The 56,446-nt window shown below is 58.5% G+C and carries 55 protein-coding genes (2 of these 55 only partly in view); 27 read left to right on the top strand and 28 right to left on the bottom strand.

Going from position 1 to position 56,446, the window contains the following annotated elements; translation table 11 throughout:
- Positions 1-180, top strand: the 3' portion of a protein-coding gene (locus tag MED193_RS17250) for a metalloregulator ArsR/SmtB family transcription factor (protein ID WP_050757642.1). 111 nt of this gene lie to the left of the window's left edge; only the last 180 of its 291 coding nucleotides appear in the window; its start codon lies off the left edge, out of view; its stop codon occupies positions 178-180.
- Positions 181-230: 50 nt separating this feature from the next.
- On the opposite strand, the gene MED193_RS17245 is transcribed toward MED193_RS17250, so the two are convergent.
- The gene (locus MED193_RS17245; protein ID WP_039966334.1) at positions 231-3,188 is read right to left on the bottom strand and encodes an ABC transporter transmembrane domain-containing protein; all 2,958 of its coding nucleotides are present in this window, start codon (positions 3,186-3,188) and stop codon (positions 231-233) included.
- Between the two features lie 250 nt (positions 3,189-3,438).
- On the opposite strand from MED193_RS17245, the gene MED193_RS17240 reads away from it, so the two are divergent.
- Positions 3,439-3,831 (top strand): DUF3307 domain-containing protein, encoded by a 393-nt coding sequence (locus MED193_RS17240; protein ID WP_009811039.1) that lies wholly within the window; start codon positions 3,439-3,441, stop codon positions 3,829-3,831.
- A gap of 46 nt (positions 3,832-3,877) precedes the next feature.
- Here the strand turns inward: MED193_RS17240 and MED193_RS17235 are convergent, their stop codons facing one another.
- Entirely contained in the window at positions 3,878-4,339 is a 462-nt protein-coding gene (locus MED193_RS17235; protein WP_009811038.1) for an Lrp/AsnC family transcriptional regulator, read from the bottom strand.
- Positions 4,340-4,504: 165 nt separating this feature from the next.
- On the opposite strand from MED193_RS17235, the gene MED193_RS17230 reads away from it, so the two are divergent.
- A complete protein-coding gene (locus MED193_RS17230; RefSeq protein WP_009811037.1) occupies positions 4,505-7,927 on the top strand; it encodes an indolepyruvate ferredoxin oxidoreductase family protein in 3,423 nt (1,140 codons plus the stop codon).
- Positions 7,928-7,956: 29 nt separating this feature from the next.
- Here MED193_RS17230 and MED193_RS17225 read toward each other — a convergent pair whose 3' ends face one another.
- The 3 genes from MED193_RS17225 to MED193_RS17215 all read right to left on the bottom strand — a co-directional run bounded on the left by MED193_RS17225 (position 7,957) and on the right by MED193_RS17215 (position 9,945).
- On the bottom strand, positions 7,957-8,631 hold the full coding sequence (locus MED193_RS17225) for a TetR/AcrR family transcriptional regulator (protein ID WP_009811036.1): 675 nt from the start codon (positions 8,629-8,631) through the stop codon (positions 7,957-7,959).
- A gap of 92 nt (positions 8,632-8,723) precedes the next feature.
- Positions 8,724-9,353 (bottom strand): glutathione S-transferase family protein, encoded by a 630-nt coding sequence (locus MED193_RS17220; protein WP_039966992.1) that lies wholly within the window; start codon positions 9,351-9,353, stop codon positions 8,724-8,726.
- Between the two features lie 100 nt (positions 9,354-9,453).
- Positions 9,454-9,945, bottom strand: a complete 492-nt coding sequence (locus MED193_RS17215) for a class I SAM-dependent methyltransferase (protein ID WP_039966991.1) — start codon at positions 9,943-9,945, stop codon at positions 9,454-9,456.
- A gap of 305 nt (positions 9,946-10,250) precedes the next feature.
- Here MED193_RS17215 and MED193_RS17210 point away from each other — a divergent pair, with 305 nt between their 5' ends.
- The 5 genes from MED193_RS17210 to MED193_RS17190 all read left to right on the top strand — a co-directional run bounded on the left by MED193_RS17210 (position 10,251) and on the right by MED193_RS17190 (position 17,496).
- Positions 10,251-12,023 (top strand): ABC transporter ATP-binding protein, encoded by a 1,773-nt coding sequence (locus tag MED193_RS17210; protein WP_009811033.1) that lies wholly within the window; start codon positions 10,251-10,253, stop codon positions 12,021-12,023.
- Positions 12,024-12,096: 73 nt separating this feature from the next.
- Positions 12,097-13,950, top strand: a complete 1,854-nt coding sequence (locus MED193_RS17205; protein WP_254655505.1) for an ABC transporter substrate-binding protein — start codon at positions 12,097-12,099, stop codon at positions 13,948-13,950.
- On the top strand, positions 13,950-14,978 hold the full coding sequence (locus MED193_RS17200) for an ABC transporter permease (protein WP_009811031.1): 1,029 nt from the start codon (positions 13,950-13,952) through the stop codon (positions 14,976-14,978). Before MED193_RS17205 ends, MED193_RS17200 begins: the two co-directional genes overlap by 1 nt.
- Positions 14,975-16,129, top strand: coding sequence for an ABC transporter permease (locus tag MED193_RS17195; RefSeq protein WP_009811030.1), 1,155 nt, complete (start codon positions 14,975-14,977; stop codon positions 16,127-16,129). Before MED193_RS17200 ends, MED193_RS17195 begins: the two co-directional genes overlap by 4 nt.
- Positions 16,126-17,496: a CoA transferase gene (locus tag MED193_RS17190; protein WP_009811029.1), complete on the top strand. Its 1,371-nt coding sequence runs from the start codon at positions 16,126-16,128 to the stop codon at positions 17,494-17,496. The genes MED193_RS17195 and MED193_RS17190 overlap by 4 nt, the downstream gene beginning before the upstream one ends.
- A 173-nt stretch (positions 17,497-17,669) precedes the next feature.
- Here the strand turns inward: MED193_RS17190 and MED193_RS17185 are convergent, their stop codons facing one another.
- On the bottom strand, positions 17,670-20,018 hold the full coding sequence (locus MED193_RS17185) for a mechanosensitive ion channel family protein (RefSeq protein ID WP_039966331.1): 2,349 nt from the start codon (positions 20,016-20,018) through the stop codon (positions 17,670-17,672).
- 344 nt (positions 20,019-20,362) lie between these two features.
- Here MED193_RS17185 and MED193_RS17180 point away from each other — a divergent pair, with 344 nt between their 5' ends.
- Genes MED193_RS17180 through MED193_RS17150 form a run of 7 tightly spaced genes read left to right on the top strand, consistent with a single transcriptional unit; the run spans position 20,363 to position 26,914 of the window.
- Positions 20,363-21,589 (top strand): glycosyltransferase family protein, encoded by a 1,227-nt coding sequence (locus MED193_RS17180; RefSeq protein WP_254655466.1) that lies wholly within the window; start codon positions 20,363-20,365, stop codon positions 21,587-21,589.
- Positions 21,586-22,830, top strand: coding sequence for a glycosyltransferase family 4 protein (locus MED193_RS17175; RefSeq protein ID WP_039966329.1), 1,245 nt, complete (start codon positions 21,586-21,588; stop codon positions 22,828-22,830). Before MED193_RS17180 ends, MED193_RS17175 begins: the two co-directional genes overlap by 4 nt.
- Positions 22,827-23,915 carry a glycosyltransferase family 4 protein gene (locus MED193_RS17170; RefSeq protein ID WP_009811025.1) on the top strand — a complete coding sequence of 363 codons (1,089 nt, stop codon included), beginning with the start codon at positions 22,827-22,829 and terminating at the stop codon, positions 23,913-23,915. The genes MED193_RS17175 and MED193_RS17170 overlap by 4 nt, the downstream gene beginning before the upstream one ends.
- Entirely contained in the window at positions 23,912-24,499 is a 588-nt protein-coding gene (locus MED193_RS17165; protein WP_009811024.1) for a histidine phosphatase family protein, read from the top strand. Before MED193_RS17170 ends, MED193_RS17165 begins: the two co-directional genes overlap by 4 nt.
- The gene (locus tag MED193_RS17160; protein ID WP_009811023.1) at positions 24,496-25,668 is read left to right on the top strand and encodes a glycosyltransferase family protein; all 1,173 of its coding nucleotides are present in this window, start codon (positions 24,496-24,498) and stop codon (positions 25,666-25,668) included. Before MED193_RS17165 ends, MED193_RS17160 begins: the two co-directional genes overlap by 4 nt.
- Positions 25,665-26,441, top strand: coding sequence for a polysaccharide deacetylase family protein (locus MED193_RS17155; RefSeq protein WP_039966328.1), 777 nt, complete (start codon positions 25,665-25,667; stop codon positions 26,439-26,441). Before MED193_RS17160 ends, MED193_RS17155 begins: the two co-directional genes overlap by 4 nt.
- Complete coding sequence (locus MED193_RS17150) at positions 26,438-26,914, top strand: class I SAM-dependent methyltransferase (protein ID WP_009811021.1); 477 nt, start codon at positions 26,438-26,440, stop codon at positions 26,912-26,914. The genes MED193_RS17155 and MED193_RS17150 overlap by 4 nt, the downstream gene beginning before the upstream one ends.
- Positions 26,915-27,003: 89 nt before the next feature.
- On the opposite strand, the gene MED193_RS17145 is transcribed toward MED193_RS17150, so the two are convergent.
- Positions 27,004-27,756: an SDR family oxidoreductase gene (locus MED193_RS17145; RefSeq protein ID WP_039966989.1), complete on the bottom strand. Its 753-nt coding sequence runs from the start codon at positions 27,754-27,756 to the stop codon at positions 27,004-27,006.
- A 130-nt stretch (positions 27,757-27,886) separates the two neighbouring features.
- Positions 27,887-29,029 carry an alpha-D-ribose 1-methylphosphonate 5-triphosphate diphosphatase gene (locus MED193_RS17140; RefSeq protein WP_009811019.1) on the bottom strand — a complete coding sequence of 381 codons (1,143 nt, stop codon included), beginning with the start codon at positions 29,027-29,029 and terminating at the stop codon, positions 27,887-27,889.
- 52 nt (positions 29,030-29,081) lie between these two features.
- Here MED193_RS17140 and MED193_RS17135 point away from each other — a divergent pair, with 52 nt between their 5' ends.
- Positions 29,082-29,777, top strand: coding sequence for a DUF1045 domain-containing protein (locus tag MED193_RS17135; RefSeq protein WP_039966326.1), 696 nt, complete (start codon positions 29,082-29,084; stop codon positions 29,775-29,777).
- Here the strand turns inward: MED193_RS17135 and phnN are convergent.
- From phnN to MED193_RS17115, 4 genes are read right to left on the bottom strand one after another with little or no spacing between them, the layout of a single operon-like run.
- On the bottom strand, positions 29,747-30,331 hold the full coding sequence (phnN, locus tag MED193_RS17130; protein ID WP_009811017.1) for a phosphonate metabolism protein/1,5-bisphosphokinase (PRPP-forming) PhnN: 585 nt from the start codon (positions 30,329-30,331) through the stop codon (positions 29,747-29,749). The two genes, MED193_RS17135 and phnN, sit on opposite strands and share 31 nt — an antisense overlap.
- Entirely contained in the window at positions 30,328-31,011 is a 684-nt protein-coding gene (gene phnL, locus MED193_RS17125) for a phosphonate C-P lyase system protein PhnL (RefSeq protein ID WP_009811016.1), read from the bottom strand. The genes phnN and phnL overlap by 4 nt, the downstream gene beginning before the upstream one ends.
- A gap of 12 nt (positions 31,012-31,023) precedes the next feature.
- Positions 31,024-31,794 (bottom strand): phosphonate C-P lyase system protein PhnK, encoded by a 771-nt coding sequence (gene phnK / locus MED193_RS17120; RefSeq protein WP_039966988.1) that lies wholly within the window; start codon positions 31,792-31,794, stop codon positions 31,024-31,026.
- 26 nt (positions 31,795-31,820) lie between these two features.
- Positions 31,821-32,687 carry an alpha-D-ribose 1-methylphosphonate 5-phosphate C-P-lyase PhnJ gene (locus tag MED193_RS17115; protein WP_009811014.1) on the bottom strand — a complete coding sequence of 289 codons (867 nt, stop codon included), beginning with the start codon at positions 32,685-32,687 and terminating at the stop codon, positions 31,821-31,823.
- A 46-nt stretch (positions 32,688-32,733) separates the two neighbouring features.
- Between MED193_RS17115 and MED193_RS17110 the strand changes: the two genes are divergently transcribed.
- Entirely contained in the window at positions 32,734-32,913 is a 180-nt protein-coding gene (locus MED193_RS17110; RefSeq protein WP_009811013.1) for a hypothetical protein, read from the top strand.
- Between the two features lie 2 nt (positions 32,914-32,915).
- Here the strand turns inward: MED193_RS17110 and MED193_RS17105 are convergent, their stop codons facing one another.
- Genes MED193_RS17105 through phnG form a run of 3 tightly spaced genes read right to left on the bottom strand, consistent with a single transcriptional unit; the run spans position 32,916 to position 35,057 of the window.
- Complete coding sequence (locus MED193_RS17105) at positions 32,916-34,016, bottom strand: carbon-phosphorus lyase complex subunit PhnI (RefSeq protein ID WP_009811012.1); 1,101 nt, start codon at positions 34,014-34,016, stop codon at positions 32,916-32,918.
- Positions 34,017-34,020: 4 nt separating this feature from the next.
- Positions 34,021-34,605, bottom strand: a complete 585-nt coding sequence (phnH, locus tag MED193_RS17100; RefSeq protein ID WP_009811011.1) for a phosphonate C-P lyase system protein PhnH — start codon at positions 34,603-34,605, stop codon at positions 34,021-34,023.
- Positions 34,605-35,057: a phosphonate C-P lyase system protein PhnG gene (gene phnG, locus MED193_RS17095; protein ID WP_009811010.1), complete on the bottom strand. Its 453-nt coding sequence runs from the start codon at positions 35,055-35,057 to the stop codon at positions 34,605-34,607. Before phnG ends, phnH begins: the two co-directional genes overlap by 1 nt.
- A 108-nt stretch (positions 35,058-35,165) precedes the next feature.
- Here phnG and phnF point away from each other — a divergent pair, with 108 nt between their 5' ends.
- On the top strand, positions 35,166-35,915 hold the full coding sequence (phnF, locus tag MED193_RS17090) for a phosphonate metabolism transcriptional regulator PhnF (RefSeq protein ID WP_009811009.1): 750 nt from the start codon (positions 35,166-35,168) through the stop codon (positions 35,913-35,915).
- Between the two features lie 52 nt (positions 35,916-35,967).
- Here the strand turns inward: phnF and MED193_RS17085 are convergent, their stop codons facing one another.
- The 5 genes from MED193_RS17085 to MED193_RS17070 form a co-directional block, all read right to left on the bottom strand.
- Positions 35,968-36,453, bottom strand: a complete 486-nt coding sequence (locus MED193_RS17085) for a GNAT family N-acetyltransferase (RefSeq protein ID WP_009811008.1) — start codon at positions 36,451-36,453, stop codon at positions 35,968-35,970.
- 7 nt (positions 36,454-36,460) lie between these two features.
- Positions 36,461-36,718, bottom strand: coding sequence for a YjhX family toxin (locus MED193_RS22640; RefSeq protein WP_009811007.1), 258 nt, complete (start codon positions 36,716-36,718; stop codon positions 36,461-36,463).
- 310 nt (positions 36,719-37,028) lie between these two features.
- Positions 37,029-37,832 (bottom strand): substrate-binding domain-containing protein, encoded by an 804-nt coding sequence (locus tag MED193_RS17080; protein WP_009811006.1) that lies wholly within the window; start codon positions 37,830-37,832, stop codon positions 37,029-37,031.
- Positions 37,829-38,545 (bottom strand): ATP-binding cassette domain-containing protein, encoded by a 717-nt coding sequence (locus MED193_RS17075; RefSeq protein ID WP_009811005.1) that lies wholly within the window; start codon positions 38,543-38,545, stop codon positions 37,829-37,831. The genes MED193_RS17080 and MED193_RS17075 overlap by 4 nt, the downstream gene beginning before the upstream one ends.
- Positions 38,545-39,249 carry an ABC transporter permease gene (locus MED193_RS17070; RefSeq protein WP_009811004.1) on the bottom strand — a complete coding sequence of 235 codons (705 nt, stop codon included), beginning with the start codon at positions 39,247-39,249 and terminating at the stop codon, positions 38,545-38,547. The genes MED193_RS17075 and MED193_RS17070 overlap by 1 nt, the downstream gene beginning before the upstream one ends.
- A gap of 267 nt (positions 39,250-39,516) precedes the next feature.
- On the opposite strand from MED193_RS17070, the gene MED193_RS22985 reads away from it, so the two are divergent.
- From MED193_RS22985 to nadC, 4 genes are read left to right on the top strand one after another with little or no spacing between them, the layout of a single operon-like run.
- Positions 39,517-39,696 (top strand): hypothetical protein, encoded by a 180-nt coding sequence (locus MED193_RS22985; protein ID WP_157041399.1) that lies wholly within the window; start codon positions 39,517-39,519, stop codon positions 39,694-39,696.
- Positions 39,689-40,741 (top strand): quinolinate synthase NadA, encoded by a 1,053-nt coding sequence (gene nadA / locus MED193_RS17060; RefSeq protein WP_009811001.1) that lies wholly within the window; start codon positions 39,689-39,691, stop codon positions 40,739-40,741. Before MED193_RS22985 ends, nadA begins: the two co-directional genes overlap by 8 nt.
- Before the next feature lie 47 nt (positions 40,742-40,788).
- Complete coding sequence (locus tag MED193_RS17055) at positions 40,789-42,372, top strand: L-aspartate oxidase (protein WP_009811000.1); 1,584 nt, start codon at positions 40,789-40,791, stop codon at positions 42,370-42,372.
- A gap of 11 nt (positions 42,373-42,383) precedes the next feature.
- Entirely contained in the window at positions 42,384-43,235 is an 852-nt protein-coding gene (gene nadC, locus MED193_RS17050; protein ID WP_009810999.1) for a carboxylating nicotinate-nucleotide diphosphorylase, read from the top strand.
- Positions 43,236-43,294: 59 nt separating this feature from the next.
- Here nadC and MED193_RS17045 read toward each other — a convergent pair whose 3' ends face one another.
- On the bottom strand, positions 43,295-45,280 hold the full coding sequence (locus MED193_RS17045) for a CocE/NonD family hydrolase (protein ID WP_009810998.1): 1,986 nt from the start codon (positions 45,278-45,280) through the stop codon (positions 43,295-43,297).
- Positions 45,281-45,413: 133 nt separating this feature from the next.
- Between MED193_RS17045 and MED193_RS17040 the strand changes: the two genes are divergently transcribed.
- A complete protein-coding gene (locus MED193_RS17040) occupies positions 45,414-46,205 on the top strand; it encodes a helix-turn-helix transcriptional regulator (protein ID WP_009810997.1) in 792 nt (263 codons plus the stop codon).
- Positions 46,206-46,218: 13 nt separating this feature from the next.
- On the opposite strand, the gene MED193_RS17035 is transcribed toward MED193_RS17040, so the two are convergent.
- From MED193_RS17035 to MED193_RS17005, 7 genes are all read right to left on the bottom strand, one after another.
- Complete coding sequence (locus MED193_RS17035; protein ID WP_009810996.1) at positions 46,219-47,331, bottom strand: CaiB/BaiF CoA-transferase family protein; 1,113 nt, start codon at positions 47,329-47,331, stop codon at positions 46,219-46,221.
- Between the two features lie 115 nt (positions 47,332-47,446).
- The gene (locus MED193_RS17030) at positions 47,447-48,502 is read right to left on the bottom strand and encodes an energy transducer TonB (RefSeq protein ID WP_009810995.1); all 1,056 of its coding nucleotides are present in this window, start codon (positions 48,500-48,502) and stop codon (positions 47,447-47,449) included.
- Positions 48,503-48,504: 2 nt separating this feature from the next.
- Positions 48,505-48,891: a biopolymer transporter ExbD gene (locus tag MED193_RS17025; RefSeq protein ID WP_009810994.1), complete on the bottom strand. Its 387-nt coding sequence runs from the start codon at positions 48,889-48,891 to the stop codon at positions 48,505-48,507.
- Entirely contained in the window at positions 48,891-49,232 is a 342-nt protein-coding gene (locus MED193_RS17020) for a biopolymer transporter ExbD (protein ID WP_009810993.1), read from the bottom strand. Before MED193_RS17020 ends, MED193_RS17025 begins: the two co-directional genes overlap by 1 nt.
- Positions 49,233-49,278: 46 nt before the next feature.
- Positions 49,279-49,941: a MotA/TolQ/ExbB proton channel family protein gene (locus MED193_RS17015; RefSeq protein ID WP_009810992.1), complete on the bottom strand. Its 663-nt coding sequence runs from the start codon at positions 49,939-49,941 to the stop codon at positions 49,279-49,281.
- A complete protein-coding gene (locus MED193_RS17010; protein WP_009810991.1) occupies positions 49,938-50,381 on the bottom strand; it encodes a hypothetical protein in 444 nt (147 codons plus the stop codon). Before MED193_RS17010 ends, MED193_RS17015 begins: the two co-directional genes overlap by 4 nt.
- 26 nt (positions 50,382-50,407) lie before the next feature.
- Positions 50,408-52,609: a TonB-dependent receptor gene (locus MED193_RS17005; protein WP_009810990.1), complete on the bottom strand. Its 2,202-nt coding sequence runs from the start codon at positions 52,607-52,609 to the stop codon at positions 50,408-50,410.
- Positions 52,610-52,657: 48 nt separating this feature from the next.
- Between MED193_RS17005 and MED193_RS17000 the strand changes: the two genes are divergently transcribed.
- The 4 genes in view from MED193_RS17000 to MED193_RS16985 are tightly spaced (at most 5 nt apart) and all read left to right on the top strand, a layout consistent with a single transcriptional unit that may run on beyond the window.
- On the top strand, positions 52,658-53,746 hold the full coding sequence (locus MED193_RS17000) for a hemin-degrading factor (protein ID WP_039966324.1): 1,089 nt from the start codon (positions 52,658-52,660) through the stop codon (positions 53,744-53,746).
- On the top strand, positions 53,743-54,624 hold the full coding sequence (locus tag MED193_RS16995) for a hemin ABC transporter substrate-binding protein (protein WP_009810988.1): 882 nt from the start codon (positions 53,743-53,745) through the stop codon (positions 54,622-54,624). Before MED193_RS17000 ends, MED193_RS16995 begins: the two co-directional genes overlap by 4 nt.
- A 5-nt stretch (positions 54,625-54,629) precedes the next feature.
- The gene (locus MED193_RS16990; RefSeq protein ID WP_254655504.1) at positions 54,630-55,715 is read left to right on the top strand and encodes an iron ABC transporter permease; all 1,086 of its coding nucleotides are present in this window, start codon (positions 54,630-54,632) and stop codon (positions 55,713-55,715) included.
- Positions 55,712-56,446: the 5' portion of a heme ABC transporter ATP-binding protein gene (locus MED193_RS16985; protein ID WP_009810986.1), read on the top strand. It continues 72 nt past the right edge of the window; 735 of the gene's 807 nt are visible here — the first part of the coding sequence; the start codon lies at positions 55,712-55,714; its stop codon lies off the right edge, out of view. The genes MED193_RS16990 and MED193_RS16985 overlap by 4 nt, the downstream gene beginning before the upstream one ends.

Genomic DNA, 56,446 nt, shown 5'->3' with positions numbered 1-56,446 from the left:
GAGGACCTGCTGGATATGCGTCAGGCAGCAGTCAGCCAAATGCTGGCACGGCTGCGCGACGAAGGCCTGGTACAAACCCGGCGTGAGGGAAAAACCATTTTTTACTCGCTTAAAGACCGCAATACCGAAGAGCTCATCGCCCTGCTCTACCGTCAGTTCTGCAGCCCAGCTGAGGCTTAGAAAGGCATATGGGGACGGGAAGCCCGCCTCACAGGCGGGTCAGTTTCGGCTCAGTTGCCAACATAGCCGGCAACCACTTGCAGCAGCTTAAAGGCGGTATTGGCGTCGTTTTCAACCACAGCCAAGAATTCCTCCTCACCGATCCGCAGACAGGTTAGCTCGGTCTCGGCGATCATGCTCAATGCACGAGGTTCTTTGCGGATTAGGCCCAGTTCTCCCACCAGATTGCCCGGCCCAACCGAGGTAATCTTACGGTCCTCCTGCCCCTCCTGAGGCAGGAACAGCCCTGCCTCTCCTTCGATGATCATATAGACACCATCGCTGGCGACATCGTCCTTACGGAACACCGCATCTCCAACCTCTGCAGAATACCAACGCGCTCCAAAGGCCAGTAGACGCAACTGTCGACGGTTCAGTCCAGAGAACAGCTTGGTTTGTTCCAATGCGCGGAGCTTGCGCGCCAAATCCTGGCTGGCTGCACTATCCTCAATGACTTTCTGGTTGGGGTCATCACTGACCAATCTGCCTCTACGCAATTCGTAAAACGCATCAAAGACATCGACTCGTTCAAAACTCGCCTCAAGATAGACAAGCGTCGTTTCCGGCAAAAGGCGACGCAGGTTCTTATGAACAGCGATACGGGTATCCAGATCATAGCTGGAAAACGCCGTTTCCAGCAGCAGGATATCCGGGCGCTTGATTGTAGCGCGAGCAAAGGCCAGAGGTTCCGCATAGCTAGAGGGCAAGCCCTGCCCCCCTAAGGCTATCGGCAGATCAAAGATGAGTTCCACCACCATGTCCCGGGTGCCATTTTCCACCAGAACCTGCGAAACCAGACGCCGCAGCTCGTCCCCTCGGGCCCCGGAGCTGTCTAAAATTTTGCCAAATAGCGCGTTTTCCAGAACCGTAAGGCCAGGGGCAAACTCTGCTTCATCCAATCGCACAAAGACATCCGACAGGGTTCCAAACAGCTCTTCCGAATGGCTTTTGCGGAATGCAAGGATCCGAGCCTTCATCTCATCTGTAAAGGCAGGGCCAATCTGTTCAGCCGAGATACTGAAAGGCACAATCATCAATTGTGCCAACTCGTCATGTTCCAGCACCTCAGTGCCCCGGCTGCGCGTCTTGTCGACCAGGGCCGAAGCGCGTTCATAGGCTTTCGCATCAAGCCCCAGCTTACGAAACAGGGGATGATCGGTCCCGTCCATGCCAAAAATCTGGCGCAGGATATCCACGACGTCCTGGGTCAGGGTGACGAGATCATCTACCAGCCGCAATTCGCGCAACCGATCTAGAAAATCCACATGTTCGCGCAGCATTTCCTCCGAAATCGGCGCACGCAGTGTAGCGTAGAGCAGGTTTTCAGCCACCGGCAGAGCTGGGTTGTAGGCATCTGGCGCAAGTCCATGCACCTGCCCCGACAATTCAGCTTCGGCAACAGCCGCGCGCACCTTGGGGCGTAAATCAACCAGATGCTGCGCTAGGCGCGGGTGCTGTTTGGGATCAAAGATTTGCTCCATGCCCCGCCGAAACAAAGCACTGTCCGTGCCAATTCCCGCTAAGAGCTGCACCCACCAATCGCGCAAGTCATGCTCACTCGCAAACCCTGCCAAGGCCGGGTCCAACCAGGGCGCATCAAAGGGATCCGCACTGTTCCCTGCCAGCTGCGCCGCCTGAAAGCGCCGCGTATCTTGCGCATTCCCCCGAGGGCGATGGCGCATCGGCATCATCACATTGTCCCCAAAGGAGCCTTGGAACAGGACTGGACGCGAGGTCACATGCCCGACCCGCAACGCTAAAACTGCCTGATGCAATTCGCGCAGATCCTGTCCAGCGATGGTCACCTTTCCGGCAGAAGGCAGAACTTCACGCGTCAGCAATTCAGCAATTGCCCGCCTGTCCTCCTCTGAGGGCGCCGCAATACCAATGACCTGCCCAGCCGGCAGGGTGGCGTTCAACTCCTCCAGCACCAGATTGCCATCAGCGTCCCGAACATTAACAGAGCTGAGATCCACATCGCCCTTGAGGCGCGCAAATTCCTCCGGCTCACCAGTCATCAGGGACTCGCGCACCATGCCCGGCGGCGCAAACCGCTCAAGGATCACTTCCCAGCGCAGCGCCATATCCTGGGTCTGGTTGTAATAGGCCAGCAGCTCTTTCCACGGCGAGGCCAGGTCCTTATAGGCGGCCAGGGCCGCGACCAAAGCCCCCAGCGAAACCTCTCCTTCGAGCACCAGATAGCCCCCAACCGCATAGAAGAAAAAGGGGGTCAGATTGGTAATGAAGTTGTTGAGGAACTTCATGAAGAATTTTTTCTGATAGATCTGGAAGCGGATGTCATAGAGACGCCCCAGACGATCGGTGATCACTGCCATCCGGTAGCGCCAGCCGCCATTTATGCGCAGGGTGGCCGCCCCTGCCGCGCTTTCGCCGATCTCAGAGGCCAATGCCCGCACCTGATGGATCCGGGTTTTGTTCAACAGGTTGATCTGCCGTTGCAGCATAGGGATCAACCAGCCCTGCAAAGGAATCAGCGCCACTGCAGCCAGCCCGAACCAGGGGCTTTGAGTGAATAGGAAAAACAAAATGGTCAGCATCTGACCAGCCTGCAACACGGGTTGACTGACCGCGTCCCCCATCAGCCCGCCCATAGGTTCGCTCTCAGAGGTTATCATGGACACCAATTCGCCCTGGCTCACCCGTTCAAAATAAGGCTGAGGAAAGCGCAGAACGCGGGCGATCAGCTTATATCGGAACCGCCGCAACATGCGTTCAGCCAGGACACCCTTCATGGTATTGATACGCATCTTCAGCAGCCCGTGCAAAAGAACCGCGATCAGGAAACCCGCGCAGAGAATCCAGAGATAATTCAGCTTATCAACCGTGTAGCCAAGCAACTCTATGCGGTCGCTTTGCGCGCCGATCGCATCATTGATAATGCGCTTGGGCAATTCCAGCGTCAGATACAAAAGCGGGAAAAGGCAGGCGGTCACCACCAGCAGGACAATTTGATCGCGTTTGGAATATTTCCAAATAAAACTGAAGAGGGACGGTTCTATGGGAGAGCTCCAACTTTGGCTGCAGCAAAAAGAGTTCCCCCATGCCTAGCGCGGTTTGCCCCTGGCAGGCAATGGGCAGAACACATGTCGCCCATGTGACGTAGGTCACTGTCCCGTTACGGCACCTCTGTTACACAGTATTTGCCTGTTGGTGAAAAACACGTATGGTTTCGAAGCATTGATAGCACAGGGGAATGCCTTGCCAGAACTTGTCGGATACGTATTGATTTTGCTCTGCCTGTTGCAGGTCAAACATCTGTTTGCCGACTTCTTTTTGCAGACCCCGAAAATGCTGTCAGGCCGGGACGAATACCTGCATGCCGGGCGCGCCCAACATGCTGGTGTTCATGCGCTGTTTTCCGTTGTTGTCTTTGTTCTTATGGGCGCATCTGTCGGATTTATCCTATTGATCTGCTTGCTGGAATGGGTGGTGCATTTCCACATCGACTACGGCAAGGCACATTACTCGGAAAAGAAAGAACTGAACCCGCAACAGGCCTCTTTTTGGCGCGCGATGGGCACCGACCAATGCCTGCATCAGTTGACCTATCTTGCCATGACTGCAGCCTGGGTGAAATGCTACGCCTGCTAAGGCCGCCATTCCCCCCACCTATGTCCACAATCGCCCTCCTTTGGAACTAGGAAATCACCGGACGGTCTCGCTTGATGGTGCGCAACACCACATTGGTTTGCGCGCTGGCAACCGCAGGCAATCGGAACAGGAATTCCTCCAGAAACCGATTATAGGCCTCCAAATCCGGCGCCAAGACCCGCAACTGGTAGTCGGATTGGCCGGTGGTGGCGTAACATTCCTGCACCAAAGGGCTGAGCTCAACCGCACGAATGAACTCAGTCAGCTTGTCTGGGTCGTGGCGCGTAAGCTGCACATGGACAATGGCCTGGAACCCCAGCCCCATGGCCGGCGCATTTACAACGGCACCATAGCGCTCAATCACGCCAGTATCTTCTAGCGCACGAACGCGGCGCCAGAGCGCGGACGGCGACATCCCGACCTTTTCAGCCAGCTCAGCATTTGAGATGCGAGAATCTTCCTGCAAGAGCCGCAAAATGTGTCGGTCACGGTCGTCAATTCGCTGCATGTCAGACAATTTATCCAGATTTCACCTATCTATGGTCAATATATCCAATTCACCTGAAAAAACCAGCAATTCAGGCAGATCTTTTCACACCATGCGCAATATCCTGACGTTTAAAGAGCGTGCCCTCCGCGCATCCCAGCCAAGCCACCCGCAAGGATCAACAGAATGACCGAGCTGAGCCACGAGTTTCGAAGCTACAAACTAGAGGACCGTTACGAGCAAACCCAGGGTCGCGTGTTCCTCACCGGCACCCAGGCTTTGGCGCGGGTGATGCTGGACCAGGCCCGGCGCGATCGTTTGGCCGGGCTGAACACAGCGGGCTTTGTCTCTGGCTATCGTGGCTCTCCACTCGGCGCTGTGGATCTCGAGTTTTGGCGCTCGCGGCAACGGATGGAAGAAAACCGAGTCACATTTATGCCTGCCGTCAACGAAGACCTCGGCGCCACCGCCGTTCTGGGCGCACAGCAGGCGATCCTAGATCCCCATTGCGAGGTCGAGGGCGTGTTTTCCATGTGGTATGGCAAAGGGCCGGGCGTGGACCGCTCGGGCGACGCCTTGAAGCACGGCAACGCCTATGGCTCGTCTGCCAAAGGCGGTGTGCTGGTGGTGGCAGGTGATGACCACGGCTGCGTCAGCTCCTCGATGCCGCATCAATCTGACGTCGCCTTTATGTCCTGGTTCATGCCAGTGCTGAACCCGGCAGATGTTTCGGAATTCCTGACTTACGGCGAATATGGCTTTGCCCTGTCGCGCTATTCGGGCACCTGGGTTGGATTCAAGGCGGTCTCAGAGACAGTCGAAAGTGCGCGCTCGGTCGAACTGCAGGCAGATCGTGATTTCACTTACCCGGATCTGCCCGACTATCCCGGCGGTCTGCATATTCGCCGCGCCGATCTTCCCTCGCCCGAGATCGAGACCCGCATCCGGGCCAAGATCAAAGCCGTTCGCGCCTTTGCCGAGGCAAACCCAATTGACCGGCGCATCTACGATGTAGAAGAGGCCAAGTTTGGCTTTGTCACCACCGGGAAAGGCCACCTGGACCTGATGGAGGCTCTGCGCCTGCTTGGCCTGGACGAGGGCACCTGTCGTCGGCTGGGCATCGACATCTACAAGGTCGGCATGGTCTGGCCCCTCGCGCGCCCCGAAGCCCTGCGGTTCATGCGCGGCAAAGACGAAGTGCTGGTTGTTGAGGAAAAACGCGGCATCATTGAGAGCCAATTCAAAGAATATTTCTACGACTGGCCCGGTGACAAACCCAACAAAATGGTTGGAAAATACGATAGCGCCGGGGAACCGCTGATCCCCTGGACCGGCGAACTCAGCCCCTTGATGCTGGCGCCGATTGTGGCCGCACGTCTGGACCGTTTCTTCCCCGGTGAAAACCTGCCCGCCAGGGCCGCCGCGCTGTTGGCTGCGCCACCCAAGCTGATCAATGTGCCCGGCGCAAATCGCACGCCCTATTTCTGCTCGGGCTGCCCGCATAACAGCTCGACCAAACTGCCTACCGGCAGCGAGGCAAAATCCGGTATCGGCTGCCACGTGATGGCCAGCTGGATGGATCGCGAGACCTCGGGCTATGCCCAAATGGGCGGTGAAGGCGTCACCTGGACTGCGGCCTCACAGTATAATGGCGGCAAACACATCTTCCAGAACCTTGGCGAAGGCACCTGGTATCATTCAGGCTCGCTCGCCATCCGCCAGGCCGTCGCGGCGCGCACCAATATCACCTATAAGATCCTGTATAACGATGCAGTCGCGATGACCGGAGGCCAGCCGGTGGACGGCCCAGTCAGCGTTTTGGGCATCGCCCAGACCTGCCGCGCCGAAGGGGTGCAGCGTATCGCCCTGGTGTCTGACAATATCGACAAATTCAATCGCACCGATTTCCCTTCGGGCACCACATTCCATGACCGGGCCGAGATGGATCAGGTGCAGCGCGAGCTGCGCGAGGTCAAAGGTGTATCCTGTCTGATTTATGAGCAGACCTGCGCGACCGAAAAGCGCCGCCGCCGCAAGCGCGGCACCATGGAAGATCCCAAAAAATTTGCCTTTATCAACGATCTGGTCTGCGAAGGCTGTGGCGATTGCTCGATTGAAAGCAACTGTCTGAGTGTGGAGCCCAAAGAGACCGCCTTTGGCCGCAAGCGCAAGATCAACCTCTCTAGCTGCAACAAAGACTTCTCCTGCCTGAATGGCTTTTGCCCCAGCTTTGTCACCATTGAGGGTGGTCAGCGGCGCAAGAAACTGCCCGCAGGTCTGGACCGCGCAGCACTAGCCGCCAAGCTGCCTGCCCCCGATCTGCCATCTCTTGCGCAGCCGTTTGACCTGTTGGTCACCGGGGTGGGCGGCACTGGCGTTGTTACCGTCGGCGCCCTGATCACCATGGCGGCCCATCTCGAAGGCAAGGGCTCCAGCGTGCTGGACTTTACCGGCTTTGCGCAGAAATTCGGCACTGTTCTCAGCTACATCCGGCTGTCTTCCAGCCCGGACAGCCTCAACCAAGTACGCATCGACCAGGCCGCAGCGGATGCAGTGATCGGCTGCGACGTGGTGGTGAGTTCAGCCCCCAAGGCCTCGGCGCATTATCGTGCGGGCACCCGTATCGTGCTGAACCGCGCCGAGATGCCCACCGGAGATCTGGTCCTGCGCCGCGATGCCGATCTGATGACCGGGCTGCGCGAACAGGAAATCGCCTCTGCCGTTGGTCCGGAAAACCTCAGCGGCTTCAACGCCAATGAGGCCGCCGAGACCCTGCTGGGAGATGCGGTTCTGGCCAATGTGATGATGCTCGGCTTTGCCTGGCAAAAAGGTCTGGTTCCGGTCAGCCACGCGGCGCTGGAACAGGCGATCGAGCTCAACGGCGTCGCCATCGACAAGAACCACTTGGCCTTTACCATCGGCCGCGCCATGGCCGCCGACCCGGATCTGGTCTCCCAGTTCTACACCGAAACCGATGAGGTCGAAGAGAGCCTGGACCAGATCATCGAGCGCCGTGCGGTCTTTTTGGTCGGCTATCAGGATGCCGCCTATGCTCAGCGCTACACCGATACACTGGGAGCCTTTCGCAGCCTGCTGCCAGATCACGCCAAAGAAGAGCTCACCGAGGCCGCTGCGCGGTCCTTATTCAAATTGATGGCCTATAAGGATGAATTTGAGGTCGCCCGCCTGATGACTGGCACGGGCTTCAAGGACCAGGTCGCGCAGGAGTTTGAAGGCGATTACAGCATCAATTACCACATGGCGCCGCCCCTGCTGAGCCGCAAGAAAGACGCCCGAGGTCGCCCTCTTAAAAAGAGTTTTGGACCCTGGCTGCGCCCGGCTCTCTCTGTTCTATCTCATGCCAAATTCCTACGCCCCAGCCGGTTCAACCCCTTTGGCTATCACGAAGAAGCCCGTCTGCATCGCAGCCTTTTGGCCTGGTACGAGGCCGCCCTGCGCAGCGTTGCGGCAAGCTACAACAGTGAAAAACACCGTGAGTGCCTCCAGGTCTTAGCGGCTCCGATGGAAATCCGCGGCTATGGCCCGGTGCGGATGCAAGCCGCACATAAGCACCGCGCCAGTGCTGAGCGACTATTGAAAAAACTCTGAACCAAGATGGCCCCAGATGGGGCCATTTTTTACAGGCGAGATAAATCCCAATGCTCCTGGGTGAACGCAGCAAATTCCGCCAACTCTGCTTCGCTGGGCTCCTGCCCCGTAAAGACCTTGAGGTACTGCGGCGTCATTTCCAATCGATGTGCGTAGCTTTCGTTTGGGTCAGCCATGTCATAGCCCAGCTGCATGTAATACAAGACCTTGGCCCGAGTCATCGCTTCCAGTGGGGCATAGTCATATCGAATGAACATCTGCGTCAGGGCCTCAACACGACGCGCGTCCGAGCGGTCTAACAGGCTGCGCACCTTGCCCGACCGTCGCGCCCAATCCCGCACCGCAAAATCTAGCGCCGTGTTGAACAGGGACGGGTTTGCAATGCAGTGGAACACATTCAACACCGCGCCTGTGATCGCCTCTGCCGGGGCCTCAGCGCGCTCCACCATGGCGGCGGTATTTGTCTGTTCCCAGGTTGTCAGCAGGGCATCCAGCAAATCTTGGCGAGATTTGAAGTACCAGTAGAACGATGACCGCGACACATTCATCCGCTCCGCCAGAGCCAGCACCTTGACCTGCTCCACCCCGTCAGAGATCAGGACATCCATGGCCACGTTGAGCCAGTCGTCCCGGGTCACTTTGACGTTCCCGACCAGGGGTTCGGCGCTGGGGTTATCTCGGTGCAAAAGCGGCTTGGATGGCATGAAAGTCTTCTTGTCCTAATCTGCGGTCTGTCCCATCCTGCGCCGCAGCCGGATACTTGTCCAGCCGGCAGGCAGGTCAGCTGGGGTTTCAGCTAGAGCTGGGCGCTGGGACGCGCTTTGATCGCTTTATACCAGGCTAGGGTCGCTGTGTTCTCTTCGGGGATACGCTGCTTGATAACACGAGCAAATTCCACAAATACAAAGGCGGAGATATCAGCCAGGGTGAATTCCTCGCCGGCGAGATAGGGGCTTTCACTCAGGCGTTCTTCCAGCAATGCAAAAAAGGCCTGCGTGCGCGCCAACCCGCGTTCGGCCAGTTGTGGCAACTGTGCGTAGTTGTCAGGGCCGGGGATGGCCCGGTTTTCAAAGGCCGGGTGGGTGTTGCGCAGCGCCTCGGCAATGGGCATTCCGCCCTGCTGCTCGACAATCGAATTCCACATCAGGACCAGCCCCTTTTCATCCGCCGTACGCCCCATCAGGGCTGGCTCCGGGGTGTGTGCCTCTAGGTAGGCCGCAATGCCAAGGTTCTCGGTCAACACGCTACCTTCGTCAGTGACCAGCACCGGAATGGTCGCACGCGGATTCACCGCGCGAAACTCCGGCTTCAGCTGCTCAGCCTTGGCGATCGAGATATCATGGCTTTCTGGCCTCAGCCCCTTTTCCGCGAGAAACATCCGCGCGCGACGTGGATTGGGTGCGGTGGAGCAATCATAAAAAATCATCGGTTGGCCTCCCTGGTCACCGGTTTCGTCTGCAACCAGACTAGGGAGCATTGCAGGAGGTGGGCCAGCGTGACCCAACGTCCCAAAGCCAATTCTGCGCCTAGCTATCGCGACGATAGATAAAGCAGCGCCCTTCAACCGCTTGGGGCGGCAGCGGCATTTCGGTCAGCCTGTCAAAATACATCCGGTCAGAGGAGACCATCAGCCCGCCAACCGCCAACAGGGGTTCGACCAGCGGTGAGATAAGCCGCGCGAAGGCGTCATTCTTGGCGCGGTTATGGCCACCCAGATCGGCATGGATCAGGCTGGCGGTGGCGCCAAAACGGGTCAGCGCCGCAGGCAGGGTTTCACGCACATCCCCCAGGATCGTTAGTTCCTCTGGTGGCGTGCTATCAGGATGCGAAGCCACAGCACGTTCAAAGACATAGAGATCACGATCTTTGATATTATGCTTCATGTGATGGTAGGTGCGGCCATTTCCCAGCCCCAGCTCGAACACCGGCCCGGACATCTCGGCAGTCTGAGCGATCCCAAAATCCAGACAGGCGCGCTGCGACACCATTCGGTCGATAAAAAGGTCCAATCGCGTGATCAAGTCAGGTCTCCTTTGGCATGCCTGCAAAATAACTGGCGGTGGCACTCAGCCAAGGCGCCGGTCTCTTGCTCTGCTTTGTCAGATCCTGAAACAAATGTGTAGTCTTTGCCGTCTATCAGCGGATTACCGGGGGTAAATTGTGGCGCCGCAGTGCCGTTTTATCATTTTTCCTGCGGCTGGACCCCGCCGGGACAAATGGGGTTTGACTAGAGGACAGGCCCCGCGCGAAGGTGTGGGCAAAAAAGACCAGGGAAAGACGGGACATTATGACCGGACCACGACATCAACCGGAGCGGCGCTGAATGGCGCCTCTGCTCTCGGTAAAAGACCTCAGCATCGGCTTTGGCAAGGATGACTCTGTTGTACGCGATGTCAGTTTTGATGTCGCCGCTGGAGAAACACTGGCGCTGGTTGGTGAAAGCGGGTCCGGCAAGACCGTGACCTGTCGCGCTGTCTTGCGCATTCTGCCCAAAGCGGCGCAAATCCGAACCGGCAGTATTCAGTTCGACGATCGCCTGGGATCGAAAGAGCTGGTCCATCTCCCTGAACGTGACATGCGTGATTTGCGTGGCAACCAGATTGCCATGATCTTTCAGGAACCAATGCGCTCCCTTTCACCGTTGCACCGTATAGGCAATCAGGTGGCCGAGGTGCTTTGGCTGCATGGCCGTAAGAGCGAGGCTGAGGCCAAGAAAGAGGTGCTGGCCTGTTTTGAGCGCGTCGGCTTTCCCGATCCAGAGCGTACCTATAGCTCTTATCCGTTTGAGCTTTCCGGCGGGATGCGCCAGCGCGCGATGATTGCCATGGCAATGGTGGCAAAGCCAAAGCTCCTGATCGCAGATGAGCCAACCACTGCCCTGGACGTCACCACCCAGGCGCAGGTCTTGGGGCTGATGAAAGAGCTTCAACGCGACACCGGCATGGCGATGATCCTTGTGACCCATGATCTGGGCGTGGTCGCTAATATGGCCGAGCAGGTGGTCGTCATGCACAAGGGCCGCGTGATGGAGGCCGGGGCTGCCGAGCCGCTGCTTTCAGCCCCAGCCCACCCCTATACAAAGGCGCTGATCGATGCAGCGCCCAAAATTCCGGCTGCTGCAATTCCGACCGGCGTGCCCGCACAGCAAGACCTTATTCTTGAGCTAAATGGCGTCTCCAAAACCTACAGCATGCGCGCCGGAAAAGGCTGGAAGGCGCCAAGCCTGATCTATGCCTGCCGAGGCGTTGATCTACATCTGCCACGGGGCAAGACCCTGGCGATTGTGGGCGAAAGCGGCTCAGGTAAGACCACAGCGGCACGGATTGCACTGGGCGCGGAGCCCCCGGATGAGGGCGGCGAGGTGCTGTTTCGCGCCAAAGCCGGCGCCGACCCGATTGAAGTCCATAAGATGGATCGTATCGCCCGCACCGCATTTCAGCGCGAAGCACAGATGGTGTTCCAAGATCCCTATTCCTCGCTCAGTCCGCGGATGCGCATTTTGGACACAATGATCGAACCGCTAGAGATCCACGGCATTGGCGACCGGGCTGAACGGCGGGAAAAGGCTGGCGCCATGCTGCAAATGGTTGGCTTGGGACAGGATATGCTGATGCGCTACCCCCATGCTTTCTCTGGGGGCCAACGCCAGCGCCTGTCGATTGCCCGCGCGCTGATGCTGAACCCATCCCTGCTGGTCTGTGATGAACCCACCTCAGCGCTGGATGTCTCAGTACAGGAGCAAATTCTGCGGCTGTTGGAAGAAATCCGAGATCAAAAACAACTCTCCTACCTCTTTATCAGTCACGACCTTGCAGTGGTGGCGCGCATTGCTGACGAGGTTGCTGTGATGCGGCGCGGGTTGGTGGTAGAGCAGGCAAGTCCGGAAACCCTGTTTCACAACCCCCAGCATCCCTACACTAAGGCCCTGATTGCGGCCCAGCCAGAGCCCGACATTCACCGCCCCATCAACCTTCAACTGGTGGCGCAGGGCGCTGGCCGCCCCGAAGACTGGCCTGAACACTTCAGGTTCTCTGGCTTTGAGGCGCCGCCTCTGGTGCCGCTCGAGCCCGGACACAAGGTACGCTGCCATGTTTAATACCCTAAAACCTGCGCTGGCGCGGATCACAGCTGTCCTGACCGCTACCGCCTTCCTCTTGCCGACACCTGGCATGACCGGCCCAAGCTTCGTCGAAAGCGGATTTTGGCATGCAGAGGTCGAAGCAGGCAATCTGCCCCCCATCTCTGAGCGCCTGCCGCATACCCCTTTGGTCGTTGATCTCGCCTCCAAGGGACGTCAATTCGGCCAACAAGGCGGAACGCTCAACACCATGGTGACCCGATCAAAGGACATCCGGCAGATGGTTGTCTATGGCTATGCCCGTTTGGTTGGATACACCCAAGACTATCAATTGCAGCCTGACATTCTGTTGGATTACGAAAACGAGGGCAACAAACGCTTCACCCTGCGGCTGCGCCCCGGCCATCGCTGGTCCAGTGGCGATCCCTTCACCTCGGCTGATTTTGAATACTGGTGGAAAGACATCGCCAACAACCCATTGCTGAGCCCTGCTGGACCTCCGGATTTTCTATATTCAGAGGGTAGTCTTCCACAGGTAAGTTTCCCCGATGAAACCACCGTCGTGTTTGAATGGGAGACGCCCCATCCGCAGTTCTTGCAAAACCTGGCACAGGCGCGCCCACCCTTCATCTATCGCCCCTCAGCCTATTTGAAACAGTTCCATGCGGACTATGCCGATCCCGAGGTCTTGGCCGAAGAGGTGGACTACGCGCGCGTCAAAAGCTGGGCCGCCCTGCACAACAAATACGACAATATGTACAAGTTCGACAATCACGAGCTGCCGACTCTGCAGCCCTGGATCAATGCAACCGCAGGCAAACGCATCCGCCACCAGTTTGTGCGCAATCCCTATTACCATCGTGTCGATAGCCGGGGCGTGCAATTGCCCTATATCGACACCGTCGAAATGGAAATTGTCGCTGGCGGTCTGGTCGCAGCCAAGTCCAATGCTGGGCAGGCTGACCTGCAAGCCCGTGGCCTTGGATTCCGCGACATCCCGATACTGCGTAAGGGCGAAAATGACGGTGGCACTTACAAAACCTATCTCTGGGGAACCGGGGCTGCCTCGCAGATTGCCATATATCCAAACCTGAATACTGCTGACCCGGTTTGGCGCAAAACACTTCGCGATGTCCGGGTACGGCGTGCGCTTTCGCTGGCAATCAACCGGGCAGCCATTAATCGGGCGCTCTATTTCAAACTGGCCAAACCCGGTGCCATGTCGGTTCTGGAGCAAAGTCCTTTCTTCAAACCAGAATTTCGCAACGCATGGGCCACGTTTGATCCCGATCTGGCCAATGAGCTGCTGGACCAAGCCGGGCTCACCGAAAAGGACGGTTATGGCATCCGCCACCTGCCCGATGGACGCCGCATGGAGCTCGTCATTGAGACCGCAGGTGAACGTCAGGAAGTTGAAAATGCCTTACAGATCATCACCGACGACTGGAACGATATCGGCGTCAAACTGATCATGCGCCCCTTGGATCGAGACATCCTGCGCAACCGGGTGTTTTCGGGCACTACAATGGCCTCAGTCTGGTATGGTTGGGATAACGGCCTGCCCCAAAAGCATACCTCTCCGGCCTATCTTGCGCCAACCGATCAAGTATTTCTGGCCTGGCCCAAATGGGGTCAGTTTCACCAAACAGGTGGCACCGCTGGTGAAGAACCGGACATGGAGCCAGCCCGGCGCCTGATGGAACTGCTGCATGACTGGGAAACCGCCACAAACGACGAAAAGCGCGCCGAAATCTGGCATGAAATGCTCTGGATCCATTCGGATCAGGTCTATGGCATCGGTATCGTCGCCGCTGCGCCGCAGCCGGTGGTGGTTTCGAACCGCCTGCTTAATGTGCCGAAAAATGCCATCTGGGCCTGGGAGCCCGGGGCTCATTTTGGCATCTATCGTCCGGATGAATTTTACTTTCAGGACGGTGAAGGCTGATGGAGATTCTACGCTACGCCTTTTACCGGTTTGGCACCATGTTGCTGACGCTCTGGGTGGTTTCCATCCTGGTCTTTGTCATCATCAACTTGCCCCCCGGCGACTATCTCTCCAATCAGATCGCAGAGCTGCGCGCCAGCGGCCAATCCGCAGGGGTCGCCAAGGCAGAATTCCTGCGCAGCGAATATGCATTGGATAAACCCCTGTGGCAGCAGTATTTAATCTGGGTCGGTTTCATGCCAGGCCCACATGGGTTTTCAGGTCTGGTGCAGGGGAATTTTGGCTGGTCCTTTGAATTCGACCGCCCGGTGGCAGAAATTGTGGGCGACAGCCTGTGGCTCACCGTTCTGGTCAATCTGGCGGCCGTTCTGTTTGTCTATGTCGTCGCCCTGCCCCTTGGTGTTCTGGCCGCTGCGCGGGCCCGCAGTTGGGTAGATTATACATCTGCCTTTGTTGGTTACCTCGGCCTCGCCACGCCGAACTTCCTTTTGGCGCTGATCCTGTTCTACTATGGGCACCGTTGGTTCAACCTCCCTATCGGCGGGTTGATGGACCCGGCTTTTGAGGGCGAGCCGATGGGCTGGGAGAAGGTCAAATCCATTCTCATCCACCTCATAGTGCCAACATTTGTCATTGGCACATCCGGGGCCTCGGCAATGATGCAACGGCTGCGCGCCAATATGCTGGATGAGCTGGGAAAGCCATATGTGGAAACGGCCATCGCAAAGGGCATGTCGCCGTCCCGGATGCTGGCAAAATACCCCCTGCGGGTGGCCTTCAACCCCTTTGTCGCCGATATCGGCAACCTATTGCCTGCAATGATATCCGGCTCGGTGCTGGTTTCCGTGGTTTTGGGCCTGCAGACCATCGGCCCGACGCTTCTCACCGCGCTCAAGACCCAAGATATGTTCCTCTCCGGCTTTGTCTTGATGTTTGTCGCTCTGCTGACATTGATTGGAACGATGATTTCAGACGTGCTGCTGGTCCTGCTGGATCCCCGCATTCGCTACGAGGGGCGTGACGCATGACCCAACTCCCTGACGGACGCTTTGTTGACGACGCGCCCTATGACCCGCAGGCTTCGCTGCTGGAACTAGAGCGCAAGGATCTGGATGCCCCCAATTGGGTGCTGATCTGGCGCAAGTTCAAGACCCATAGGCTGGGGCTAATCTCGGGGGCCTTCCTGCTGATTTGCTATCTCCTGCTTCCGGTTGTGGGCTTTATTGCGCCTTATGGCCCGAACCAGCGCATGAGCGAGCATCTCTATTCGCCACCGCAGTCGATCAATCTGTTTCACGAGGGCGAGTTCCTTGGCCCCTTCATCTATCCAATGACCTCCGAGGCGGATCTGGAGACCTTCCAGTGGGTGTTTGAACCCGACTATAATACCCCGATGAAACTAGAGTTCTTTTGTGAAGGCAAGGGCTACAACATCGCCGGGCTGATCCCGTCGAATACCCATCTCTTCTGCGCCCCAGAGGGGGCGACGTTGTTTCTTTGGGGCTCTGACCGATTGGGGCGCGATATCTTTAGCCGTATTCTCTACGGGGCACAGTTGTCGCTCACGGTTGGCCTGATCGGCATCTCGGTTTCCTTCGTGCTTGGTATCTTCTTTGGCTCGGTTGCGGGCTATTTTGGGGGACGGATCGACTGGGTAATTAACCGGGTGATCGAGGTTTTGCGCTCCCTGCCAGAGCTGCCACTCTGGCTGGCTCTGTCGGCAGCGGTGCCCTCAAACTGGTCGCCGGTGGCGGTGTTCTTCATCATTTCGGTGATACTTGGCATCCTCGACTGGCCGGGACTGGCGCGATCAGTACGGGCCAAGTTCCTGTCACTGCGCGAAGAGGAATACGTGCGCGCCGCCGAAATGATGGGCGCCTCCTCGGGTCGGGTCATCCGCAAGCACCTGATCCCCAACTTCATGTCGCATCTCATTGCCTCGGCCACCCTGTCGATCCCGGCGATGATCCTGGGCGAAACCGCCCTGTCCTTCCTCGGACTAGGCCTACGGGCACCAGCGGTGAGTTGGGGGGTGATGCTCAACGACGCGCAAAACCTTGCCTCAATCGAGATCTACCCCTGGACCGCCATTCCCATGTTGCCAATTGTCGTTATCGTGCTCGCCTTCAATTTCTTTGGCGACGGGTTGCGCGACAGTTTGGACCCGTATCAACAATGACCCCTCTGCTCTCATCAAAAACCCTGTTGCGGGAGCTGCCCGCCCCGCAGAGTTACCAGACGAATGGCACAGGGCACTATGATAGCGCATTCGCGGTAAGCGAGCTGGCCAATGCCAGCTTTGCCGCCGTGGGTCAGCAATTGGCGCTCTTGATGCAGGCAATGGGGCTCAGCCGCGACGTTCTGCCAGTGCAGGTGGACCAGCGTCTGGCCTCGCTTTGGTTTAGCTACAGTTTTGCCGCTCAGGGCTGGGAGTTGCCCAGCCTATGGGACCCGATTGCTGGCAATTACCGATGCAAGGACGGCTGGATCCGCCTCCACACCAACCTGCCCCACCATCGAGCAGCAGCTCTGTCGGTGCTGGGCTGCGCCGAAGACCCCACAGCGGTGCGCGCTGCCGTCGAGACCTGGGAGGGACAACAGCTGGAAAGCGCCGTGGTAGAGCACGGCGGTGTCGCAGCCTTTATGCGTAGCCGTACCCAATGGCTGGCCCACCCACAGGGCCAGGCCGTAGCAGAGGAGCCGTTGGTGAACTGGGTGGCCCCTCGTCCCGTTTCGCTGCGTCACCGCCCAAAAGCAACGCCTGCGCGACCTTTGGCCGGACTGCGGGTGCTTGATCTGACCCGGGTTCTGGCGGGGCCCATCGCCACCCGTACCCTCGCCGGTTTTGGCGCAGAGGTCCTGCGCATTGATCCCCCAGGCTGGGACGAGCCCGGCGTGATTCAGGACATTTCCTTGGGTAAATCCATGGCCAGTCTCGACCTGCGAAACAGGGGTGATCTGCAACGCTTCAAAGAACTCCTGTCTCAGGCAGATGTCTTGGTGCACGGCTATCGCCCTGGCGCTTTGGACGGGCTTGGCCTCAGCCGTCCCCAACGCACACAAATTGCCCCCAACCGGGTCGAGGTCTGCCTCAATGCCTATGGGTGGACCGGCCCCTGGGCCAAGCGCCGCGGCTTTGACAGTCTGGTACAGATGAGCGCGGGGATCGCGGATACAGGCGCAAAATGGGCCGGGGTTGGTAAACCGACCCCGCTCCCCGTGCAGGCGCTGGATCATGCCACCGGCTATATGATGGCTGCCGCTGTACTCAACGCTCTGACTTCCGCAGCCACAAGTCAACGCGCCGCCAGTGCCCGGCTGTCCCTCGCCCGCATGGCAGAGCAACTGGCGCAGATGCCACGGCAGCTCTCGGGGCAAAAGATTGAGGGCGCCCGGCCAGAAGACTATAGATCTTATATCGAGAACAGCAGTTGGGGCCCCGCTTTGCGGCTGCGCCCTGCTCTGGAGATCGGGACCACTCAAATGCAATGGGATAGCCCAGCTCAGGCCTGCGGCAGCGCGCCCCCCCACTGGTCAGCCAGCTAGGGTCAGCGACGCAAAACTCTCTGCCCCTTCAACGAAGCCTCCACTTCTCCTCCCGCTCTCGCCGGGCCGCAGGCCCGGCGCCCGGCCCAACGCCAAACAAGGCGCGCCAGCGGATTGAATTGGGGGCGGGAGCCCCCCGTTTTATTGCTTATGGCAACGCCGCGTTCCCAGTCCTATCGATCGTCACCGCTACCACCTTCATTGACGTCGAGCAGATCTTCATCAATTGCCGCCTGCACTGCCCCTGCCAGGGCCTCTTTCTTTTGCTGTGGCAAATCTTCCACCTGATCTTCCGCAAGTCGCACAGTAACCTCCCGATGAGCAAACTTGATGCCTTCACGGGCAAACAGCTCGCGGATGTCCTGATAAACCCGTTTGCGCACCAGCCACTGGTCGCCAGGTTTGGTCATAAACTTAACCCGGATGATCATCGCAGAATCCTGCATTTCAATCACCCCCTGCGATTTCAGAGGCTGCATGAAGCTGTCACCAATCACCGGATCGCTCAGCAGTTCCTGCCCAAGTTTCTTGATCATCTTGCGGACCTTGTCGACATCGGTGTCATAGGTCACCCGCAGTGGCAGCTTCATCATCACCCAATCGCGCGAATAGTTTGTCAACACCTTGATTTCCCCAAAGGGAATGGTGTGCAGCGCACCGAGGTGGTGGCGCAGCTGGAAGGAGCGCACCGAGATCTTTTCAACCGTGCCCTTGACGTCCCCAATGTCGATATACTCACCTTTGCGAAACGCATCATCTACCAAAAAGAAAGCGCCTGAGAAGATATCGCGCACCAGGGTTTGCGAGCCAAAGCCAACCGCAAGGCCAACCACACCAGCACCGGCAAACAACGGGCTGACGTTGACCCCCAATTCCAACAACACGATGAGAACAATCGAAACCACAACCACGGCGAGGATGACACCTCGAAACAAGGGCAGCAGGGTTGCAAGACGACTGGCGCCGCCGTGGCCGCCCTCATCCCCAAGTTCCGCCTCTTGGACATCCCCAACTTCTTCGTCAATCTTACTGTCGATCCAAATCCGCGAGGTATGGTAGATGATATAGCCGATAAACAAGATAACAATGACATCAAAAGCGCGTTCCGCGATCGTAGTCGTCATCCATTTTGCTTCTGGGTTCCAAACCATGACCAGCGCATAGGCACCTACCAGGAAGGCCAAGATCCCTGCCACACGACGTGCCAAATCCTCATAACTGGAGAGTTTATAGCCCCGGTTCTGGGACATGGCCTTGATCTCATCTTCAGAAATCTCAGTGGATGCGCCATCTTCTCCACCTTCCAGCTCAGGCAAGGGGTCAAGCACCTCTGGTGCGCGGCGGCGGTAGCTATAGGCTTCGATGCCGTAGTTAATAACGCCGTACACGACCAGAATAGACGTCAGAACCAAATAGGTTCCGGCCATCAGGGGCACCGACATCTCCCGTTCCAACACCAGATCGAACACCAGGTTCAACCAGCCAAAGACGATATAGACCACCATCGCAGGCGCCCAGGCAATCGACAAAAACCGCAGCAACCAGGAACAGTCTTCCTTACTGCGTCCAGCCCGGATCGCGTTTGAGATGGCCCTCGCGTTAAAGCCAATCAAGGTCAAACCGCCCAGCGCTCCAAGCAAAGCTAAGAACCCGTAAACCAAGGCGAAAACATTGTAGTTCAGTCCAAAATCGCCAACCCATGTCGCGAAGATAAGCGAGAAAATGTCATAGGTCGCCAGCAGGGAAGCAAAGAGATAGAGCCGTTTTGCATCACTATCTGAAAATACCGGCATCCGATATTGGCTGAGATAGGGCGACAGCACCATTCGCCACAGGTCGGAAACGACACTGGCGACAAAAAATGCCGTATAGATTGCCGTTACCGTGAATTCGACCGAGCTATCGCCCGAGGCACCAAAGATCACATAGGAAATCGACAGGGCAAAAACCATCGAGAAAACGGTGCCGAGAACACCCATAAAAAAGCGGTAGACCAAAAAGGGCATTTTCTCGTAATAGCCTTCTGGCTCGGCCTTGATCCGCGCCACCACGTAGCGCTTGGCGATCCGCTTTCCGTAGATTTCGACCGTAAGCCAACGACCAATCAGCAAAAATAACAGGCTCCAGCCTAGGACTTCGACATAAGTCATGATACGTCCATCCGGGCTGGTCTGGCGCAGGATGTATTTCATCTCAAAAATCGAATAAGGCAGAGCTTCCAATCGGCTTTTCAGTTCCTGGCGAAAGGACTGAAACTCCGACTGCGCCTTCATCAGCGACGAATGGCCATCCATCGGGGAGGCTTCCGTCTTGGCAGGCGCAGTCGCATCTGAGGTAACAGCACCGCTGGCATCAACAATGATCACACCCAGGCCGCTTTCGGCTGCCAGTTCCACCGCGCGGGCGACCGGATCGCTCTGCTCTTCGGCGGTATCTTGTGCCCGCCCCTGGTTGGGCACCACAAGAGCGGCACAAAGCAAGAAGAGGCACAAACGTAAAAACAGAAAAAACCGGTGGATCATAACTGATAGGCTCCAGACAAAGGCAGCCATACGGTAGCGACAAGAAATGATATTCGCAATTGAACACATGGGGTTCAGTGCAGCTGTTTTGGATTGCCAATACTAAGCCCCGCCTTAAGACGCTCAGTTGGGCTACAGCGTCTTGCCCCAAATGAGCCTCTAAAGCCCCGGTTATGCGCCCGATCAGCGCCTATCGTTCCAATGCGAACGCCTCCCTACCATGGTAAGGAGTTGTCTCATCACGGCCATATCCCGCGAATTTGGGTGTTTGAAAGGTTAACCCCCTTGATTTCGGCACTTTCCTAATGCACCACCCATTCTGTAGTACAGCTGCAGGCTAGCCCATGACATCGACCATTGATCTCTCTCGAGAGCGGAACCAAAATCAACGCGGCCCTCGCGTAATGCTGTATAGTCATGACACATTCGGGCTGGGTCACCTGCGCCGGTCCCGTGCCCTCGCCGGAGCAATCACCGCCGCAGATCCCTCTGCCTCAGCCTTGATCCTGACCGGTTCGCCCGTGGCGGGACGTTTTGCCTTTCCCACCCGCGTTGACCACATGCGCCTACCCGGAGTGATCAAACGTTCCGACGGCAGCTATGCCTCGCGCACCATGGGCATGAGCATTGAGGAAACCACCGAACTGCGCAGTGGTTTGATCCGTTCGATGGCCGAACAGTATGACCCTGATGTGCTGATCGTCGACAAAGAACCCACTGGGTTTCGCGGTGAGCTGCTGCCGACGTTAAAACTGCTGGCAGAGCAACAGCGGACCAAGCTGGTCCTGGGGCTGCGTGACGTACTGGATGAACCAGAGGTTCTTGCCGCCGAATGGGCACGCAAAGAAGCGGTTGAGGCCACTCAGAGTTACTACCATGAGATCTGGGTCTATGGGCTTGCAGAGATTTATGATCCCACTCAAGGTTTGGACCTTAGCCCGGAAACCCAGGCACGCATGCATTGGACCGGCTATCTTCGCCGCGATATTGGTGCATGGGACGAACCGCCAGAGCAACCCTATGTGCTGATTACCCCCGGCGGGGGCGGTGATGGTGCCATGATGGTGGATCTGGTGCTATCTGCCTATGAACAAGATCTGGACCTATCGCCTCGTGCCGTGTTGGTCTACGGCCCGTTTCTGTCTGGCGAAACCCGTGAAGCCTTTGAAACGCGTGTCGCAGCGCTTGAGGGGCGCGTTACCACAGTTGGCTTTGAATCCCGGATTGAGACCCTATTTTCCGGAGCACAGGGTGTTGTTTGTATGGGCGGCTACAATACCTTCTGCGAGGTGCTCTCCTTTGACAAACCCGCCGTCATCGTTCCGCGCACAACGCCAAGGTTAGAGCAATGGATCCGCGCCAGCCGCGCCGAAGAAATAGGTCTTGTCTCTATGCTGGATGAGAAGCGCGATGGGTGGACGCCTGAGGCCATGACCAAAGCCATCCGCGCCTTGGCAGAACAAAAACCACCTTCCGCCGCCTTTTCCGATGGGCTGCTGGACGGATTGGAGTGCGTCACCCGTCGTGTGGCAGCCCTGTTGCAAGACATGCCACGAAAGGCTGCTGAATGAGCCCTCCCCCTCCCCCATTGGCGGTTCTGGTTAAGGGCTGGCCCCGTCTTTCAGAGACCTTTATCGCCCAGGAGCTGGTCGCGCTGGAGGAGGCGGGCCTGAGTTTTGAGATCTGGTCGCTGCGCCATCCCACTGATGTCAAACGCCACCCACTACATGACCGGCTAAAGGCCAAGGTGCGCTATCTGCCTGAATACCTCTATCAGGAGCCCGACCGCGTCTGGGCCGCCCGCGCTACGGCGCAGGCCCTGCCTGGCTACGCCGAGGCCTATCGCATCTGGCGCTCAGACCTGGCGCGCGATCCCAGCCGCAACCGCATTCGCCGCTTTGGCCAGGCCTGCGTACTGGCAGCGGAAGCCCCTTCCGAGGTTCTGGGCCTCTATGCGCATTTTCTCCACACGCCCTCCTCGGTCGCTCGTTATGCGGCAATCATGCGCGGGCTGCCCTGGAGCTTTTCGGCCCATGCCAAGGACATCTGGACCTCGCCGGATTGGGAAATCTCTGAAAAACTATCCAGCCAACACCACGGTGCAGCCTTTGGCGCGACCTGCACAGGATTTGGCGCCCGGCACCTGCAACAGATGTCGGACGAGCCGAACCGCATTGATCTGATCTATCACGGGCTGGATCTGGCGCGTTTTCCTGCCCCACCAGCCCGCACATGGCGTCGCGCCGGTGATCCTCTCAAACTGATGTCGGTTGGCCGCTTGGTTGAGAAGAAGGGGTTTGATCGCCTCATCGCCGCTTTGGCCCTACTGCCAGAGGATCTGGACTGGCATTGGACCCATATTGGCGGCGGTGGCCTCAATGATCTTCTGCAGGACATGGCCAAAGACGCTGGCGTTTTTGAGCGCATTACCTGGCGCGGTGCCTGTGACCAGCCTGAGGTCATCGAGGCCATGCGCAACTCTGATCTCTTTGTGCTTCCCAGCCGGGTTGCAGCGGACGGGGATCGCGACGGCTTGCCCAATGTTCTGATGGAGGCGGCTTCGCAATTGCTGCCGATCCTGTCAACGCCGGTCTCTGCGATCCCAGAATTCCTCGACAGCGGCACCCATGGTCTGCTCAGTGACGATGCTCCGCAGGCTCTGGCGGATGCGATCCTGTCTTTGGCCCGCAAGCCCGGGATGGCGCAGGAGATGGCAGAGGCCGCCTTGGGGCGACTGCGACGCGACTTTGGCATGGATCCCGGCATTGTCCAGCTGGTGACCCGACTGGATGCCATGCTGCAGGGCTCATGAGCACCTCTACGGCCAAACGGATCGCCTTTTATGCGCCGATGAAATCGCCACGCCACCCTGTGCCTTCAGGCGACCGGGAAATGGCGCGCAATCTGATAGACATAATTGCAGCTGGTGGTGCCAAGGTCGATTTGGTCACGGAACTCAAGATCTTTGACAAAACCGGAGATGCGCTGCTTCAAGCGCAGCTGCGGCAAAAGGCGGCCCAAGAGACAGAACGTCTCTGCACCCAGATGCCGCCCGTTGATCTGTGGGTGACCTATCACAACTATTACAAAGCACCGGACTTGATTGGCCCCCAGGTCGCGCGATCACAGGGCATTCCCTATGTGCAAATTGAAAGCACCCGTGCCGCGCGGCGCCTGAACGGCGCTTGGGCAGGATTTGCCCAATCCGCCCATGAAGCTGCAGATAGAGCAGCAGTGATTTTCTACCTCACTGCCAATGACCTGATCACCCTTGAACGTGACAAACACCCAAATCAAACTCTGCAAAGCCTGCCTCCCTTTCTGCCTGGTTCCACTCTACCCACCGCCAGCACATTGGATGGGCCAATGCTGAGCGTTGGTATGATGCGCGAAGGCGACAAGCTCGCCTCCTATCAGATCATTGCCGACAGTCTGCGAGGGCTTCAGGGCGACTGGCTGTTGCAGATCGCTGGCGATGGACCTGCCCGGCCCGCCGTTGAGGCCCTGATGGCACCCTTTGCTGGGCGCGTCCGCTTTCTGGGTCAGCTTTCCCGCGCAGAACTGGCCAAAACCTATGAACAGGCCAGCCTGTTTTTCTGGCCCGGCGTCAATGAGGCCTTTGGTATGGTCTATCTCGAAGCTCAAAGTCATGGGGTTCCAGTGGTCGCCCAGGACAGACCGGGCATGCGGGACGTTCTTGCGCCTGGCCGCTATCCTGACGTGGCACTGGGTGCAGGCGCGCTTACCACGCGTTTGCAGGAACTGCTCTCTGCCCCAGGCCTGCGGAACCAACTGGGAGCGCAGGCCCGCGAGCGGATCGCAGCCAACCATCTGGCTCCGGCAGCCAGTGCCCGCTTTTGGTCTGCCGTTGCCCCCTTGATTGAGGAAAGCCGATGATCCGCCTTGCCCTATTGCGCCACGGCCACACCGCCTGGAACCGCGCCGGTCAAATCCAGGGGCGCAGCGATATCCCGCTTGATGCCCAGGCCCGGGCAGAGCTGTCTGGCTTTGCCCTGCCCAGCCCCTGGGACCAGGCTTCGCTGTGGTCCAGCCCACTGTCGCGCGCGGTGGAAACCGCAGAGCTGGTCGCGCGCCGCGCACCGCAAACCGCGCCCCACCTGACAGAAATGTTCTGGGGGGACTGGGAAGGTAAAAAGGGCCTGGAGCTAAAGGCCGACCCAAAGAGCGGCTTTCGCGATATCGAACAGTGGGGCTGGGATTACCGGCCCCCTGGTGGAGAAACCCCGGCTGAGGTCTGGGCGCGAATTAAGCCCTGGCTGGCCAGTCTGCAACGCGACACCGTGGCAGTCTGCCATATCGGCATCATGCGGATGATCCTGGCCCAGGCCTATCACTGGGATTTTGACGGGCCTGCGCCGTTCCGCATCAAACGCAACCGACTGTTTGTGGTAGAAGTCGACGGCAACAGCCTAACCCCCTGGACCGAGCCCGTCCGCCTGCTGAAAAGAGACCTGGCATGAAAGTGATGATTGTCGTCACGCATCTTTTGGGCACCGGGCATCTGTCCCGGGCGCTGACACTGGCGCGCGCATTTCAAGCTGCAGGGGATGAGGTGCTGATCGCCTCTGGTGGCTTTGCTGCACCTCAGCTGAACACGGATGGGGTAGAACTGGTGCAATTGCCCCCGCTGCGCGCGGACGGAACAAATTTCACTCAGCTTCTGGACATTTCCGGCGGCCATGCCGATGAGGCCTATCACCAGCAACGCCAAACCCTGCTCTGCGCCACCTTGGAGCGAGCGAAACCCGATGTCTTAATCACCGAACTCTACCCCTTTGGGCGCCGCTCCCTGCGCCATGAGTTTCTTGCCCTCCTCAAGGCCGCCAAAGCCTTGGGCCAGACGCCCAAAATCCTTGCCTCAATCCGCGACATCCTGGCCCCGCCCTCCAAACCCGAGAAAGCCGAAAAAGCAGATCAGGTGATCGACGAATTCTACGACGGCGTTTTAGTCCATTCCGACCCACAAGCTACTCGGTTAGAGCTCAGTTGGCCCGTGTCGAACAGCCTGGCGCATAAACTGCACTATACCGGCTTTGTGGCCCCTTCGGCAGCAGGACCACATCCCGATGCCGATGGCCAGGGTGAGATCCTCGTCAGCGCTGGCGGTGGCAGTGTGGGCGATGAAATCTACCAAACAGCGCTTAAGGCAGCACAGTTGATGCCGGAGTACCCATGGCGCCTGTTGGTTGGCGGCAATGATGCCAAGGCCAGGATTGCGCAGCTCTCCCAGCGCCCCTCACCTGCCAAGATTGAGGCAGCACGCCCTGATTTTCGCCAGATGCTCAGCCATGTGGCGGCTTCGGTCAGCATGTGCGGTTATAATACGGCGCTGGATCTGTTGCAGGCTGAAACGCCGGCCGTGTTGATCCCCTTTGATGCGGGCAAGGAAGTAGAACAAGGCCTGCGTGCTGAAAGCCTGATACCCCTGTCAGGGTTTGAAGCTCTCTCCTCCGCTGAGCTCACACCAGAAAGCCTGATCTCTGCGATCAAAAAGGTTCTTGCAGCACCGCGTCGCTCAGCTGGCCAGTTTCAATTTGATGGTGCCCGGCAGGCGGTTGAGATAACCCATGATCTGGCAAGCCCCAAGACCAGTGATGAGGCCCGTATGCAAGCTGGAGGATCACGATGAGCACGGACAGGCCCCTTGATTGGTCCCCCTTGGAAGTCGAGCTGGCACAGTGGCACAGAGCAAGGTTAACACTACCCCTGTGGTGGCGGGACGACGACGCGATAGAGCCCACGGCGCAGCTGAACCGACTCAGCACATTATCGCAAAACCTGGCGCTTCCTGTGCATTTAGCCGTGATCCCAGCCCATGTGAAACCTGAGTTGGCAGACTATCTGACAGACAACCCTACACTTCTCCCCCTTGTCCATGGTTGGGCGCATAAAAACCACTCAGGGCGGGATCAAAAGAAATGCGAATTTCCCGCCCAGCGGCCGACGCAGGCCTCAATAGGGGACATTGGAAAAGGGTTAAGCGATCTGCGGGCGCTTTTGGGGCCCAAACTGCTGCCAATTTTTGTGCCGCCCTGGAACCGCATTGCGCCAGAACTTCTACCCTCACTACCCAGTTTGGGCTTTACCGCCCTATCGACATTCACCCCCCGCCAAAGCCCACTGGCTGCGCCTGGTCTGGCACAGATCAATACCCATCTGGACCCCATCGACTGGAAGGGGAGCCGCTCCCTGGTTGCGCCAGAGCGCATAATCGCGCAGATCTGCGACCAACTGCGCGCTCGCCGTGAGGGCGTGACAGACAACCAAGAGCCCTATGGTATCCTCACCCACCACCTGGTGCATGATGCCGCCATCTGGCACTTCACAGAGGCGTTGATATCGCGCCTCATGCAGGGACCGGGGCAGGTCTGGCAGTTAGACAACAAGGAAGATTTGACATGAGCCGATTGGATTCAATGCTACGCCGTTTTACCGCCCAACGCGATGGGCTGAACTGGGCTGGCGCGGAAGTCGCCGGAGTGTCGGGGGATGTACTGGATATGGGCCTGGGCAATGGCCGCACTTATGATCATCTGCGTGAAATCCTGCCTGATCGCCGGGTCTGGGTCATCGACCGGGTCCTTCAATGCCACCCCTCCTGTGTGCCGCCCGAAGAGGATTTCCTGCAAGGCGAAGCAGTTCCGATGCTGGAGCGCCTCAAGGCCGAAGGCCATAAGATCGTTCTGGCCCATTATGATTTTGGCTTTGGTGTCAAAGAACAGGATGTGGCAGAAGCCGCCGCTATGTCGCCGGTGATTGCCAGCGTCATGGCCAAGGGCGGCATCGTGGTTTCAGGCCAGCCCCTGGTGGGGTTTGAAGAGCTAAAAGGCCCCGAAGGCATCCCTGAGGGGCGCTACCTGTTTTATCGGGCCTAGCGATAGATCACCGCTGCCATAGAACATCCAGGGGCTTTCAGGCTGAACTGAAAGCCCCATCAGTCTGCACCCTGATGGCTACATCAAGGTTACAGTTTGGTTATGGAATTACCGCCATCTGCCAGCATCGCACTTCCCGTGACAAAAGAAGCGCGATCCGAAAGCAAAAACAGTGCAGCCTGAGCAATCTCCGAAGGTTCTGCCATACGTTTAAGGGCATGAAACCCGCGTACCATCTCATGGAAATCCACATCCTCTCCGGCCATGGGCGTCATGGTTCCGCCCGGCAATAGCGCATTGACACGAATTCCCTCTGCACCATGTTCCGTTGCCAAAACCTGGGTCATGCCGATCAATCCAGCCTTGGCAGCGGCGTAGGCTCCCATCCCCGGAAAGCCGATCGTATGACCGACAAACGACGAGGTGAACACCAAGGATCCGCCGCTGCTTTTACGTAGGGCCGGAATCTGGTACTTAGCCGCAAAGAAACCACTCGTAAGATTGACCGCCAACACGTCCTGCCAGGTACGCGTCTCCATTTCCGGGATAGGTCCCATGGCTCCTGTGGTGCCAGCATTGTTAAACGCCCCGTCCAAACCTCCGAACTGTCGTTCTGCTAGATTGACGAGCTCTCGGTTATAGGGCTCGTCGCTGACATCGCCTGCGAGGCAAACCGCATTGCCATTGCTCTGCGTGATCTGCCCAACAAGCCTGTCGAGCTCCCGCTGTCGGCGGGCGCCTAATACGACGTTTGCACCGTTTGTGGCAAACAGCAAAGCTGCTGCCGCGCCAATTCCGCTACTCGCCCCTGTGACGATAATTGTCTTTCCCTGAAGTTCCATGGACATGCCTTTCATTGGTTGCATGCCCATCGTTTATGGCCAGGGATGGCGCCCAAGCGATCCGTTTCTTGCGCCTGCTGCGCGGGGTGCAGTTAAACCGCAAGAAACGGGTCGGTCCTTGCAAACCAGATCAGGCCACGCGTTCTCCCCGCGCCCAAGTGCCACGCAGAGCTGGCGTGTTGTCGATCAGTTTGAACCGGATCAAATCAGCTCGCTTACCGATTTCAATACGACCACGGTCAGTCAACTCCACCGCATCTGCCGGGGCCTGTGTCACCGTCGATAGACCACGCGCCATATCGCCCCAGATTTCGCCCAGTTTCACCGCAGACATCAACAGGGCGGCAGGGACGTAGTCGGAAGAAATAATATCCAACAGTTCCAACTCGGCTAATTCTCGTGCGGCCACGTTGCCTGAATGCGATCCACCTCGGATCAGGTTCGGTGCCCCCATCATCACCTTGATGTTATGGGCGTGACAGGCGCGCGCTGCCTCGACCGTGGTGGGGAACTCAGCCAGATGAATACCGTGACCCGCCGAGGTTGCCACCTGCGCAGCCGTGGTGTCATCATGGCTGGCCAGTACCGCGCCAAACCGGCGGGCAGCCTTTACCGCTTCAACCTCGTGCAGGTCCCCATAGGTGTCGCGTAAGGTTTTCAGATGCGCGATATGGGCCTGAAAGCCCGCATCGTCAAAGCCGTGCTTGCCTTTGACATAGGCCTCCAGTTTCGAGATATCACGGAACTGGCGCTGACCTGGGGTGTGATCCATCAGCGAAACCAGACCAACCCGGTCCTCTTCACCAAACTGCGCCAGTTCTTCGACCAGAGTATCCGAACAGACCTCTGCCCGCAGGTGCAGGAAATGCGAAATCTTAAGCGCATCCGCCGCCCGCAACTCCAGCAGTTCCGTCGCGAGCCCGCGCGCATAAGACCCGTAGAGGCTCTCTTTGCGGCTGACCGATCCCACCCGCATGGCGTCAAAAACGGTGGTAATACCTGTTCCAGCAAGTTCCGCATCATGGGCCATGATGGCGGCAGCATGGGGCCAATCCACCGCGGGGCGTGGCTGGATATGGCGTTCGAGGTTATCGGTGTGCAACTCGACCAGACCGGGACACAGATAGTCCCCCTCAAGATCCAAGGCGCCCTTTGGAACCCCAGAGCCACTGGTGATTTGGGCAATCTTGCCCTCAGTAATTTTCACGCTGCCGCGCAGGGTTTCGCCGGGCAAAACCAGGGTGGCATTGGCAAGGATCAATTCATCTGTCATCTGAGCTTCACAACTTTCGAGCTATAGGAACGGCCACGTATAGGAGGCCAATGTGACATTCACGCGATACGCGATTTATTTTGCTCCCCCGGCACAGGCCGAATGGAGCCGCTTTGCAACCCGATGGCTGGGGTGGGACATGGAGCCAGGCAGTGCCTGTGAACAGCCCGACATTCCCGGTCTGGATCTGACGTCGATCACTCGAGTGCCGCGCAAATATGGGCTGCATGCAACGATTAAACCGCCGATGCGGCTTGCGCCTGGCACTGGTTTGGACGCCCTGAAACAGGCCTGTGGCGCATTCGCTGCCCGCCAGGCTCCGGTGACGATGCAAGGCTTGCATCTTGCCCGGTTGGGCCGCTTCCTGGCCCTGCGCGTCACGGGTGACGAGACCGCTCTCAACGCTCTGGCAAGCGCCTGTGTGCGGGATCTTGACCCTTTTCGCGCCCCAGCGGGCGAGGCTGAACTTGCCAAGCGTCGCGCTGCCGGGCTGACTCCGACGCAAGAGGACAACCTGATCCGCTGGGGGTACCCCTATGTGATGCAAGATTTCCGCTTCCACATCACCCTCAGCGGCAAACTGCCAAAACCGGAACTGCCCGCCGTCGAGGCGGCGCTGGAACGGCACCTTTTGCCGCTCTTGCCGCACCCCTTCGAAATCCGAGATCTTTCTCTGGTCGGCGAAGACAGCGAGGGGCATTTCCACATGATCCACCGCTACGCCCTCACCGGTTCCGCTGCAGTATAGATCGCAGTGCGGGCGGCTGTTGCGGCATCAGCCAGATCGCCCGAGTTATCAATCTCATACAGGCGGCGGAGCCCCGCAGGCAGGGGTTTTGAGGCGCGGGCAAGACGGCGTTGAACCTCGGCACTGTCCTCACGCCCGCGCCCGGTCAGCCGCTCTGCCAGAACCTGCGGACTGGCAGTGACCGACAGAACGATAAAATCTCCAAAGATCTCCTGCGCCTGCAACAACACCGCGCGGGAGAGGTTGACCAGAACCCCCTGCCCTTTCGCCCGTAGATCCTCGATGCTGCGGGGGATACCGTATTGCAGCCCATGGGCCGACCAGTGCAGCGCGAACTGTCCGGCCGCCGCTCTTTGGGCAAAGTCCTCCTCGCTGACGGCATCATAGTCCTCACCTCCGGCCTCGGGCGCGCGGGTCACCACCCGGCGCATCAGGCAAAGCTTGGGGTCCATCGCTGCCAGGGCCTCCATCAGACTGTCCTTGCCGACGCCCGAGGGGCCGACAACGGCAATGACCGGCCCTTTGTCTGACTTTTGGTTTGCGCTGGCGCTCATGCTGCCACCTCAGGCGAGAAGGCCGAGACATCCACAAAGCTGTCGCAGACCTGATCGCGCGCGGCCTCATCGTGGAAAATGCCGATAATGGCAGCCCCGCGCGCCTTGGCCCCTTCGATCAACCGCAGCACCGTGGCGCGGTTCTGCGCATCCAGGCTGGCAGTGGGCTCATCCAGCAGCAGTGCCGGATAATCATAGGCAAAGCCACGCGCGATATTCACCCGCTGCTGCTCGCCGCCAGAAAATGTCGTCGGGCTCAGGCTCCAGAGCCGCTCTGGGATATTCAGCTCGGCCAGAAGGCTGGCGGCCTTGTCCCGCGCCTGGTCCTGTGGTGTTCCAACCGCCAGCAGCGGCTCGGCAACCACATCCAGCGCAGGCACCCGGGGCACTACACGCAGGAATTGGCTGACATAGCCAAGGGTCTCGCGGCGCAGCGCAATAATCTGGCGCGGCTCAGCCTGGGCCACATCGACATCCCCAACCAATACACGACCCGAAGCGGCCAGATAGTTGCCGTAGATCAGCCGCATGAGGGTGGATTTGCCCGCCCCCGAAGCGCCCACCAGACCAACGCATTCACCCGCCGAGACCTTGAGCGAGACCCGCTCCATCACCGGGATCACAGCGCTGCCCTGATTGTGCAAGGTGAAGCTCTTGCTTACGTTTTCGAGTTCAATCATCGCTCTTGTCCTTCAGACCTGCAGCACGCTGGAGACCAGCAATTGGGTATAGGCATGTTGCGGATCATCCAGCACCTGATCGGTGAGGCCGCTTTCGACCACATGGCCGTCCTTCATCACCATCAACCGGTCCGCCAACAGGCGCACAACGGCCAGGTCATGGGTCACAATGATGGCACTGAGACCCATTTCACGCACCAGACTGCGCAGCAGATCCAGCAGACGCGCCTGCACCGAGACATCCAGCCCGCCGGTAGGTTCATCCATAAAGACCAGACGCGGGCCGGTAACCAGATTGCGGGCGATCTGCAGACGCTGCTGCATGCCGCCGGAAAAGGCCGAGGGGCGGTCATCAATGCGGGTGTCAGAGATCTCCACCCGGCCCAGCCAATCGGCCGCCTGTTCGCGGATCTCGCCATAATGGCGCCCGCCCACGGCCATCAGCCGCTCGCCGATATTGCCCCCTGCGGACACGGACATACGCAGCCCATCGCGCGCATGCTGATGCACAAAGGCCCAATCCGTGCGCCCCAGCATCCGCCGTTCTGGCTCTGACATTTTCAACGTGTCCACCGGCCCATCGGCGCGGGTGTCAAAGACCACCTCGCCGCGATCCGGCGCATGGTGTCCGGCCATGGCATTCAGCAGCGTCGATTTACCGGATCCGCTTTCGCCAACGATGCCCATGACCTCACCAGGGTAGAGATCAAAACTCACATCCTTGCAGCCAATGCGGGGGCCGTACATTTTCGTCAGACCGTTCACCTGCAACAGCGGTGTCATGTCCTGTTCTTTCACTTGAGCCCCCATCACGCGGCCTCCCCTTCGCTTTCACCCAAACGACCCACATGACCCTCGGCGCGCCGCGTGCGGCAATAATCGGTGTCAGAGCAGACAAACATCCGGTTGCCCGCATCATCCAGGATCACCTCATCCAGATAGCTGTGCTCAGACCCGCACAGATCGCAGGGATGATCGGCCTTGGTGGCCTCAAACGGGTAGTCTTCAAAATCCAGGCTGACGACGCGTGTGTAGGGCGGCACCGCATAGATGCGCTGTTCACGCCCAGCGCCAAACAGCTGGATCGCGGCCATTTCCAGTTTTGGGTTATCAAATTTGGGGATTGGCGAGGGATCCATCACATAGCGGTCCTCTACCTTGACCGGATAGGCATAGGAGGTGGCGATATCGCCGTGCTGGCTGATGTCTTCGTACAATTTCACATGCATCAGGCCATATTCTTCAAGGCTGTGCATCTTGCGGGTTTCCGTCTCGCGCGGTTCCAGAAACCGCAGCGGTTCCGGGATTGGCACCTGGTACACCAGGATCTGATCCTCGGTGAGCTCGGCTTCGGGGATCCGGTGGCGGGTCTGGATGACGCTGGCCTTGGTGGTTTCCTCGGTGGTCGCAACCCCTGCGGTGCGTTCAAAGAACTTTCGGATGGAGACCGCATTGGTGGTGTCATCCGCGCCTTGGTCAATCACCTTGAGCGTATCCTCCGGTGTCAACGTCGCTGCCGAGACCTGCACACCGCCGGTGCCCCAGCCATAGGGCATCGGCATCTCGCGGCTGGCAAAGGGAACCTGATAGCCCGGCACCGCCAGGCCTTTCAGGATCGCCCGGCGGATCATCCGCTTGGTTTGTTCGTCCAAATAGGCAAAGTTATAGTCAGACATGTTTTGTCCTTTCCCTCGCTGCGGTTTTGCAAAGGAGATTTGAGAGATGAATTCCGACGAATTGCTGGGCACCGTTTTGGGCATTTTCATCGTGATCGTGGTCGTTGCGGTGATCCTGGCCGGGCTGTTCTATCGCCCCAAGCGGCACAAGAAACTGCGCAGCAGGTCCACCTTTACCCATGGCATTGATGATGCTTTCGTCGATGGAGACGGGAGAGGCGACTAAACTCATTCCGCAGCCTCCCGTGCGGCCATTTCCTCAGCCAACTCCTGTGCTTCGCGGCGCAGTTTGCGCACCAGTTCCAGCTCTGACTGGAAATCCACGTAATGGGGCAGTTTGATATGCTCTAGGAACCCCGTCGCCTGAATATTGTCGGAATGGCTGAGCACGAATTCCTCGTCCTGAGCGGCAGCGCCAAGGTTATCCTCTCCCAGTTCTTCCCAGCGCAGGGCGCGGTCGACCAATGCCATAGCGATGCTCTTGCGTTCGGACTGGCCAAAGACCAGCCCATAGCCACGGGTGAACTGCGGTGGCACAGTTTTTGAACCCTTGAACTGGTTCACCGTCTCACATTCAGTGAGCTCCACCTCGCCAATCTCGATGGCAAAGCCCAGCTCCGGGATTTCCATCTCCACCGGCACCTTGCCAATGCGCAGCTCGCCGACAAAGGCATGGTTGCGCGCATAACCACGCTGAGTGGAATAGGCCATGCCAAGGATAAAGCCCTCATCGCCGCGCGACAGCGACTGCAACCGCACTGCGCGCCCTGCCGGACAGCTCATCGGCTCGCGGGTCAAATCACCCGGCACCGCTTCTGAGCTGGGCTCGCGCTCGATGATGTCCTCCCCCTGCAGGAATTCCGTGATATGGGGTGTGACCTCCATGCGTGGTTCCGCAGCCGGGGCTTCCGGCGTCTCACCGTCTGCAGCCAGTTTGAAGTCCAACAACCGATGGGTGTAGTCAAAGGTCGGCCCCAGCACCTGCCCACCAGGGGCATCCTTGAAGGTGGCGGAGATGCGGCGATCACAGGCCATGACACCGGTATCAACCGCTTCGCTATACCCAAAGCGTGGCAAGGTGGTGCGATAAGCGCGAATGAGAAAGATCGCCTCGATCAGATCGCCTCGCGACTGTTTGATCGCTAGGGCCGCTAGATCCGGATCATACAGCGAGCCCTCGGCCATGACGCGATTGACAGCAAGACTCATCTGTTCGCGGATCTGCGCCAAGCTGAGCTCAGCCACGCCAGTATCACCGCGCCGTTCTTCGGCGAGCCAGGCATGTGCATTGTCGATGGCGCGTTCACCACCCTTTACAGCTACATACATACAATCAGTCCTTTGCCAAAAGGGTTGTGGAACGTGGCAGGGCCGCCAGCTGCGACTGGCAGGTAAAGAAGAAATCCACCCCCAGCGGGAACTGCGCTGCATTGCCCTGACAGGCACCCACATCCGGCAGTGCAAACTGGGTGCTGTCTTTGATACCCGGCCCCGTGAGGTTTACATTGGGGGCAGCAAACTCTGTCAGCTCAACAATCAGCGTGGCCGAACGATCCGGGTATTCCGACGTGCCAATGGGGTACTGGTCGAGCGGTAGCAGTGCCTGCCAGCTACCCAGGGCAAAATCGGCCTTATCGACTGCAACAAAAGGCGCACCGGTGTGAAAGGCCAACCAGGAGCGCAGCGCAGGGGAATCCACGTCTGGCGCCAGATAGATGCCCGTTTCGGGATCACAGAGCGTCAGCAACAGGCACCCGGCAGCGGCGGAGATACCAGCAGGCGGTTCTGCGCCAGTGATGTCCTGAACGCTGCCGGGGCGGGCCATGGCATTCATCGCCGCGCGAAAGGCATTTGCCGCATCCACAGGCGGCGTGGCAAAGCCACCACCATAGCTGTTGGTTTCGATATCTAGGGACATCAATCCTCTCCCCGAACCATTGTGAAGAATTCAACCTTGGTGGCAGCTGCCTTGGCGGCGCGTGCTTTCTTTTGGGCCTGTTGTACCTGCTGCAGGGGATCCAGAACGGCCTGGCGGAGATCTTGTGCAGCTTCAGTCTGCATCAGGGCATCCACCTTGGCCGCGATTTCGGCTTTGGGTTTTGATCGACCTTGCACATAGGCATGACCCACAGTGCCATCTGTCAGCGTCAGCGCACAGCGTGTCACAGTCATTTCGCCCAGGTTAAAGGGCGCACCACTGCCGCCCATACGGCCGCGCACCATAACGCCACCTGCCTCTGGCGGACGCAGCCAGTTGAAGTCCGGGTTGTGATCAAAAGCCTGCCACAGCCTGCTGAGATCAGCCTCGTCGGCCTGCGCCAGAAGGCTCATCCAGGCCTTGCGTGCAGGAGCGGAAATTTCTGTTTTCATCGGTTAAGAGCCTCTTGGCCAGCTTGTCTACATGTTCTATACAACTAGACAAATCATAACGAAGCCTGAAACCAAAACGCAATCGAAACCTTGTGAAAGTTTAATGACATGTCTTCAAACAGCCCCAAGACCCCTGGCCCAGGAACCCGTACAGCCGTTTGGAAATCCATCACAATTTCGCTCATCGATGACATCGCTCAGGGGCGTTACAGCAGCGGTGACAAACTGCCATCCGAAGCCCAACTGGCGGCGCGCTTTGGGGTGAATCGCCACACCGTCCGGCGCGCCCTGGCCGACATGGCCGAGCAAGGACTGGTACATGCCCGGCGCGGATCAGGGGTTTTTGTGGCAGCCACGCCGACTGATTATCCCATCGGCAAACGGGTGCGGTTCCATCAAAATATCAGCCGCGGCGGCCAGATCCCCGCCAAGCGCATTCTCGCCCTGGAAACCCGCGCCGCCGACAAGACCGAAGCGGCGGCCCTGCAATTGGAGGCTGGGGAAATGGTGCATGTCTATGACGGGCTATCGCTGGCTGATGATCAGCCCATCGCGCTGTTTCAAAGCGTCTTTCCCGCCCATCTGCTGCCGAACATCCGAACTGAACTGGAGGATCTGCAATCGGTGACAGCGGCGCTCAAGGCCTGCGGCATTGCCGATTACACCCGCGCAGAAACCCGCATCACGGCGAAACTGGCCACCGCCACCCAGGCGCTGCATCTGCGCATTTCCGAAGGTGCGCCACTGCTGCGCACCACTGGAGTCAATATCGACCCCGAAGGTCGCCCGATCGAGTTTGGCCGCACCTGGTTTGCCGGCGACCGGGTGACGCTGACCCTGAACGGGGAAGAGAGCTAGGCCCGAGTCACGCCATGAAAGAGGCCGCCCCCTTTGCGGGAGCGGCCCTTTGTTATGAAGTCAGATCATGCCCTCCCCGCTCTGGCGTAGCACCCGGCATCGCCATCTTGCGGTTGACCTGGCCAGAGGGCAGGTGGTCCTCGTCTTCGACAAACTCAAACCCGTAACGCTCGTAAAACGAACGCCCGATCCTGTTGTCGCGAAAAACCTCAACCTTGAGCGGCCCTTTGAGGGCAAAGGCGTGATCCACCAAGAACCGGCCGCAACCCTGTCCATGGTGTTTGGGATCGACAAACAACCCGCCGATTTCATTGCCCAAAAGCGCAATAAAGCCGATGACCCGCCCTGCCTCGTCCAGCACATAGGTTTCCGCCTGAGGCACATAGACCTGGCGAATAGCCTCCTCTACTTGGGCGACAAAATCCGCCTCCAAGAACGGGTGTGCCAGGTCATTGGCTGCACGCCAGACCGTCATCACCGGCTCAATATCCGCTGCTTGATAGGCCCGGATCACATAGTTTGTGTGTTGCTTTGTCATCTCTGGTTCACCTTTGATTGAGTTGCGCCCGCACCGAAGTCACCCCCAATTTGGAGGCGCGATAGGGTCGTCCGTTTTTTGAGTGAACAAAGCGGCGTTTTTTGAGGCGCATGAAGACCTCCAGCGTACAGCCACTCAGCACATGGCCTTCGCGGGTAAAGCAAGTAACCTTCTGGATTTTCCCATTGGGCCCCCGCAGATGACGGATTTCACCGCCCAGCGCCAGTTCATGCAGAACGCGCTGTTCCTGTTTTGATATATTCAACGTCTTGTCTCGATTTCATGAGAGCACAGAAAAAGGCTCACTCAGCATCGCGCTTTGAGTGGTCCAGTTGTTTCTGGTGTTCCCGACCCGCCTTTGGCGATCAGAAACGGGCGCTTGCCCGGGGCTCTAACATAAAATCTCCATTGCCCGAGCAACACAGTCTCGGGCTGAGGCCTAGATAGGCTTGCCTCTTCTGGATAACAAGGCGAGGCGCTGCACTGGCCTGTAACCGTGCCCAATGCGCCACGTCACGCAAACAAAAGGCCCCTGCCCTGAGGCAGAGGCCGCTTTCAGAAAACCTGACCCAAGTTCACTGTTTGGCGTTGAAAACAAACAGGGTCTCGCCGCCAATCTTATAGGCGTTGATCAGCTCCTTAGCCCGATCGGAGGTCAGCCAGGCCTCCAGTTTCAGCGCCAGATCATTTTTGACATGGGCATGCTTTTCCGGGTTCACTGGCAGATAGGCATATTGATTAAACAAGACCGGATCGCCTGCAAACAGCAGTTCCAACCCGCCCTTGTTGCCAAAGTTCAGCCAACTGGCGCGATCGGCCATGATATAGGCCTCCATGCCTGAGGCTGTGTTCAGCGCCGCGCCCATACCTGCGCCAACAGCACGATACCAGCCGTCAAAACCTGCCGGGTCTAGGTCAGCGGCCTTCCAAAGGCTCAGCTCTTTCTTATGAGTGCCACTGTCGTCGCCGCGGCTTACAAAAGATGCATGAGCCTGCGCAATGCTTTGTAGCGCCTGCGCCGCATTCTCGGCACCCTTTACCCCTGCAGAATCGGCACTTGGGCCGATAAAGACAAAATCATTATACATGATCTCGCGGCGATGAGTGCCATTGCCCCCAGCCAGGAATTTCTCCTCAGCCTTCTGCGAATGCACCAGGATAGCATCCACATCCCCGGCCTCGCCCAGGCGAATGGCCTGACCGGTGCCAACCACCAACAGCTGGACATCCAGATCCAGATCCGCCTTGATCTCGGGCAGCAAAATTTCCGCCAGTCCTGAATTGTGAAATGAGGTGGTAACCGCCAGTTTCATGTCATCGGCCAAGGCCGCAGTGGTTAACGCCAGGCTGGCAACAACACCAAAGATTACATTTTTCATTCTACAATATCTCCTCTGAGAAAAGCATCTGCTTGTGCGGTTTGGGGCCCTTCAAAGAAAGTCTTGGCCGATGAAAACTCGTGAATACGTCCATGCAAAACGAACAGAACCTCATCAGCCAGACGCTGGGCTTGCCCCATATTATGAGTCGACATGATCAAGCGTGTTCCTGTGGCCGCGGCCCGCTGAAGGATCTCTTCAATTTCCCGCGTAGCGCGCCCATCCAACGACGCACAGGGCTCATCCAGAAACAACACATCGGGTTCGCGGATCAAAGCCCGCGCTAACGCCAGTTTCTGCCGTTCCCCACCGGACAGCAGCATTGCCGAACGCTCCAAAGCATCACCTAGGTTTATTTGATCGGCCCAATGCGCCGCCCGCGCCCGCGCTTCGCGGCGCGCGACACCAATCACTTGCAACGGGTAGGCAAGGTTATCCACCACCGATCGGCGCATCATGATGGGTGTTTGAAACACGAAGGCCTGCCGCCGCTGCGCCTCCTCTGTGGGGCAGGCCCAGTCCAGAACACCGCCATTCATCCGCTCGATGCCGTGCAGCATTTTCAACAGAGTTGTCTTACCGGCACCATTGGGGCCGATAACTATGGTCGTGCCCTGCCCCCCAAGGGTCAGATCGACTGGACCAACCAGTACTTTGCCTCGGCGACGAACGGTGGCCTGTTTTGCGATCAGAGGAAACAACGGTTTTTGCATCACCAACGCCCCTCTGTTTCCGTGTGGCCCAGCCAATGAATGGCCAGATTGACCGTGATCGCCATGGCAATCAGCACAAAGCCAAGGCCAAGCGCCATGGCAAATTCACCCTTGCCGGTCTCCAGAGCAATCGCTGTCGTCAACACCCGCGTGGCATGGTCGATATTGCCGCCAACCACCATGATGGCGCCGACCTCACCAATTGCCCGGCCAAAACCCGCCAATGCTGCTGTCAGCAATGCCCGCCGCCCATCCCATAACAAAGCCTTGATGCGTTGCGTCTGGCTCGCGTTCATCGAAATCAGCAGATCATGGTAGTCGCTCCACAGCTCTCGCAGGGACTGATGCGCAATCGAGGCGATCAGCGGCACTATGATAACGACCTGTGCAATGATCATCGCTGTCGGCGTGAACAACAGCCCCAGCACCCCGAGCGGACCTGCGCGCGACAAAAACACATAGACGATCAACCCCACCACCACGGGGGGCAACCCCATCAAGGCGTTCAACACGGCAATGGTAATGCGCCGCATCCTAAACCTCCGCACGGCCAAAAGCGCCGCCAAAGGCAGGGCAATCGCCGAGGCGATCACGAGGGCGGTCAAAGTGACCCGCAGCGACCGCAGGGTGATTTCTACCAGATCAGAATCCAAGGTCACCAACAGCCAGAAGGCCTGAAATATGCCGTCCAACAGATCAGCCATCGCGCCTGTATTTCTCCTCTTTGGGTCGGAGGATAACCGCCTCCTGCCTGGTCACAAACCGACCTTCATCTGGTTCAAGAGCACAGCCAGACCTCTTAAAACAGCGCAAAATTACGGGAGAAAGAAAATTGGACAATTTGTCTATCCCCCTCTTGCGCCCGCAGTGTCGGCGGGTCAATTTCACCAGCCCTGCCTAGCTGAACTTTGTCATTCCCAGCCCCAAATTCAGACCGAAAACCACGGAAATGCGACCCCACTGACGGATTTATGGTTTCCTTTAGCCGTCGCAATGCGCCAATGAACCCCAAGACCGGCTCTAACTCGCGCCATATCATCGCACTCACCCTGGTATTGCCAATGCTTCTCTTGCGTGCGGAATTTGAACGTGAAACAAGCCTCACCCAAAGTTTCATCCTGAACACCACTTTAAGGATTAGCCATGTTTGATCTGCAAACCATGCGAGATCAGCTCGCCGCTCACTACGATCTGGCGCCAAACCCCAGTTTGGCAGAAGAAATGTCCGTGGAATATGCGCGTATGAAGCGCGTAGTTTCCCCCATGGACTGGGCCATCCACGCCCCCTACGTGGCTGCGATCAACGCCCTGAAAAAAGAACGCAATGCAGTAATCCTGGCACATAACTACATGACGCCTGAAATCTATCACGGCGTCGCTGATGTGGTGGGCGACAGCCTGCAGTTGGCCATAGAAGCCACACGTGTCGAGGCCGATGTCATCGTGCAATGCGGCGTGCATTTTATGGCCGAGACCTCCAAGATACTGAGTCCCGACAAGATTGTCTTGATGCCGGACATGGAGGCTGGCTGTTCGCTTGCGGAATCCATCACTGCCGAGGGCGTCGAAGAGATGCGCCGCCGCTACCCCGGCGCGCCGGTGGTCACCTATGTGAACACCACTGCCGAGGTCAAAGCGGCTTCGGATATCTGCTGCACCTCTTCCAATGCCGCGCAAATCGTGGGCGCCATGGAAAGCGACACGGTTATCATGACCCCTGACCAGTATCTGGCGCAGAACGTGGCCCAGGATGTGCCGCATAAAAACGTCGTTTGGTGGGAAGGCTCCTGCATTGTTCACGAGCAATACAGCGCCAAGGATCTGCGTGAGTTCCGCGAATGGAACCCCGGCACCCGGCTCATTGCCCACCCCGAATGCCCCCCGGATGTGGTTGCCGAAGCAGATTTCTCCGGCTCTACCAGCGGCATCATCAAATATGTCACTGATGAAAAGCCGGAAAAGGCGCTGCTGATCACCGAATGCTCGATGGCCTCAAATATCTCAGACAGCCTGCCCGAGGTGGATTTTGTCGGCCCCTGCAACATGTGCCCCTACATGAAGATGATCTCGCTGGAGAAAATCCTCTGGTCGCTGCACACCATGTCTGAACCCATCGAGGTTGACCCCAAGGTGGCCGAAGGCGCTAGACAGGCCGTTCAAAAGATGATCGATCTGTCGCAAGAGCTGGGCATCTGATAGGTGCCAAGCCATCCTGTGACACCACATTCTTCGGAGCCAAGTGTATGACGCCTCTGGTTGAGACCAAGCCGCTTCTGACGGATCGCATCGTCATTGTCGGCGCAGGTCTTGCGGCGCTTTATGCTGCGCTAGAGCTAGCCCCGCGCCCTGTCCTGATGATCTCCCCCGAGCCCCTTGGCCTCGGGGCAAGTTCCGCCTGGGCCCAAGGGGGCGTCGCTGCCGCCATGGCCAAAACCGACAGTGCCGAGGCGCATGCAAAAGACACCCGGAAGGCAGGCGACGGCACCGTGGACGCAGAGGTAGCCGATATGGTTACCCGCATGGCCCGAGACCATATCCTAGATCTCACGGAACTTGGTGCGCCCTTTGATCGCGATGCTGACGGGAACTATGTGATGAGCCGTGAAGCCGCCCATTCCGCTGCCCGCGTTGTGCGGGTCAAGGGCGATCAAGCTGGCCAGCAAATCATGGAAACCCTCATTGAGGCCGTGCGCTCCACACCTTCGATCCAGGTGATCGAGGGCACAGAGGCCCTGCGACTGGAAACCAAAGGCGGTACTGTGACAGGGGTTTGGATCCGGCGCTCAGATCCCCCCTCAGCCCCGCTGCAGATCATCTGCCCGGCAGTCTTGCTCGCTGGCGGCGGATCTGGCGGGTTGTTTGCCCATACCACAAACCCACCGCGCATACGCGGCCAAGTGATCGGGCTCGCTGCCCGTGCCGGGGCCCGCATTGCCGATGCTGAATTCGTACAGTTCCACCCTACGGCGATTGATTGCGGCGAAGATCCTGCCCCGCTTGCCACCGAAGCCCTGCGCGGCGAGGGGGCAACCCTGATCAATTCTGACGGCCAGCGCTTTATGGCAGATCAACACCCGGACGCAGAGCTTGCGCCGCGAGACGTAGTGGCGCGAGGTATATTTGCGGAAACACAGGCTGGGCGCCGCCCCATGCTGGACACCCGTTCCGCCCTGGGCGCCGGAGTCCTGTCCCGTTTTCCAGCCCTGGCCGAAACCTGTGCCCGTGCAGGGATTGACCCAGTGAAGGGCCCGATCCCCGTCGCTGTCGCTGCTCATTATCACATGGGTGGGATTGAAACCGATATGCGGGGCCGTGCCTCTCTGGAGCGTCTCTGGGTCAGCGGAGAGGCCGCTTCAACGGGTCTGCATGGTGCCAATCGGCTGGCCTCAAACGGCCTATTGGAAGCTTTGGTCTACGCCCGCCGCGCCGCCAGGGATATTGCAGATCGCGTGGCAATGCCTGCGGACCCTGCCCCAGAGCTCAGCCCTGAATTCACAGAAAATGCACAGGCCATGGATACAGATGCTGTGCAAAGGTTGCGCCTGACCATGACTGCTCATGTAGGCATGCTCCGTGATGCAGCTGGGCTGCGGCAGGCGCTCATCACTCTTGCAGAGCTGGAGGCATGCCACTCGCAGGACGAGGCCTTTTTGAATATGTGTGCCACAGCCACCCTGATCACGACCTGCGCACTGGAGCGGCGCGAAAGCCGCGGAGGACATTTTCGCAGCGATTTTCCGCAGGCCAACCCCGCCCTGGCCCAGCGCAGCCAGACCACACTCGCCGCCGCCCTCGCGCTGCGCGACGAGGTGTTGAACAGCCTTTGAAAGGACATGCCATGATCCGCCAAGCTCCCCTCCCTGATCTGTTGCTGGAACCCCTAGTGCGTGCCGCCCTGCATGAGGATCTGGGCCAGAACGGCGATATCACCACCCGCACAGTGATCCCAGCCGGGATACGCTATACCGCGCGGCTGAATGCCCGGGACGCCGGTATTGTGTCAGGTATGCAGATTGCCCGCATCGCCTTTCACCTAGTCGATCCCTCCCTGAAGGTTGAAACCCTTATCAAAGATGGCTCGCCCTGTGCCCCTGGCGACGCCTTGATGACCATCGAGGGGGCTGCCGCTTCGATCTTGTCGGGCGAACGCATCGCACTGAACTTTGCGGGCCGCCTGTCTGGTATTGCCAGCCTGACGGCTGGCTTTGTCGCCGAAACCGAGGGCACCCAGGCCCGTATCACCTGCACCCGCAAGACCACGCCGGGTCTGCGCATGGTGGAAAAACAAGCGGTGCTTCACGGCGGTGGCTCGAACCACCGCTTTGGCCTCTCGGATGCGATCCTGATCAAGGACAACCATATCGCGGCTGCAGGTGGCATTGCGCAGGTATTGACAGCGGCAAAGGCCAGCGTCAGCCATATGATGAAGGTCGAGATTGAAGTCGACACCCTAGAGCAGCTCGCACAGGTGCTGGAGACCGGTGGCGCAGATGTGGTGCTATTGGACAATATGAGCACCCCGGATCTCACTCGCGCGGTGCAAATGACGGGTGGCAGATTGGTGACTGAGGCCTCTGGCAATATGAAGCTGGAGCGCATCGCTGAAGTCTCCGCCACGGGCGTCGATTACATTTCTTCTGGCGCCCTCACCCATTCAGCCAGCACCCTGGACCTAGGACTGGATTTCTAAGACCGGTTTGCAAAGGTGGTCAGGCAAAAACGCCTGACCTGAAACCTGCTTAAGACCGCTCACTGGAATCCGCGTGCAATGGTTTCCTGCCATTCCTTGACCAGAACCTCTGCGCCATCGGCGCCCTCACGGGCCGTCACCCGGCGCCAAAGGTAAAAGTTGTCAACATCACAGGTCATCTTGTTCTCAGTGTCGATTGAGACCTGCCAGTTGTCCTGTTCAAATGTAAAATTCCAATCGCTGGCAAACACCGCAGAGGCCGGGTCATCGGGGTGAATCGCATAGTGCATAGAAACATGGCTGCCTACGGTGAGTCCGTGATAAGGATCCACTGCTTTACCATAGTCATCAAAGGTATCCAGAACCAAGGTTCCGTCAATGCGGGTCTTGGTTTCTGAGGTGCCGCTGGCCTCGCGCAGCACCTCAGATTGCAGGCTTGGGTACTCACGTGGGGCACCGGGGTTCTGCGGGGCAATCTCCTTTGCCACGCGCCGCTCTGGCAGAATAAGGGAACAGTTCTCCAGATGCAGCGTCACCTCGGCAGCCTCTGGGGCAGGCCAAACAATGGGCCAGTAGGAGGTCGACAACGCCAGCCGCAGTTGATGCCCCACTCGCAGATGATGGGCGCATTCATTCAGTGCGATCTCGGCTTCATAGACCTGCCCCGGCACCAATAGCTCTGGGCTTTCATGGCTATTGCGGTGGGTCAGGTTCAGGGGCCTAAAAGTGATGCGCTGGGACACCCCTTCGGGCGAGACATCACAAAGCCGCGCCACGAGCTGCGCTACAGGCCGATCAACACTGAAGGAAACCCGCAGGCGGGGCCGCCCCAGAATTTCAAGCGGCGCCGCCAATGGGCCAGTGTCAAAACAGGTTGCCATGGCATCATCTGCCGCTTGATCCCCCGGCAGCTCGTTTTCAAACCGCATGCCCGCGCAGAAATATCCGCCTGCCTGGCCCAGAGTGGCCGGATTGCGGACAACCCGCTGCCCAGCCTTGGCCTCTTCTGTCAGCCCATCGCCCCCAAGAAACATCACCTTTTCACGTACATTGGGCGAAGGCCATTGCGCCTCTGCCACCCAGCGCCCCTGGCGAGGCTTGTTCTGCATGGTCGGATTGAAATGCTCCTGCATAAAGGTGCGATAATCAGGCAATGCCTTTGCGCCGCTGTCCTCTCCACGCAGGTATTGGTCGAACCAGGACAGGACCTCTCCATGAAAATCCGCAGGGTCCAGTTTAGCGATATGGGCGTAGCGATGCTCCCAGGGGCCAACAAGCGCTTTTGCTGGAGCGGCAAGATTAGCCGCCAGGGCGGATGGCGTGTTCACATAGGCATCTGCCCAGCCGGTGATTGCCAAAACCGGGGCGGTAATAGCCGACCAATCCTCGCAGACAGAACCGTGTTTCCATTGCTCATCCCGGGTGGGATGGCGCAGCCAATCGGCGGCCATAAAGGGCATTTCTTCGATCCGCTTAATCCAATCTGTCCGCCAATCGGGTCGGTTTTTTGGATTCGCCGGGCGCGATTGATAGGCAAACATCTGACTGCCCCAATTGGCATTATCGCTGAGCAGACAGCCGCCCATGAAATGGATGTCATCGGCATAGCGATCGGCTGTTGAGGCCACCGAGACCACTGCCTTAAGCGCCTCTGGACGACGATAGGCCAGTTGCAAGCCGTTGAAGCCGCCCCAGGATATGCCGATCATGCCGATATTCCCGTCGCACCAGTCCTGCGCGGCAATCCAGGCCAGAACCGCCTCGCCGTCGCTCAACTCTTGTTCAGAATATTCGTCATCAAAAACGCCTTCGCTGTCCCCGGTCCCGGCAATATCGACGCGGATACAGGCATAGCCCTCGCTGGCAAAAACGGTATGCGTGGTCTCATCCCGTGGCGCGGTGCCATCGCCCTGGCGGTAGGGCAGATATTCCAGAATCGCCGGCACTGGCTGTTCCAGCCGAGGCAACCACATGCGTGCGGCCAGGCGACGCCCATCAGGCAGGTCAATCCAGGTGGTGTCGATCAAGTTAAAGGCATTTGGCATCTGGCCGTCTCTTTCTGGCTGGCTGTTTTGCCAAACCTTCACCCAAGTGGCTGATATTTCATACTGCGCAATTGTGAGCGAAGTGACGCTAATGTAAGCACTTTGAAAGTTCACAGACCAGTAGGAAGCCAAGATGCCGTCGTCTTTTTCACAGAACCTGCGCTGGCTTTGCGCCGAGGCCGGCCCCATTGCCCAGACCTGTCGCGGCATCGGCATCAATCGCCAGCAGTTCAACCGCTATCTGAATGGCGGCGGGATACCCTCGGCCCATAATCTGCGACGTATCGAAAAGTATTTTGCTCTGTCGGAGAATGCGCTTTTCGCCCCCCATACGGATTTCTGCTCAGCTCAGGCGGCCCAGCCACCGCAAAGTGCTGCAGCGCAATTGCAGCCCTTCAATCAGTTGTTTCAAAACCAAGCCCGCCCGTTGCGACGATTTCTGGGTGTTTACCACGCCTATTATTGCACCCCGACCTGGCCAGGGCAGGTCCTGCGCAGTCTTATCCAGCTGCGGGCAGAAGAGGGGCTGGTTGTCACCCATACCTATGAGCGAGCAAGCTCCCTGGATGGCAGCATCCACCAACGCGGACGCTATCACGGTTTGGCCAGTTTTCAGGGCAATCGGCTCTGCATGTATGAAACACCTAGGCGCATTGGGGGCTTTTTGTCGGAAACAGTCTTAATGCCCGAGCACCCACAACAGACCAGTTACCTACAGGGGCTAACACTCGGAGTCGCCGCCCGCCCCGATCAGCAGCCCTTTTCCACCCGCACGATCTGGGTGCGCATTGCAGATCGCATGACTGCGCGTGAGGCCTTGGAGCTGACCGGGGCCTACCCAAAAGACAGTCCCAGACTGGACCCAAAGGTCCGGCGCCTGTTGGGGGATCAGCTGCCCATCAGCATCAACAGCCAAACGCGCTAGCGCGGAGAATTCGCTAGGTAGAGCTCTTGGGCAGCTTTGGGGCGGATTTGGTCAAAGCCAATTCCGCGTCAGAGAACCGCCACGGGCCACGCACGCCAGGAATACCTTCGGGTACGATCTGCATGCCGCGATGCCGGATCTGCGGGTCTTCAAAGGCCTGGCCAATGGTGTTGATCGGTCCTGCCGGGACTGTCGCCCTCTCCAGCGCCGCCAACAGATCAGCCTGGCTCCAACCCGCAACCACGGTTTCAATCAGGGTGGTCAAGATCACCCGATTGGCCACCCGCAGCTGATTGGTGCTGAAACGCGCATCCGTTTTGACTCCGGCAAGGCCCAGCACATCACAGAGCCGTTGAAACTGGCCGTCGTTGCCAACCGCCAGAATGATATGCCCATCCTGCACCGCCATGACCTGATAGGGCGCGATATTGGGATGCGCATTTCCCAACCGTGTCGGGCTATCCCCCGTCACCAGATAGTTCATTGCCTGATTGGCCAGAACAGCGGTGGCACAGTCCAGCAAAGACATATCAATGTGCTGACCCCGACCGGTGCTGTGGCGTTGCTCAACAGCTGCCAGGATGCCAATGGTGCCATATAGCCCAGTCACCACATCGGTGATCGCTACGCCCACTTTCTGAGGCTGCCCCTCGGGATCTCCGGTGATCGACATCAACCCAGACATACCCTGAAGCAAAAAGTCATAGCCCGCGCGTTTGGCATAGGGGCCATCCTGCCCAAATCCGGTCACGGAGCAATAGATCAGCCGCGGATTCACCTTGGCCAGGCTGTCATAATCGAGCCCATATTTGGCCAGCCCGCCGACCTTGAAGTTCTCGATCAGGATATCGGCTTCCTGGATTAGCTCCAGCACCTGCGCGCGGCCCGCCTCGGTGCGAAAATCCGCCACCACACAGTCCTTGCCGCGATTGGCCGCGTAGTAATAGGCTGCGGTCTTATCCTCCTCGCGCTCGATAAAGGGAGGCCCCCAGCTGCGCGTATCATCGCCATCCGGGCTTTCGACCTTGATGACCTCGGCTCCGAGGTCTGCCAATGACTGACCGATCCAGGGCCCCGCAAGAATACGCGCCAGTTCAACAACTTTGAGGCCAGAAAGCGGGGTCATCGGCAAATCCTATCTGGGGTCATGCCCCTTGCAGTCACATCTGAACGCTGTCTACCCCATCCACCATTTCGCCTGCAAGAATATGATCAAAAACGAGATGCGACAGGCTGCCGCCTCAGTTGCCCTTGATCCGAACCGAGAAACTGGTCCGCGCCCCAGCGGGCGGAGGCGGGAAGGGCGCCGCCCGACGGACCTGCGCCAGCGCGATCCCGTCTAGCTTCCCTGAGCCAGAACTGCGCGCGATGCTTAGACCAGCCAGACCACCGCTCGCAGTCACCTTGAAACGCACCACAGCCACGCCACGGACATTGGCCCGGCGCTTGGCGCGCTGAATGCGGCGCATGACCTGGCCGGGGTAGTTACTTGCAGCAGCATTGCCCTGCACCTGGTCCGTGCCCCCATTTGTGACCGCCTGACCGCCGGGAGCACTCCGGGTCGCTTGCACCTCACCCCGGGTTGCATTGACTTGACCATTGCCCCGCGGCTGCGCTGTTGGCGCAGATCTTACCGTTGGTTTTTCAACCCTGCGTCGAGGTGGTTCTGGCAGAGGCTGGACCGGCGGATCAACCGGACGTTCCGGCGGGCGCAGGGATTGAGTGATGGCAGGGCTTTGCGGCTCCACTGGCTGCGGTTCAGTGGCCTTTTGCGGCTCAACCCTCTGCTCCAAAGAGTCAGGGGGAGCTTCCGTTATGTGCACCGGCTCGACAGAGCTGGTCTGCTCGACCTGTTCGGCTGGTGCCAAGGTTTCGACAGGGTCGGCCGGCGTCACCTTGTCCGGCTCGGACACAACGGCCACCAGCGGCAGACCGCCCTGGGCTGTTTCTATCTGAGGTGCGGGCTGCTGAACCACCGGCACGGGCTGCACTGCGGAAGGCGTCACCTTGGGAGAGATTTTCTGGGGGGCTTCCGGCATCACGGGCTGCGAGGGCGCGGGCTGCGCTGCCTGCTCCGGAACTTCGGCCTCCACTGGGGTTTTCACACCGGCGGCCAAATTGGCAAAACTATTGCCCTGCGCCGCCAATGCTGTCTGCCCCCCAGACTGCTCGACCACAGGCGCGCTGCCCTGTAACACAAAGACAGCATGCACAGCCAGGGCCAGCCCAAAGGCAGAGGCCGCCATCACTATCGACTGCGGCACGGGCCGAAACACGGCGTTCATCTGGGCGGCCATGGCTACAGCGCCCTTTCTGTTATCAGAACAACCCGTTGCGCCCCGGCGGCGCGCAGCGCATTGCCAAGCTGCACCAGCTCTCTGGCCGACAGAGCCTGATCGGGGACAATTTTCACCACTTCGCGCGCCTCTGGCGACAATCCGACAATATAGCTGGTGGCATCGGCCACTGGCTGCCCACGCAGGGACAACCGCCCATCAGCATGGGCAACCAAAGTGTCGGGTGGCTCCCGCCCTTCCAAATCAGCGGTTGTGACCAGCGTCAGATCCTTTTCGATCGGAGGCGCTAGGGTGCCTGCAATCATAAAAAAGATCAGCATCAAAAACACAATATTGATCAGAGCGATCGTCGGCTCTTTCTGTGTCTGGGCGAGCATTCTCAACTGCATTACCCTAGCACCACCGTTTGCAGCTTCTCGACCTGGCGCAACACTGCCAACAGGTCGACAAGACGCTGTGAAGTGGCCTCCTCGTTTGGACTGATCAGCACCACATGGCCCCGCCCGTCCTGAGGCTGACTGCGCACCAGATCCGCGATCCGATCCAGATCAACGGGTTGCCCGTTCAGTGTCACAAGATCAGTTCCAAGTGTGACAAACAGCTTTTGACGTTCCTCCCAGACACCGGCCTTTCCGGCTGCCATAAGTTCGACCTCGCCATACTTTGAAAAGGTCGAGGTCAGCATAAAGAACAGCAACAACAGGAAGATCACATCAATGAGCGAAGTCATTGACAGGCGCCCGCGCCGAGGGGGAGTTAGCTTAACCGGCATCGGCTTAAGTCCCCAAGGATTGGAAGGCCTCGGCATCCGGTGCAGTCTGGGGTAGTGTCTGGGGCGCAAAGACGACACGCAGCGCCTGATTGGCAAATACTCTTTCCCGTTGCATCCGTGCCGTGAGCCAGCTCAGCACGAGGGAGGTCGGCATCGCCACCGCCAAACCCGCTGCTGTGGTCAAAAGCGCCACCCAGATCCCGCCGGCCAGCAGCGAGGGATCCACCGAAGACCCCGCAGATTGCAGCTTCTGAAAGGCTTCGATCATGCCAATCACAGTGCCAAACAACCCCATAAGCGGCGCCAATTGCGCCACCATATCCAGCGCCCCCAGCCCGCGTTCCAGCTGGGCAAACCGGGTTTCTGCCTCTGCATCAACCCGCGCCGACAATTCCGCAGTTTGCGGTGCGCTCAACGCCATGGCCAGTACAGGGCTCAGATAAGACCGGCTTTCGGCCAGCGCCTTTTGCGCGCCTGCCTGATCCCCAAGATCCCAGGCGGCGACAGCTGTTGCCAGCTGCCGGTGGCGCCCCACCCGCGCCGCCTGGTACTGCCACATTTTGTAGAGCACCAGTGCTGCTGTCAGCACTGAGACACACAAAAGCAGCAAAACAACGGGGCCGCCCAGATCCAGCACCCGCGAGATTGCGTCTTGGATCAGGTTCATCCCAACACCTCGATCTTGGTCCGGCTGGTCACTGTCAGTCCCTGAGAACAGGCCCCCTGCCCCAGTCCGGCAGTGCTGCAGGTCTGGGCACCATTGATCAGCACCCGGCTGATGTCAGCGCAGGCCTGGGGGAATTGAAACTGCCGCACACGCAGGCGCCCGGCAGGAAGGTCTTGAAAATCCAACAAGGTCAGACGAGACACCTGGCCCGCGCTGTCAAACAGCACGGTCTCGAAAACGGCCTGCGCGATGTCTTTGGCATGACCATTGGTCACCACAAAAGACAGTTTGCAATCTTCCCCGATCTCTTCAGTTGAACTCAGTTCGATCGAGATGGCGCCTAGTTGAGCCTGCGGGACCTCTTGCGCAGAGAGGGCATTGCCAAAGGCAGCCCAGACTCCCAAAGCCAGTACCTTAGTGGTTTGAACCAGATGTCCCATATGTGACCTCTTTAGTTGGGGTTGGATCAGAAGGTTTTTGAAACGCTCAGCTTGATGTTGCGACCCGCGGCAAGCTGAGTTGCAAGGTTCGGCTGATAGGCGCGATCAAAGGCGTTTTCGATCCCGAGACGCAACTCAGCCCCAGCCAGCATGCCATTCTGCGGACGATAGGTGGCCCGCAGGTTGCTAATGCCATAACCGCCATAGTTGTTGTTGCCGTTCTCGGCCACGACTTGTTCCCAACTCAGATCCCAAGCCTCGTTGATCCGCTTACCGACGGTCAAACGTGCCGAATTTGCAGGCGCATTGCTCCAAGGGCTTGAGCCGTTGGCCTCATAGTCCCCATAGGCCGCGTTCAGATCGACATAGAGCCCATTGTCCATGGCATAGGTCAGCTCCAGCTCGGCACCTTGGCTATCAACCGTGTTGATGCCCGAGTAGGAAGTGATATCCCAAAGATCCGTTGCAAAGAGGTTGGCCTTGACCTGCAGGCTATCGCCATCGGCAAAGACATCCCCCGCCACATAAGAGGCTCCCAGCTCAAAAGTCTGGGACTTCTCAGGCTGGGTCATACGGCTGGCGACACTCAGGTCATCCAGAATTGGTAGGTTTTCAGTATAGGCAGCGCTGGCAAACAGAGCCAGACCGGTGTCGAATTCATAGCGTGCCGAAATGCCGCCCATCAGAGCCGAATTGTCGTAGCGATCCCCCGCATAGGTATCCGAGCCCGTGATCTTCTGATCTTCCCACCGCAGTGCCGGGGTGATCGTCCAATTGTTACCCAATCCGATTTCATCAATAAGGAACAGAGCGACCCGCTCATCCTTGCCGCCAGGGACGGACACGCTGCCAGAGGTTGGGCTGACCTGGCTTTCAAGCCGGTCCTTGCTGATCAATTCAACCCCAAAGCGCAGGTCGTGCGAGATGGCCCCGGTCTGGAAGTACATGGCGTTTTTGACGGTCAGCTTGTCGATGGAATAATCGTGATCGCCATCCAGCAGGTAGTCGGCAAAACCACCGGGATTGGTCGGTTCACTTTCGATGTAGATATCCGAATAGGAATACTGGACGGTCAGGTCGACCAGGTCATTGCCAACTGGGTTATATTCATACTTCAGGGTCGCGACCTTGGACTCGGTACTGCGGTTCACATTGCCAAAGTTGACTTGGTTAAACTGGTCATAGGGCGAGTCGAATTCGTCCGAATAGGTTTGCTGATAGGCAAAGGTCAGGCCATGCTCGTTTGCATCCCCAAAGGTGTATCGGATTTTGGCCAGACCAGAATAGGGCTCAGTCGAAGTATTTCTGACCAGATTGCCATCGCCATCCTTGTAGGAATCGGTGTCGCGCTTGGTATAGTTCAGCAGAACCTCGAGGTTCTCCATCGGCTGCCAGGCAATGATAGAGGAGCTGTGATAGCCCTCGCCATTGGACGTGTAGCCAAGCAGCTGATGCAAGCGCAGACCAACTTTGCCGCCAGTGAAGTCAGAAGCATCCTTGGTATCCAGTTTCACAACACCGCCGACGATACCAGACCCCCACTCATAACTGCCAACCGTGCCACGGATCACCGAAACGCTTTTGTACAGGGCAGGGTCAGTGAACAGCTGTGTGCCGATGCGATAGATCTCTTCTGATCCAGTGGTGGCGCCATCAATGACAATGGCGACTTTCTGGTCGGTCCCATAGGTGCCGTTGGCGCCAAAGCCCCGAATGTTAATCCCGGAGCCTTCAGGACGCGAACCATTCACCAGGGAGACACCCGGAACCGAATCGATCAGCTCGGCAATCGTGCCAGCCTGACGGTCATCGATTTCTTCCTGGTTGATCACCGTAATGGGAACCGCAGTGCCAACCTGCACTTCCCGCTTGCCCTGACCCAGCTCAACCGTGCCCAGGAACTCTTCACCCTGAATCTCCAGTGGCAGCTCTTCTGGCAGTTGCTGCGCCATAGCGCCCGATCCGAGCGTTAAGCCTAATACTGAAACGGTCCCCAGCAAATGCTGCGTCAGCCGAAATTTCCCCATCACATGTCCCTTTGCGTCTTGGTCTTTGAACCGAAGCTTGCAGTAGGGGCTGGCGCGGTAGTTTGTTGTGTTTCGGGTGGAATCGTTGATTTCCACTTGAGCCTGATAGTAAAGGTGATAAAAACAGTCAACATAAATCAAGCACTGCTCAGCAGCCGCTGCCAGCCCCATTTTTGCCGTGAATTCATCGGCAGGAAACACGGAGCCAGCCCTTTCCCGCAAAAACTTGCTACTATGAAAGGGCCCACAATGAGCCTTGCACAACCAATGGACCCAGAGGCCATCCGCGAGATGCGCCAAGCGAACCAGAAGATGCGCGATCGCGATTTTGCCGCTCAGTTCAACATCAGCGAAGCCCAACTTGTGGCCGCCTATCTGGGCGAAGGCGTGACCCAGATCAGCGCAGATCTCGACATGGTCTTCCCCAGACTTGCCGCCTTGGGCGAGGTCATGGCCCTGACCCGCAACGCGTCCTGCGTGATCGAAAAAGTCGGGATCTACAGCGACTACCGGCCCGGAAAACATGCCTCCATGGTGCTCACCCGCGAGATAGATCTGCGGCTGTTTCCCCGCCATTTTGTAACGGCCTTTGCGGTAGAACGCAGCTCAGATGCCGGTATCCGCCGCTCGCTCCAGTTCTTTGATGCCGCCGGGGATGCGGTACATAAAATCCACCTGCGTGCGGCTTCCAACCTTGACGCATGGGCGGCGCTCATCAGCGATCTGGCCCTTGGCGAGCAGGAGCCACTGCTGGAGGTAACACCACGCCAGCCCCCAGAAGCCGCCAAAGCCGATCCGCAAAAGGCAGAACAACTGCGCCTTGAATGGGCAAAGATGACGGACACTCATCAATTCCGCCAATTGACCTCAAAACTGAAGATGAACCGCCTGGGGGCGTATCGCATCGCTGGTGCCCCCCTGGTGCGCCAACTCGATACTGGGGCGGTTGACACTCTGCTGCATGCCATACGGGATCAAGGCACCGAAGTGATGATTTTTGTCGGCAATCCAGGCTGCATCCAGATCCACGCAGGCCCGGTGCAAAACCTTCGCAGTATGGGGCCTTGGCAGAACATTCTGGACCCCGGCTTTGATCTGCATCTGCGTCTGGATCATCTGGCCGAGGTCTGGGCCGTGAACAAACCTACGCAGAGCGGCGATGCCATATCGGTTGAGGCTTTTGATAGCGCAGGCCAGGTGATTTTTCAGGTCTTTGGACGTCGCGATGAAAACCGCGATCACCGCCCAGAATGGGCAGAGATCGTTGCTTCTCTACCATCTCTTACCACCTCTACGTCAGATCAGCGCCCTTTGCGTGCAACGGAGGCTGCCCAATGACTCTGGTTTCGTCCTTTTCTTCTGGCCTAAAAGCCGCAGGAGCCCTGGCTCTATGTGCCCTCCTCCCCGTGCAGGCTGTACAGGCCGAAGAGCCAAGCCGGATCGTCTCAATCGGTGGTGCGGTAACAGAAATCGTCTATGCCCTAGGCCAAGAAGATCGCCTGGTTGCCCGCGACACCACCTCCAACTTCCCTGCCAATGCCGCAGAACTGCCCAATGTGGGCTATGCGCGGAATCTGTCACCTGAGGGCGTGCTCTCGGTAGACCCCGACCTGATCCTTGCCATCGAAGGCGCTGGCCCACCCGAGACACTGGAGGTCTTGAAACAGGCACATGTTGACTATGTAGAGGTGCCCGAAGTTTTTTCTGCTGAAGGGGTAATCAGCAAGATCGAAATCGTCGGCAAGGCTCTGGGTCAGGAAGACGCCGCTGCCCGGTTGATCGAAACGGTTAGCGCTGATCTGGATGCGGCCCAGGCGCTGGCCAACAAAGTTGCTAACGATAGCCCCAAAAGGGTTCTGTTTATCCTGTCGACAGCGGGGGGGCGCATTACCGCTGCCGGTCACGATACAGGCGCCGATGGTATCATCACCATGGCAGGGGCGGTGAATGCCATCGACGAATTCTCCAACTACAAACAAATGAGTGACGAAGCCATCGCCGCTGCGGCCCCCGATGTGATCCTGGCCATGGATCGGCGCGGCGATCACGGGTTAACCTTGGAAACCCTGCAAACTCTGCCAGCCTTGAAATTGACCCCTGCTGCACAAAATGGTCAGTTGATCCGCATGGATGGCGCCTTGCTTTTGCAATTTGGCCCGCGTGCGGCCAGCGCGGTCAAAGACCTGTCACAGGCCCTCTATGGAGCCAACGAGTGAGCTCCCTGTCGACAAATATCACCGGCGCGGATCCCACAGCGGAACCTGCTCCGGTGGAAGATCGCAGAATTCGGGCTCGGCGTCTCACCCTTGTGCTGATCGTTCTTTTGCTTGTTGTTTCAGGTCTGTCGCTAACCACCGGAGCCTCTGGTGCCTCGTTGTGGAACGCGCTGTCGGATCTGGTGGCCGGGCGTGAGCTGTCCACGATGGACCGGGTGGTGCTCTTGGATATCCGCCTGCCTCGGCTGTGCATGGGTATTTTGGTAGGGGCCTCGCTTGCCGTTTCCGGTGCCGTGATGCAGGGGTTGTTTCGCAACCCGCTGGCAGACCCCGGCATTGTTGGCGTCAGTGCCGGCGCTGGCCTTGCCGCCATCACCGCCATTGTTATTGGCGGCATGCTGCCACTTGCGGTGCAACAATTCCTGGGCTCCTGGATCGTCCCAGTTGCAGCCTTTTTTGGCGGCTGGGGCTCAACCCTGTTGCTCTATCGCGTCTCGACGCGTGGTGGCCATACCTCGGTTGCCACCATGCTTCTGGCCGGCATTGCCCTGGGCGCTCTGGCGGGGGCCGCCTCGGGCGTATTGGTCTATTACAGCGATGACAACCAACTACGCGCCCTCACCTTTTGGGGCATGGGATCGCTGGCTGGGGCCACCTGGACCAAAGTGCTGGCAGCCCTGCCCATCATCGCCCTGGCCCTGGCCGCCGCTCCGTTTCTGGCACGGGGCCTGAACGGCATGGCCCTTGGCGAGGCTGCAGCGGGGCATATTGGCATCGCCGTTCAGCGGGTAAAAAACACTTCGATCCTGGCCGTTGCTGGCGCAACCGGGGCTGCTGTTGCCGTCTCCGGCGGCATTGGCTTCATAGGCATCGTCGTGCCGCATCTGTTGCGCCTGGCCACCGGACCAGACCACCACAGTCTGTTGCCCAATGCCGCCCTGCTTGGGGCTGCGTTGTTATTGGCGGCAGATATGATTGCACGGGTTATTGTTGCGCCGGCAGAGCTGCCCATCGGCATCATCACGGCCATTCTGGGCGCACCGGTGTTTTTGTGGATCCTTTTGAAACGCCGGGGGGATCTGGGACTATGATCACCACATTGGAAGCCCGCAACATCCGCGTCAAATTGGGACGCAAAGAGGTGCTACACGGGGTCGACCTCACCGCCAACTCAGGCAAGGTCACTGCAATTGTCGGCCCAAATGGATCGGGAAAGACAACCCTGCTGCGCGCCATGACCGGCGAAGTACCCCACCAGGGTGAGGTGAGCATCAATGGCGCTGACGTCGCCCAGTTACAGCCCTGGCAACTGGCCGCAGTCCGAGCGGTTCAACCACAAAGCAGTTCAATTGCTTTTCCCTTCACTGTACTGGAAATCGTGCGCCTTGGGCTGAGCGCTGGTCTCTCAGCTGCGGACAGCTCTGTGCCGTTAAAAGCGCTCGCGACCGTTGGGCTGGCGGGCTTTGCCGGGCGGATGTATCTGGATCTGTCTGGGGGGGAGCAACAACGCGTGCAATTGGCGCGCGTGATTACCCAGGTCTGGGAGCCGATTGTAGAGGAAACACCGCGCTGGCTGATCCTGGACGAGCCCGTGGCCAGCCTCGACATCGGACACCAGTTTACGGTGATGGACCTGACCCGCAGCTATGCCGCGCGGGGCGGAGGCGTTGTGGCTGTGATGCACGACCTCAATCTCACGGCTATGTTTGCTGATCAGGTGGTGCTGATGGAAGCGGGTAAAGTGGCAAAAACCGGCGCACCCGCGGAGGTGTTGACGGATGAAGCCCTGGCCCGCACCTACGGCTGCGCCGTCCCGGTCAAT

It is taken from the genome of Roseobacter sp. MED193 (assembly GCF_000152965.1).
Classification (GTDB): domain Bacteria; phylum Pseudomonadota; class Alphaproteobacteria; order Rhodobacterales; family Rhodobacteraceae; genus Pseudophaeobacter.
The sequence above is the reverse complement of the archived record's forward strand: the minus strand, read 5'-3'. Positions and strand labels throughout refer to the sequence as shown.

Bases quoted from the DNA above. Each gene is read 5' to 3' on its own strand.
- MED193_RS17030 (WP_009810995.1), bottom strand. From the start codon at position 48,502: ATGGCCGCCCAGATGAACGCCGTGTTTCGGCCCGTGCCGCAGTCGATA.
- MED193_RS17000 (WP_039966324.1), top strand. From the start codon at position 52,658: ATGAGCCTTGCACAACCAATGGACCCAGAGGCCATCCGCGAGATGCGC.
- MED193_RS17115 (WP_009811014.1), bottom strand. From the start codon at position 32,687: ATGTCTGACTATAACTTTGCCTATTTGGACGAACAAACCAAGCGGATG.
- MED193_RS17040 (WP_009810997.1), top strand. From the start codon at position 45,414: ATGCCGTCGTCTTTTTCACAGAACCTGCGCTGGCTTTGCGCCGAGGCC.
- MED193_RS17025 (WP_009810994.1), bottom strand. From the start codon at position 48,891: ATGCAGTTGAGAATGCTCGCCCAGACACAGAAAGAGCCGACGATCGCT.
- MED193_RS17225 (WP_009811036.1), bottom strand. From the start codon at position 8,631: ATGCCATCCAAGCCGCTTTTGCACCGAGATAACCCCAGCGCCGAACCC.
- MED193_RS17180 (WP_254655466.1), top strand. From the start codon at position 20,363: ATGACATCGACCATTGATCTCTCTCGAGAGCGGAACCAAAATCAACGC.
- MED193_RS17105 (WP_009811012.1), bottom strand. From the start codon at position 34,016: ATGTATGTAGCTGTAAAGGGTGGTGAACGCGCCATCGACAATGCACAT.
- MED193_RS17075 (WP_009811005.1), bottom strand. From the start codon at position 38,545: ATGCAAAAACCGTTGTTTCCTCTGATCGCAAAACAGGCCACCGTTCGT.
- MED193_RS17010 (WP_009810991.1), bottom strand. From the start codon at position 50,381: ATGGGACATCTGGTTCAAACCACTAAGGTACTGGCTTTGGGAGTCTGG.
- phnK (WP_039966988.1), bottom strand. From the start codon at position 31,794: ATGACACCGCTGTTGCAGGTGAACGGTCTGACGAAAATGTACGGCCCC.
- MED193_RS17205 (WP_254655505.1), top strand. From the start codon at position 12,097: ATGACCGGCCCAAGCTTCGTCGAAAGCGGATTTTGGCATGCAGAGGTC.
- MED193_RS17020 (WP_009810993.1), bottom strand. From the start codon at position 49,232: ATGACTTCGCTCATTGATGTGATCTTCCTGTTGTTGCTGTTCTTTATG.
- MED193_RS17170 (WP_009811025.1), top strand. From the start codon at position 22,827: ATGAGCACCTCTACGGCCAAACGGATCGCCTTTTATGCGCCGATGAAA.
- nadC (WP_009810999.1), top strand. From the start codon at position 42,384: ATGATCCGCCAAGCTCCCCTCCCTGATCTGTTGCTGGAACCCCTAGTG.
- MED193_RS17200 (WP_009811031.1), top strand. From the start codon at position 13,950: ATGGAGATTCTACGCTACGCCTTTTACCGGTTTGGCACCATGTTGCTG.
- MED193_RS17080 (WP_009811006.1), bottom strand. From the start codon at position 37,832: ATGAAAAATGTAATCTTTGGTGTTGTTGCCAGCCTGGCGTTAACCACT.
- MED193_RS17035 (WP_009810996.1), bottom strand. From the start codon at position 47,331: ATGACCCCGCTTTCTGGCCTCAAAGTTGTTGAACTGGCGCGTATTCTT.
- MED193_RS22985 (WP_157041399.1), top strand. From the start codon at position 39,517: ATGGTTTCCTTTAGCCGTCGCAATGCGCCAATGAACCCCAAGACCGGC.
- nadA (WP_009811001.1), top strand. From the start codon at position 39,689: ATGTTTGATCTGCAAACCATGCGAGATCAGCTCGCCGCTCACTACGAT.
- MED193_RS17220 (WP_039966992.1), bottom strand. From the start codon at position 9,353: ATGATTTTTTATGATTGCTCCACCGCACCCAATCCACGTCGCGCGCGG.
- MED193_RS17150 (WP_009811021.1), top strand. From the start codon at position 26,438: ATGAGCCGATTGGATTCAATGCTACGCCGTTTTACCGCCCAACGCGAT.
- MED193_RS17085 (WP_009811008.1), bottom strand. From the start codon at position 36,453: ATGACAAAGCAACACACAAACTATGTGATCCGGGCCTATCAAGCAGCG.
- MED193_RS17210 (WP_009811033.1), top strand. From the start codon at position 10,251: ATGGCGCCTCTGCTCTCGGTAAAAGACCTCAGCATCGGCTTTGGCAAG.
- MED193_RS17195 (WP_009811030.1), top strand. From the start codon at position 14,975: ATGACCCAACTCCCTGACGGACGCTTTGTTGACGACGCGCCCTATGAC.
- MED193_RS17045 (WP_009810998.1), bottom strand. From the start codon at position 45,280: ATGCCAAATGCCTTTAACTTGATCGACACCACCTGGATTGACCTGCCT.
- MED193_RS17070 (WP_009811004.1), bottom strand. From the start codon at position 39,249: ATGGCTGATCTGTTGGACGGCATATTTCAGGCCTTCTGGCTGTTGGTG.
- phnH (WP_009811011.1), bottom strand. From the start codon at position 34,605: ATGTCCCTAGATATCGAAACCAACAGCTATGGTGGTGGCTTTGCCACG.
- phnL (WP_009811016.1), bottom strand. From the start codon at position 31,011: ATGATTGAACTCGAAAACGTAAGCAAGAGCTTCACCTTGCACAATCAG.
- phnG (WP_009811010.1), bottom strand. From the start codon at position 35,057: ATGAAAACAGAAATTTCCGCTCCTGCACGCAAGGCCTGGATGAGCCTT.
- phnF (WP_009811009.1), top strand. From the start codon at position 35,166: ATGTCTTCAAACAGCCCCAAGACCCCTGGCCCAGGAACCCGTACAGCC.
- MED193_RS17110 (WP_009811013.1), top strand. From the start codon at position 32,734: ATGAATTCCGACGAATTGCTGGGCACCGTTTTGGGCATTTTCATCGTG.
- MED193_RS17175 (WP_039966329.1), top strand. From the start codon at position 21,586: ATGAGCCCTCCCCCTCCCCCATTGGCGGTTCTGGTTAAGGGCTGGCCC.
- MED193_RS17160 (WP_009811023.1), top strand. From the start codon at position 24,496: ATGAAAGTGATGATTGTCGTCACGCATCTTTTGGGCACCGGGCATCTG.
- phnN (WP_009811017.1), bottom strand. From the start codon at position 30,331: ATGAGCGCCAGCGCAAACCAAAAGTCAGACAAAGGGCCGGTCATTGCC.
- MED193_RS17055 (WP_009811000.1), top strand. From the start codon at position 40,789: ATGACGCCTCTGGTTGAGACCAAGCCGCTTCTGACGGATCGCATCGTC.
- MED193_RS17165 (WP_009811024.1), top strand. From the start codon at position 23,912: ATGATCCGCCTTGCCCTATTGCGCCACGGCCACACCGCCTGGAACCGC.
- MED193_RS16995 (WP_009810988.1), top strand. From the start codon at position 53,743: ATGACTCTGGTTTCGTCCTTTTCTTCTGGCCTAAAAGCCGCAGGAGCC.
- MED193_RS17155 (WP_039966328.1), top strand. From the start codon at position 25,665: ATGAGCACGGACAGGCCCCTTGATTGGTCCCCCTTGGAAGTCGAGCTG.
- MED193_RS17185 (WP_039966331.1), bottom strand. From the start codon at position 20,018: ATGATCCACCGGTTTTTTCTGTTTTTACGTTTGTGCCTCTTCTTGCTT.
- MED193_RS17230 (WP_009811037.1), top strand. From the start codon at position 4,505: ATGACCGAGCTGAGCCACGAGTTTCGAAGCTACAAACTAGAGGACCGT.
- MED193_RS17190 (WP_009811029.1), top strand. From the start codon at position 16,126: ATGACCCCTCTGCTCTCATCAAAAACCCTGTTGCGGGAGCTGCCCGCC.
- MED193_RS17145 (WP_039966989.1), bottom strand. From the start codon at position 27,756: ATGGAACTTCAGGGAAAGACAATTATCGTCACAGGGGCGAGTAGCGGA.
- MED193_RS17140 (WP_009811019.1), bottom strand. From the start codon at position 29,029: ATGACAGATGAATTGATCCTTGCCAATGCCACCCTGGTTTTGCCCGGC.
- MED193_RS17235 (WP_009811038.1), bottom strand. From the start codon at position 4,339: ATGCAGCGAATTGACGACCGTGACCGACACATTTTGCGGCTCTTGCAG.
- MED193_RS17015 (WP_009810992.1), bottom strand. From the start codon at position 49,941: ATGAACCTGATCCAAGACGCAATCTCGCGGGTGCTGGATCTGGGCGGC.